A 56,160-nucleotide genomic window follows, 5' to 3' on the forward strand; every position below is an offset into this window, starting at 1 on the left:
ATGACCGACCGGCTCGCGGAGGACCCGGAGCTGGCGGCCGCCTACCAGCGGACGCACGAGAGCTACCTCGCCGAACGCGACGCCATCGACCCCCTCGGTCACGAGGTCAGCGCGGGCGGGATGCCCGGCCGCGTCAAATGCCTGCACGTCCACCTCGCGCACACGCTCGCGGTCGGCCCCGGCGTGAACCCGTTCGGCGACGAAACCCTCGCTTTGCTGAAGTCGAACGGATGGCCATCGGGCGACTGCCAGGGGTAACACCGGCCGCCGGTGTACAGATAGTTCCTCCAGGCGGGTTAATTCACCCGATGTCGGCCAACTGGTCGTCCTCAATGGGGTGAAACCGGTCACCGCATGCGGCAGGCTGGGTACCGCTCGTGGGTTTGTCGGGGTGGGTGTACCGGATCACCTAGTCGTGATCCGCCGGGAGGGTTCAGAGGTATGCGCGTGAGGCAGATGCCAGGCGCGGTCTCCGGTCATGTCCGGAGACTCTGTCTCCGGCACCGCACGATCGCCGCGGTCGCCGGAGGTGTCCTCGCCATCGTCCCGGCCGGTGCCGCGGTCGTCGGTGCCGGCAGCTGGGCCGCGACGGCGAGCACGATCCATACCGACAACGTCGCCCTCGTCGGCGGCTATGACCCGAAGAACCCGCTGGTCCAGCAGATCGGTGTCGACGGCAGCCTGCCGAACGCGCCGACTCCGCTCCCGCTCCCCGCGGACGAACTCCCCAACGGTCCGCTCGGCATCCCGGTCACCGCGCTCGCCGCGTACCGCAACGCCGCCGACGTCCTCATCGCCGAACAGCCCGGTTGCCATATCGACTGGGCGCTGATCGCGAGTATCGGCCGGATCGAGTCCAACCACGCGCGCGGCGGTTACCTCGACGCGAAGGGCAACACGCTGGAGCCGATCCTCGGCCCGCAGCTCAACGGCGCCGGCCCGTTCGCGGCCATCCCGGACACCGACGGCGGCAAATTCGACGGAGACACGGTCTGGGATCGCGCCGTCGGCCCGACGCAGTTCATCCCGTCGACGTGGAAGGGCTACGCCTCCGACGGAAACGGCGACGGCGAGAGCAATCCGAACAACATCTTCGACGCGGCGCTGGGCACGGGCCGGTACCTGTGCTCCGGCGGCCTCGATCTGTCGAAACCGGATCAGCTGCGCGCGGCCGTGTTCCGCTACAACAACTCGGACACCTACGTGAACACCGTGCTGATCTGGGCCGAGGCCTACCGCACGGGAGTGCTGCCGACGCCGGACAGCAAGGTGCCCATCGGCGCCCCGAACGCCGGTGCCGCTCCGCCGCCGCCGTCGGTGCCGCCGCCTCCGGTGCCGTCGACACCACCCGGTTCGGTGACGCCGCCGCCGTCGAGCTCGCTGCCGCCGAGTAATTCGAGTTCGTCGTCCTCATCGAAGACGACCCCGAAGTTGCCGGCTTGCCCGACGGTCACCGTGACGGAGACGCCGTCGTCGACCTCGAACACAAGCACGAGTCCGACGACCACGAGCACGACGCCGACTCCGCCGCCGACCTGTTCCTCGCCGACGACGGTCACGACCACGGTGTCGTCGACGAGCAAAGCCGTCGACCCGACTTGATCGGCGTTGTCTAAGCTCGGGGCATGCCTCGTGTTGCCGCGATCGACTGTGGGACCAACTCCATCCGCCTGCTCGTCGCCGAGCTGACACCCCGCCACGACGGGACGGTCGACCTGCGCGACCTGCACCGCGAGATGCGGATCGTCCGTCTCGGCCAGGGTGTGGACGCCACCGGCAAGCTGGCGCCCGAGGCGCTCGAGCGCACCCGCAAGGCGCTGGCCGACTACGCGATCGCCGCGCGCCGCAAGGGCGTCGAGAAGGTCCGCATGGTCGCGACGTCCGCGACCCGTGACGCGAGCAACCGCGACGAGTTCTTCGCGATGACGCGCGAGATCCTCGGCACCGAGGCCGAGGTCATCAGCGGGGACGAAGAGGCCCGCCTGTCCTTCACCGGCGCGGTCGGCGAACAGGATCCCGACGACGGTCCCTTCGTGGTGGTCGATGTCGGCGGCGGCTCGACCGAACTCGTGGTCGGCACCTGGGACGGCCGCCAGGCCGAGGTCATCGCGGCCAAGTCGGTCGACATCGGCTGCGTGCGGATCACCGAACGCGCGCTGAAATCGGACCCGCCGACCGCGGCCGAGATCGCCGAAGCCCGCGAGCTGGCCGCGAAGGTGCTCACTGAGGCCTTCGACGTCGTGGACGTGTCCACCGCCAAGACGTGGATCGGCGTCGCCGGGACGGTCACGACCCTGACCGCCGTGGCGCAGGGTCTGTCGGAGTACGATTCCGAGCGCACGCACCTTTCCAAGCTCTCCCACGCCGACATCGACCGGGTCGCGCAGTCGCTCCTCACGGCCGACCACGCCACCCGCGCCGCGAATCCGGTGATCCACCCGGGCCGGGTCGACGTGATCGGCGGCGGCTCGGTGATCGTGCAGGTGCTGGCGGAGCAGTTCGCCACGCGCGGTGGTCCCGGCGAACTGGTGATCTCCGAGCACGACATCCTCGACGGGATCGCGTTGTCGTTGGCCTGACAGTCGGGTTTTCTCTTACGTGAAGCCATTTCTTTAGGTGATCAAGTGGTGACCTCCAGTCCGGATTGAGCCATTCGGCCCAGCACGGTTCCTACCAACGTTGTGCTCTAACCGGGTGGTCCGGGAGACCGTCACACATTTGCAACACCAACGCACTGTGATCGCCTTCACCTGTCCCATAGCGTCGTCTCACCTTCTGGGCGGTAGGGCGCGACCAGCGCCCGCCGGACTATCCGACGACGAGAGTTGGAGGGGACATGCGGGCTTCACGCGGGTTCTGGGGAGCGACGGCGGTGGTGGCCACGGCGGCCCTGCTGCTGACGGCCTGTGGGGGTGGTGGGTCCGGTGAGAACAAGGGATCCGGCGCCACCGACGCCAACGCGTCGGTTTCGGTCTACGGCACCGAGCCGGAGAACTCGCTGATTCCCGCCAACACCAACGAACTCGGTGGCTCCAAGGCCCTCAAGCCGGTCTTTTCGGCGCTGGTCGGCTACAAATCCGACACCGCCGAGCCGTACAACCTGATGGCCGAATCGATCAACACGACCGATTCCAAGGTCTTCGACATCAAGATCAAAAAGGGCTGGAAGTTCCACGACGGGACCGAGGTCAAGGCCAAGAACTTCGTCGACGCGTGGAACTACAGCGCGAACGGCAAGAACGGCATGCAGAACGCGTCGTTCTTCGAGCAGATCCAGGGCTACGACGAGATCAGCGCCAAGGAACCGGCCGTCAAGGAGATGTCCGGGCTCAAGGTCGTGAACGACTACGAGTTCCAGGTCACCCTCAAGGGCCCGTTCTCGGTGTTCGCCACCAAGATCGGTTACCTCGCCTTCGCGCCGCTGCCGGACAAGTTCTTCGCCGACCCCGAGGCGTTCGCCAAGGCCCCGATCGGAAACGGGCCGCTGAAGTTCGTTTCGCGCACGCCGAACCAGAACATGAAGCTCACGCGGTACGACGAGTACCAGGGCGAGGACAAGGTCAAGTTCAAGGACCTGGAAGTCCGCATCTACACCAGCCAGGAGACCGCGTACCAGGATCTGCTGAGCAACCGCCTCGACTTCATGGAGGCGCTCCCGCCCGCGGCGAAGGCCGGTGGCAAGTACAAGACCGACCTCGGTGAGCGTCTGGTCGAAGGGAAGCTGCTCGGTATCAGCGCGCTCGCGCTCCCGTACTACGTCCCGGGTTACAACAACCTCGACCTGCGCAAGGCGATCTCGCTGGCCATCGACCGCGAGCAGATCGTCAAGACCGTCATGAACGACACCTACGCGCCCGCCGACGGCTACGTGTCGCGCGGTATCGAGGGTTACCGGCCCGGTGTCTGCGGCGAGTTCTGCAAGTTCGACCCGGTGAAGGCCAAGGAGTTCTTCGCGAAGTCCGGTTTCACCGGCAAGCTGACCATCGCGTCGAACGCCGACGGTGGCCGCAAGGAGCCGCTGGTCGCGGCGTGCAACAGCATCAAGAACGCGCTCGGCGTCGAATGCGACTTCGTGCCGGCGACCGACTTCGGGCAGTGGCGCAGCATCGTCAACAACCGTCAGCTGACCGGCATGGGCCGCTCCGACTGGTCCGCCGACTACCCGTCGATCGAGAACTACCTGAACCCGCGCTACAAGAGCACCGGTTCGTCGAACGACTCCACGTACAACAACCCGGCCGTCGACGCGCTGCTGACCCAGGCGGACCAGACCGCCGACAAGGCGGCCGCGATCAAGCTGTACCAGCAGGCCGAGGACCTGATCGCGAAGGATCTGCCGCAGATCCCCGTATGGGAAGAGAAGGGTGTCGGCGGCAAGTCGAACCGGCTCAAGGTCGCGAAGCTCGACTTCGGCCGTCTCGCGGACTACTCGTCCATCGAGGTCGCGGCGAAGTAATCGCGTGGTCGTGCCGGCCGGGAGCGCACCGCTCCCGGCCGGCCGGACCCACGGCTCCCACCACGCGATCCCCAGGACGGCACGCCCATGCCCCAGTACATCCTTCGACGCCTACTTCAACTCATCCCGGTCTTCTTCGGCACGACGTTCCTCATCTACGCCCTCGTGTGGGCGGTGCCCGGTGATCCGTTCGCCGGCAAATGCGGCCAGGTCGCCTGCCCGCCCGCCTACATCGAGATGATGACGGCGAAGTTCAACCTCGACGATTCGATCTTCGTCCAGTACTTCAAATACCTCGGCAACCTGTTCACCGGCGACTGGGGCGAGACCTTCAACGGCAACTCGGTCGGCGAACTGATCGGCAACGCCTATCCGGTGACCGTCCGGCTCGCCCTCATCGCGGTGGCCATCGAAGCGATCATCGGCCTGTCCGCGGGTATCCTGACCGGCCTGCGCGGCAAGGGTTTCCTCGACAACCTCGTGCTGATGTCCACCACGTTCCTGATCTCGATCCCGGTGTTCGTCACCGCGATCGTGCTGCAGATCGTCCTCGGTTCGGAACTGGGCATCATCGACGCGAGCGTGTCCGAGGACGCCACGATCGGCGAACTGATCGTGCCAGGAATCGCGCTCGGCAGCCTTTCCATGGCCTACATAGCCCGGCTGACCAGAACGAGCATCGCGGAGAACCGGCACGCCGACTACGTCCGCACGGCCGTCGCGAAAGGACAGCCGCGCAGCCGCGTCGTCGGCGTGCACCTGCTCCGGAACTCGGTGATCCCGGTGCTCACCTTCATCGGCACCGACATCGGCGCGCTGATGGGCGGGGCCATCGTCACCGAAGGCGTGTTCAACATCAACGGCATCGGCGGGCTCATCTTCCGCGGTATCCAGAACCGGGAGGGCGCCACCGTCACCGGCGTCGTCGTCCTGCTGGTGATGGTCTACCTGCTGGTGAGTCTCATCGTCGACCTGCTCTACGCCGTTCTCGACCCGAGGATCCGTTATGACTGACCCCAATGTGGCCGGCGGCGTGTCCTCTGTGGACGTCGCCGGTGCCGGTGTCGCCGACGATTCCGCGGAGGCGCACAAACCGCGCAGCCTCGGCGGCGACGCCTGGCGGATGTTGCGCAAGCGGCCGTCGTTCATCATCTCCGCCGTCATCATCGCGCTCGTCGTGCTCATCGCGATCGCGCCCGACCTGTTCAGTTCCCGGCCCGCCGGGTTCAGCGATCTGCTCCACGCCAACGAAGGACCGTCCGCGGACGCCTGGTTCGGCTACGACAACCAGGGCTACGACGTCTATGCGCGGACCATCCACGGTGCGCGGGCGTCGCTGCTGGTCGGTGTCTTCGCGACGATCCTGACGATCCTGATCGGCTCGGTGGTCGGGATCATCGCCGGGTACTACGGCCGTCTCGTCGACAGCCTGTTCTCGCGGGTGGGCGACATCTTCGCGGCGCTGCCGTTCGTGCTCGGCGCGATCGTCATCCTGACCACGTTCAACGCGCCCGGCTCGAACCCCGGCGTGGTGACCATCATCGTGCAGGTGGTCGTCTCGATCGCCGCGCTGAGCTGGCCGGTGGCGATGCGCATCATGCGGTCGGCGACGCTGGTGGCCAAACAGCTCGACTACGTCAAGGCCGCACGCGGCCTCGGAGCGAGCACGCCGCGCATCGTGTTCCGGCATCTGCTGCCCAACACGGTCGCGCCGGTGCTGGTCTACGGGACCATCGCACTCGGCGCGTTCATCGGCGCGGAAGCGACACTGGCGTATCTCGGTGTCGGTGTGCGGCCACCGGTCGTCTCGTGGGGCGTGATGATCAGCGACGCCCGGGACTACTTCCGGGTGAATCCGCACATGCTGTTGTTCCCCGCCGGGTTCGTGACCATCACCGTGCTCGCCTTCGTCATGCTCGGTGACGGGATCCGCGACGCGCTCGACCCGAAGGCCCGGTGATCGGCCGTGACCGACGAATTGCTGCTGGAAGTGGAAGACCTCCACGTCGAATTCCGCACCTCCGACGGTGTCGCGACCGTGCTCAACGGCGTCGACTACTCCGTGCACGCCGGGGAAACCCTTGCCGTGCTGGGAGAATCGGGCTCCGGCAAGAGCGTCACGGCGCAGACCGTGATGGGCATTCTCGACAGCCCGCCCGCCGTCGTCACCGGCGGCGCGGTCCGTTACCGCGGCGAGGATCTGCTCACCGCCACCGAAGAGCGGCGGCGTGAGGTGCGGGGCGGGGAGATCGCGATGATCTTCCAGGACGCGCTTTCGGCGTTGAATCCCGTGTTCACCGTGGGATTCCAGATCGAGGAACAGTTGCGGGTGCGGCTCGGCATGTCCAAAAAGGACGCGCGCAAACGGGCGATCGAACTGCTCGACATCGTGCGCATCCCGGCGGCCGCCCGCCGGGTCCGCGAGTACCCGCACCAGTTCTCGGGCGGGATGCGGCAGCGCGCGATGATCGCCATGTCGCTCGCGCTCGACCCGGATCTGCTGATCGCGGACGAGCCGACGACCGCGCTCGACGTCACCGTGCAGGCCCAGATCATGGACCTGCTGGCCGAGATCCAGGCCGAACGGCGGATGGGGCTGATCCTGATCACCCACGACCTGGCGGTGGTCGCCGAGGTCGCCGACCGGATCGCCGTGATGTACGCGGGCCGGATCGTCGAACAGGCCGACGTCGCCGAGTTGTTCCGCTCGCCGGGGCATCCCTACACCGAGGCGTTGATGGCCTCGTTGCCGCGGCTCGACCTCAAAGGACAGACGCTGGAGACCATCAAGGGCCTGCCGCCGAGCCTGCTGAACGTCCCGCCCGGCTGCCCGTTCCATCCGCGCTGCCCGCGGGCGGAAAGCCGGTGCGAGACCGAACGGCCCGCCCTGCACAGTCTCGGTTTCGGCCGGGTCAGCGCCTGCCACTTCGCCGACGAGGTGGTGAGCGGCCGTGTCTGAGCCCATTCTGCGCGTCGAAAACCTGGTGAAGTACTTCCCGGTGCGGGCGGGGATCCTCTTCAAACGCACCATCGGGCACGTGAAGGCCGTCGACGGGGTCTCCTTCGACCTGATGCCCGGGGAAACGCTCGGCGTTGTGGGGGAGTCCGGGTGTGGCAAGTCCACGCTGGCCCAGGTGCTGATGCGGCTGGAGGAACCCACGGGCGGGCTCGCGACCTTCGAAGGCCGCGACATCTTCGCGTTGCGGGGAGCGGAACTGCGGAGGCTGCGGCGCGAGATCCAGATCGTGCTGCAGGATCCGTACACCTCGCTGAACCCGAGGATGACGGTCGGCGACATCATCGGCGAACCCTTCGAAATCCACACCGAGGTGGCGCCGAAGGGGTCGCGGGCGGCGAAGGTGCGGGAGCTGCTCGACGTCGTCGGGTTGAACCCGGAGCACATCAACCGCTATCCGCACCAGTTCTCCGGCGGACAGCGCCAGCGCATCGGGATCGCGCGGGCGCTGGCGTTGCGGCCGAAGGTGATCATCTGCGACGAACCGGTTTCCGCGCTGGACGTTTCGATCCAGGCGCAGGTGATGAACCTGCTCGGTGAACTGCAGAAGGAATTCGGCCTTTCCTATGTGTTCATCGCACACGATCTGTCCGTTGTCCGTCACCTTTCCACGCGAGTCGCGGTGATGTATCTCGGCAAGATCGTGGAAATGGGGACGGAAGAGGAGATCTACGAACATCCGTCGCATCCCTATACGCAGGCGCTGCTGTCCGCGGTGCCGGTCGCGGATCCGGCGTTGCGCGGGCAGCGGCAGGTGATCCGCCTGGAAGGCGACGTGCCGAGCCCGCTGGATCCGCCGTCCGGCTGCCGGTTCCGCACGCGGTGCTGGAAGGCGCAGGACATTTGCGCCGATCAGGAACCCGAATTGATCACCAGGGCGGGTGGGCATTTGTCTGCCTGTCATTTCGCGGAGGAGAAAACCGTCGTCCCCTGACTTTCGTAGGGACTTCGTTGATACGTGGCCATTGCTGACGTAGTTTGCACGAATAGTTTTCTTCAGGAGGCAGGAAGTGAAAAAGCCAAGATCTCTCGTGATCGCGCTCGCGGTACCGCTGTTCGGCGCGATCGTCGCCGCGCCGACGGCTTCCGCGCAGCCGCAGCTTTCCGGTGCGGCGACCGAATTCTCCGTCCTGGCCCGTGAAGGCCAAAGCGTCGCTTCGGTGGAAAGGGCGATCCGCGCCGCCGGGGGCACCGTGGTGACGAGCAACGCCGCGGTCGGCCTGATCACCGCGACCGCGCCCGCCAACGGTTTCGCCGAGCGGGTCTCCGCGGACCGCGCGGTTTTCGGTGCCGCCAAAGCGAAGGCGATCGGCACCGCGCCGAAGCAGGGCAAGGTGAAGGACAAGCCGGGTGCCGTCGAGAAGGAGGGCCGCGGCGGCGCGTCGGCCAAGAAGCCGGTGCAGGCGAACGCCGTCGGCATGGACCCGCTCGACGATCAGCTCTGGGGCCTCAAGTCCGTCCGGTCGGACCTCTCGCGTACCAAGCAGCCGGGTGACAAGCGGGTGAAGGTCGGCGTCATCGACACCGGCGTCGACGGCAGCCACCCGGACATCGCGCCGAACTTCGACCGCGCGGCGTCGCGGAACTTCACCAAGGACATCGTCACCGACGTGAACGGCGCCGTCGTCGACGGGCCGTGTGAGTTCCGCAGCTGTGTCGACCCGGTGGACCACGACGACAACGGGCACGGCACGCACGTCGCCGGCACCATCGGCGCGGCCGCGAACGGTTTCGGTGTCTCGGGGGTCGCCCCGAACGTGACGCTGGTGAACCTCCGCGCCGGGCAGGACTCGGGCTCGTTCTTCCTGCAGCCGACCGTGGACGCGATCACCTACGCCGGCGACGCCGGTGTGGACGTCGTGAACATGAGCTTCTTCACGGATCCCTGGCTGTACAACTGCACCGCGAACCCGGCGGACTCGGCTGAGCAGCAGGCCGAGCAGCGCACCATCATCGAGGCGACGACCCGCGCGCTGAACTACGCGCACCGCAAGGGCGTCACCCAGGTCGTCTCGCTGGGCAACCAGCACAGCGACCTCGGCGCCCCGCAGCCCGACGCGTCGAGCCCCAACTACCCTTCGAACAGCACGCACCCGCGGCAGATCGACAACGCGAGCTGCCTCTCGCTGCCCGTCGAGGGCCCGCACACGATCGGTGTCTCGTCCTTCGGCCCGTCGCAGGCGAAGGCGGACTACTCGAACTACGGCGTCGAGCAGATCTCGGTGTCCGCGCCCGGTGGATACTTCCGTGACTACTTCGGCACCCCGTGGCACCGCACGAACGAAAACATGATCCTTTCGACGTACCCGCGCAACGTCGGTGTCGCGGAAGGCATGATCGACGCGGACGGGAACCTCACGCCCGACGGTGTCTCCGCCGGTATCCAGAAGGCGACCGCCGCCGACGGCCGCGTCGGCTACTACCAGTGGCTGCAGGGGACGTCGATGGCGTCGCCGCACGCTTCGGGTGTCGCCGCGCTGATCGTTTCGCAGTACGGCAAGGGTTCGCGTGACTTCGGGATGAACCCGGACGCCGTGCAGCGGGTGCTCGAAGGCACGGCTTCGGACATCGCCTGCCCGGTGCCGCGGACCGTCGACTACCTGAAGGAAGGCCGGGACGCTTCGTTCACCGCGACCTGCACCGGTGACGCTTCGTTCAACGGCTTCTACGGCCATGGTGCCGTTGACGCCTGGTCGGCCGTGACGCGCGGTTCCCAGTACCTGCGCGGCTGATCCCTTCGGTTCCTTAGGCGTCGCTTTGGTACGTGTCGCCTGGGTTGTGTGTCATGAAAGGGTCGTTCAGGACGTTTTATGTCCTGAACGACCCTTTCATGACATCGGGGCAGGATCAGGCGGACCGTTTCCGGGCTGGGACGACGGTCACCGGCGGCCTTGGTCGAGCGGAGGCCCATTTGCGCGCGGCCCTCAGGTCACGGATCACGCCTTGAGGATCGGAGCGCAACTTGCTCGGTAGAGTCTGCACCACGACGATTCCGCTTGCCGTGTAGCGGTTGTTCCGCTCGACGGTCTTCGCGAAGAGCGCGCCCTTCTGGTGGAATTCCCAAGAATCGACCTCCCAGGCCATGGCGACTTCGTCGTCCCAGAAATCGGACATCGCGATGAACCGGCCGTTCTGATCGAAGACCTTGACGTTGCACATCGGTTCGGGAAGGCCAGCGCTTCGCCAGAGCGCGACGGCGTCGAGCTCCGGCACGGAGCGAACGTCCTCCGTCAGTCTGCGCAACACCGATCTCGGCAGCGCGGTACCTCGTCGGCTCCCGGAGTCCAGCTCGGTCACGAGATCGTGATGGTCGCACAGACCTGATTCGAGAGCTTCGAGCAAGGTGGCGCTCACCAGGTCGAAGTCACGTACGCGACGGAGACCGTCCAAAACCGCCCGACTCGGCGGAGCGACAGGTACGCCGTCGAGGACGACCGGTTCGGGAAAGTGCTTCGTTCGTTCGACGATCGTGAAGTTCGCGCTTGTGAACTTGTGGTCCTCCGGGACGAGCACATGAACCGCTCGGGTCCGGAGTGTTGCTGACAGTCCATAAAGACGGAGCGCCTCGAACCCGGTCACCATGCCGCGGTGATCGCAGTGCAGGAGGGCGGCTTCGATGCGCTGACGCGTCGTCGGAGGTGTTCGGGACAAGAGCACGATCCCTGGCAGCAGGTGCGTCCATGGACCGCCGGGTTGGCATCTGCGATAGGTCGTGCGCTGCGGCACGCCCAACTGTTCGAGCCGCCAAGCCGTGATCACACCGTGGCTGCTGTGCTCGAGTAGTAGGGATTGGGTCTGGAGGAGCTTTGAAATGGTCATGTCGGGAATGATCGATCCGACCCCCGACAGAATTCGCTACGGATATGTCATGAAAGGGTCGTTCAGGACGAAAAACGTCCTGAACGACCCTTTCATGACACTTGGAGAGCGGAGGGGGCGGCTACCTGCCCGAAGCGGCCTTGATGAACTTCGCCAGGTCCTTCGCTTGCCGCACCCGCGACTCCTCGTGCACGTACATCATGTGCCCGGCCGGGTAGTACGCTGTGTCGATGTTCTCCCGCAATTCCTCGGGAATCTGAAGGCGCGCCAGCACGTGCTCAGAAGCGAAGTACGGCGTCGCGCCATCGTAGTGACCGAAGGCGACATGCACCCGAAGATGCGGGTTCGCTCGCATGGCGGAAGCGAGCGAGTCCACAGAGGACACCGAGCGTCCCTCGAAGTCCGAGTACGACCAGGCCTTGAAGACGTCCGTCGAGAGGATCTCGTACGGCAGGTCGTTCTCGTAGCCGAGTTCGGCCCGCACGTAGTGGTTGAGCCCGCCCGTGTAGGCGCCGATGATCCGCGAGATCGACGGGTCGTCGCTCATGTGCTCACGGCCGCCGTCGGGCTCCCAGGTGGTGAACCGGCCGTCCATCCGCCCGACGACCAGGCCCTTGTCCCGCAGCAGTTCGGTGAAGTAGCGGACGTGTTCGATCCGCAGGTTCACCCGGTCCACATAGGACTCGCTCAACCCGGTCAACGAAGCGAGCGTCGCCACGGCCTCCGCTCGGTCCTGTGTGGACAGACGAGCGCCGCGGGCGAGCGCCCAGGGGAGTTCCTTGGCCGCGAAGTCTTCGGCGTCGGCCAGGACGTCGTCGAGCGGCCGGTCGCCGTGGAGACCGTGGTAGTGCGCAATCGCCGCGTACGTCGGCACGTAGAGCGAGTACGGCAGGTCGTTGCCCTCGGTGAACCGCAGGGTGCCCAGATCCAGCACGGACGAGATCAGCAGGAGCCCGTTGAAGTACATCCCGTGGCGTTCCTGCAGATGCGACGCCAGCCCGGCCGCGCGAAGCGTGCCATAGGACTCGCCCGCCAGGAACTTCGGCGACAGCCAGCGCTGTTTGCGCGAGACCCACAGCCGGATGATCTCGCCGATGGACTCGATGTCGGCGGTGTACCCGTGGTACTCCTTGGCCGCCTCGCCGTCCACGGCGCGTGAGTAGCCGGTCGACACCGGGTCGATGAACACCAGGTCGCTGTGCGCCAGCAGGGTTTCCTGGTTGTCGGTCAGCCCGTAGGGCGGCGCGACCGGGTCGTCGACATCGCCCGAAAGCACGCGGCGCGGGCCGAGCAGGCCCATGTGCAGCCAGACACTCGCCGAGCCGGGCCCGCCGTTGAACGCGAACGTGACCGGGCGCGAGCCGGGCTCCGCGTCGTCGAGCGTGTAGGAGGTCAGGAACACCTCGGCCTTGGCTTTGTGGCCTTCGGACTTGCCGTCGGTGATGACCTCCTTCCGCAGCACGATCCGCCCGGTCTGGGCGGTGTACGCGAGCTTCTTGCGCTTGAGCGTCAGCGTGTGCTTCGTGGTGACCAGGTCGTCGGTCGGTTCGACCTTGGTTTCCACCGACGGGGTGTCCTTCTCGTCGGCGGCCTTCGAATCGGGATTGGTGTCCGGCATGCCTCCAACTTACTGGCAGTCTGTAGGTGTGGACATCGTCACGGCGCATGATCGCCCGGGCACGCCCCGGCAGGCGATCGAGATCCAGGAAACCCTGCGTGGCCTGGTCGATCTCGAAGATCGCTGTCCACAAGAGATCGCCACGGTCACCGGGCTGGACGTCGCGTACGACGAGGGCAGCGGCCTGATCGCCGCGGCCGCGGTCACCCTCGAGACCTCCGGATTCCGCGTCGTGGAAAAGCGATCGGTCGTTTCCCGGATTTCGTTCCCGTACGAACCGGGCCTTTTCGCGTTTCGTGAGCTTCCTCCGCTGCTCGACGCCCTCCGCGCGCTCGAACACGTTCCGGATCTGCTGGTCTGCGACGGGCACGGCCTGGCGCATCCGCGCCGGTTCGGGCTCGCCTGCCATGTCGGCGTCGTGACCGGCCTGCCGTCCATCGGGGTCGGCAAGACCCGCTTCATCGGTGAACACGACGAGCCCGGCGGTGCCCGTGGCTCGCGGGCACCCCTGCTGGACGAGGGCGAGGTCGTCGGCGCGGTCCTGCGCACCCAGGACGACGTGAAACCGGTTTACGTCTCCGTCGGCCACAAGATCTCGCTGGACAACGCGTGCCGCCAGGTGCTGCGGCTGGCACCGGCGTTCCGTCAGCCGGAGACGACCCGGCACGCCGACCGCCTCGCCCGCGACACACTGAAAGAAGCGTCATGAGGTTCCGTTCACTCGCCGAACTCGACGCCGAGGTCGTGGACTGCCGTGCCTGCCCGCGGCTCGTCGCCTGGCGCGAGGAGATCGCCGTGGTCAAACGGGCGGCGTTCGCCGGCGAGACCTATTGGGCCCGGCCCGTGCCCGGCTTCGGCCCGCCGGACGCGTCGCTGGCCATCGTCGGCCTCGCTCCCTCCGCACATGGCGCGAACAGGACCGGCCGGTTGTTCACCGGCGACCCGTCCGGTGACGTTCTCTTCAAGGCGCTTCACCGGGTCGGTGTCGCGTCGCAGCCGACGTCGACCCATATAGGTGACGGGCTGGAGCTGCGAGGCACCCGGATGGTCTCCCCGGTGAGATGCGCGCCACCCGCGAACAAGCCCACACCTGAGGAGCGGGAGACCTGCCGATCGTGGCTCGCGGCCGAGTTCGCGTTGCTGAAACCGACGCTGAAGGCCGTCGTGGTGCTCGGCGCGTTCGGCTGGCAGGCGTTGCTGCCGGTGCTCGCGGAGGCGGGTTGGCCCGTGCCGGCGCCACGCCCGAAATTCGGCCACGGAGTCGAAGTGGAACTCGGCGACCTGCGCCTTTTCGGCTGTTACCACGTGTCGCAGCGCAATGTCCAGACCGGCCGCCTGACGCTTGACATGGTGTGCGACGTCCTGGCCTCCGCGACCTCGGTGGCTGGCCTGAACTGAATCGGTGCGGAAACCGTGGCGACGCTGGTCACAGCCGGATGGGGTCTGCGAGCGATCTCAGCTGATGGGTGCGACTATAGAAATATGGCTGGTGTTAAGTCGGAACCGACACGGATCCTCGTCCTTGGTGGTGGGTACGTCGGGCTCTACACGGCGTACGGGCTCCAGAAGATGCTCCGGGCCAACGAAGCGTCCGTGACGGTCGTTGATCCGCAGCCGCACATGACCTATGCCCCCTTCCTGCCCGAGGCGGCGGCCGGTGCGATCGAACCGCGGCACGTGGTCGTGCCGCTGAGGCGCGTGCTCAAGCGCTGCCACGTGCTCACCGCGCGCGTGACGAAGATCGAGCACGAGCGCAAAGCCGTGACGGTCGAGGCCGCCGACGGGCACGTCGAGCAGCTGAACTACGACGTCCTCGTGGTCGCGCTCGGTGCCGTCGCGCGCATCCTGCCGATCCCGGGCCTGGTCGAGGAGGGCATCGCCTTCAAGACCATCGGCGAAGCGATCTACCTGCGCAACCACGTCATGACGAAGCTGGACGAGGCCGCCAGCACGCTCGACCCCGAGCAGCGCAAGCGCTTGCTGACGTTCACCGTCGTCGGCGGCGGGTTCGCCGGTATCGAAGCGCTGGCCGAGCTCGAGGACATGACCCGGTTCGCGGTGGAGAACTACTACCCGAACCTCAAGGTCGAGGACATCCGCTGGGTGCTCGTCGAGGCCGCCGGGCGGATCCTCCCCGAGGTGCGCGAGACGCTCGGTGTGTACACCGTCGAGCAGCTCGAGAAGCGCGGCATCGAAGTCTATTTGTCGACAGCGGCGAAGTCGTTCGAGAACGGCCACGTCGTGCTCTCGGACGGCACCGAATTCGACACCGACACGATCATCTGGACCGCGGGTGTGAAGGCGAACCCGGTGCTCGCCAGCTCGGACCTGCCGCTGGACAAGCGCGGCCGGGTCGAGGCCACCGCCGCGATGCAGGTCGTCGGGCACCCCGACGTCTGGACCGCCGGTGACAACGCCGCCGTGCCGGACCTCTCGCGCACCGAGCAGGACCCGACCGCGACCTGCCCGCCGAACGCGCAGCACGCCGTCCGTCAGGCGCGTCTGCTGTCGAAGAACATCATCAAGGTGATCCGCGGCGGCAAGCCGAAGGACTACTACCACAAGAACCTGGGTGCGGTGGCCAGCCTCGGCCTGCACAAGGGTGTCGCCGACGCGCTGAACCTGAAGATCAAGGGCTTCCCGGCCTGGCTCTTCCACCGCGCGTACCACCTCAAGGCGATGCCGACATGGAACCGCAAGATCCGCATCCTGTTCGACTGGATGCTCGGTGGCCTGTTCCGGCGCGAGGTCATTTCGCTCGGTCAGATCAACAACCCGCGCGAGGAGTTCGACCGGCTGTCGAAGTCCTGACTTCGTAGTTCCGTGAAGGCCTCCCTCCTTACCTTGAGCGTAGGGAAGGAGGCCTTCACGGCGTTTAAGGTGTGCCGGTGGGTCTTGGCGCTGCTGCTGTCCGCCAGTAGAAGTACCGCCAAGCCGACAAGGCGAACTAGGTCATCACCTCGCTCGGGGCATCGCCTAGGCTGACCCGTGCCCCGGTAGCCCAACTGGCAGAGGCAGTCGACTTAAAATCGACACAGTGCGGGTTCGATCCCCGTCCGGGGCACGTACGGCATTCCGGACCTGAAGAGTTCCGCTCTGTGGACATGCTGGTCCGCGTGGTCGGCCGCTGCCGACAATGACCCACATGACCGGAACCGGCCTGACCGACGAAGCCACCTACGACCGCACTCGGATCGAGCAATGGCGGGCGGGGAAGGCGCTGTCGCGGCGCGGGATGCTCCGGCTGACGGCCGGCGGCTCACTCGCGCTGACGGCGTTCGGCGCGCTTCCGTCCGGGACGGCGTCGGCGGCCACACCGATCGTGAAGCCCCTGCCGCCGGAGATCTTCGAGGTCTACGGCACCAACGCGGAGACCCGCTGGGAAGCGATGAGCGGCCAGGGCTATCTGACCCCGGTCGAACGGTTCTTCGTGCGGAACCACACCGCCACTCCGACGATCGACGTCGGCACTTGGCGGCTGAAGCTCTTCGGGACCGGGCTCAGCGGAGGGCCGGTCGAGTTCAGCTACCGAGACCTGCTCCGGTTCCCTTCCGAGACGATCACTTCCGCCATCGAATGCGCGGGCAACGGACGGAGTTACTTCACCAGCCAGCAAGGGCAATCGGTGTCCGGCACGGCGTGGAAGCTCGGCGCGATCGGCGTCGCGCGCTGGCGTGGTGTCCGGCTTTCCACGGTGCTGGCCAAAGCGGGCCTGACGCGGCACGCGGTGGACGTCCTGCCGGAGGGGCTGGACGCCGATTACGTCACCGGCGGGGTCAACCTGGGGAAGGTGCGCCGTCCTTTGCCGGTCGCGAAAGCGTTGCAGGACGTTTTGCTGGCCTACGAGATGAACGGACGCCCGCTCCCGCCGGACCACGGCTATCCGGTGCGACTCGTCGTGCCGTCCTGGGCCGGGATCTCGTCGATCAAATGGTTGGGGCGTATCGAAGTCTCCGAGACGCCGCTGGTGTCGCCGTGGAACACGCAGTACTACCGGCTGCTCGGGCCGGGCTATCCCGCGGAGGGCACGCTCGTGACCCGGCAGGTGGTCAAGAGCGCGTTCGAATTGCCCTGGAACGCCGAGTTCGCGGCGGGCGGCAGGCAGGTGCTGCGCGGCCGCTCGTGGTCGGGCAACGGCCGGATCCGGCGGGTCGACGTCGATACCGGAAATGGTTGGCGGCAGGCGAAGTTCGTGGGAGCGGCCGCGGATCGAGGGTGGCAGCGCTGGGAGATCCCTTGGCGCGCCGGTGTTCCCGGTGTCCATACGCTGCGGGCGCGAGCCACCGACATCACCGGTGCCACCCAGCCGGAGGTCACCCCGCACAACACGCAGGGCTACCTGTTCGACGCCGTCGTTCGGCATTCGGTCCGGGTGGTGTGAGATGACCCAGTCGGTCGCGGTGAGCTTCGAGCCGACCGTCGAGCTGACCCTGGCGTTGCGGGTGAACACCGACTCCGAGCACGCCGCGACGATCGCCGCGCGCCTGCTTGAGTCCTTTGAGGACACTGTCGGCGTGACCTTGACGGCACGGACCGTCCGGACAGGCCAGGTCGTCGAACTCGCCGGCCGGTCCGGTGAGTCCGCCCCGCCGCTGCGCATCGAGCCGGATTCGCGGCGGGTGCTGCTGCGCGGCGAGGTACTGGAGTTCACCAGGCTCGAGTTCGACCTCCTGCTGTTCCTGAGCCGGAATCCGGACCGCGTCTTCGACCGCATCACGCTGATGGAGCGGGTGTGGGGCCTGTCCGGCGGCAACGTCCGGACCGTGGACGTCCATGTCCGCAAGATCCGGGGCAAGCTGGAGCCGGTGCTGACACCGATCGCGACGGTGCGCGGGGTCGGTTACCGGTTCGACGGGGCGGGTCAGGTGCTCATCGCGGACTGAGCGACGAATCCGCGCCGTTCGACACTGTGCCTTCGGCCGTCCTGGGTTCGGCAGTGGCTGCAGAGTTGTACCGGGTCACGGTCTTCCGGAGGTGGTCTGCATGCTGGTAGATCTCCTCGACTGTCGTGATGGGGATGCGTGTCTCGACCTTGTTCTCGTCGAAGACGCCGAGGTACTTCTTCGAACGGTTGAACCACAGGCGTGCGATCGGCTTACGATTGTTGTCGTCAAGCAGGACGCCGAAGTAGGTCTTCGTATCGCGCGCGATGATCCTGGCTGCCGGAACCTCTCGGCAGACGATCGCGCGGACGATCCGATAACCCTCGAGCTCTTCTTCGGTCGTCACCACATCCCCGTTGCTGTCACGGGTCCGTGCTTCCGCCGGAGCCTCGGGGGAGTCCTCGGCGGGAACTTCCTGATCGGAAAGATTGGGCGCACCGGCTGAAACGCTGACGAAGGAATCGGGCCCGCCCAGCGCGTTCTTCAGGCGGTCGTTGACCTGCTCGTTGAGGAACTGCCGGGCCGCCTTGTCCACAAGTGGGGCGAACTGGTCGCGCACTCGCTGGGTGAAGGAGCCTTCGTAAACACGGCCTGCCAAGAACTTCACCCACTCGTCCTCGGGTGTCTTGAACTGGGTCGCGAGGATCCGCTTGATCTGGCCGATGTACTTGAGTTCCTCGGCGGCACTGATGACCGAGTCCAGGTTGAAGGACTCCTTGCTCAACTTCGCGAGCTCGGGAATGAGCGTCTCGTCGATATCTGAAAAATCGAGTACCAGAAAGGGTTTCGCGTCCATTCTGTTCGGCGCGTCCAGATCGGTGTAGAACTGGTAGACTTCGCCGTTGGTGAGGATGGCGATCCTCGCATTGGTCACGGCGAAGTAGCGGAAAAGCTGGGAAGCGTGCTCGATCCGAAGCGGATCGTTGATCTTCTTGGCCTCGACGAGTACCTGCACCTGTCCGTCGTGCACGATGGCGTAGTCGATCTTTTCGCCCTTTTTAGTGCCGACATCAGCCGTGAATTCGGGGATGACTTCCGCGGGATTGAAGACGTCGTATCCAAGGACCGTACTGATGAAGGGCATCACGAAAGCGTTTTTGGTAGCCTCTTCCGTCTGGATGTCGGCCTTGTGCTTCCGGATTTTCAGAGCCAGAGCCTGTGCGCGCTCTGCGATCTCCATAGTGATGCCCTCCATATGACACGTTCCTCGGTGCGCGATGCCCGCACCTTCCCCAGTGGCTCTCGCCGCGTTGCGGGACCTAGGTCGTAAATGGAAGCTCTCGCGTTACATCTCGTGACTCAATGGAGATGTCGGATGTCAACATGATCGTCCGGCAACCCCGACAACGGATCACCAGGAACGCGACGAGTCATGTGCTGGGCCTCACGATCGTCGACCGGCAAAGCCGGGATGTCAGGATACGAACCGTGAATCCCACTTACGTCCTGGTCCACGGTTCCAACAGCGCCTCGTTCACCTGGGGCCCGCTGCAACGCGAGCTCGCCCTGCTCGGGCACCGCACGCTGGCCGTCGACCTTCCCGGACACGGCTTCGCCGCCGGTTTCCACGCCGCTTACCAGGCACCGCAAGACCTCGAAGAGCTGGCCACGGCGCCGTCGAACCAGGCAGGCGCCACGTTGGCCGAGGCCGTCGAGCAGGTGGTGGACGTCGTGCGCAAGGTCGCCGAGCACGGTCCCGTCATCCTGGTCGGGCACAGCCGCGGTGGGCTCGTGCTCACCGGCGTCGCGAACGCCGTCCCGGAGTTGATCGACCGGATCGTCTACATCTCCGCGTGGTGCTGCGTCGACGCGACGGTGGGCGAGTACATGCAGGGGCCCGAGTACGCGAGCAGCGCGCTCAACGACGTCGGCGGGGTCGTCGTCGCGAACCCGGCCGAGCTCGGCGCGCTCCGGATGAATTGGCGCACCGCCGATCCCGCGCTGCTGGCCGCGTTGAAGACCGCGATGATCGAGGACGGCACCGAGCAGGAATTCTTCGCCTACCTCAACACTCTTGAGCCGGACGAGAGCCTCGACGCCGGGACCGAACTCGCCGACGCCGCCACTTGGGGCCGGATCCCGCGCACCTACATCAGGCTCACCGAAGACCGGTCGATGCCACTCGCGCTGCAGGACCGTTTCATCAAGGAGGCGGACGCGCTCACCCCGGGCAACCCGACCGACGTGCGGTCACTGACGAGCAGCCACGTCCGGTTCCTCATGCACCCGCAGGAGGCCGCAGCCCTCCTCGCCGGGCTCGCGTGATGACGGACGCGCGGTTCACCAAAGGGCATCTGATCACCTTGCTGATCAGTTCCGCGATCGGCGTGGGATTCGGTGCCGGATGGTGGTTCTTCGGCGCCTCCTCCGTCGCCGACGGATCGACGCCGCTGGTCGTCGTGGGCATCGTCGCGGTGCTGGGTTTGGTGGGCTGGCTCGTCCTGACCGCCCGCCGCGGCGCCGGGCTGCCCGCGGGCGCCGGCCGGGAGGAAAGCCCGTTCGGCAAGCGATACGGGATCGCCGTGCTGCTCATGCTGGTGGGGATCTTCGCCGGGGCCAGGGTGCTCTCGGCGGTCTTCGAGGTTCCCGAAGCCGTGCCCGCGTGGGTGCTTTTCGTGGTCGGGCTGCACTTCCTGCCGTTCGCGAAGTTGTTCGGCTCTCGACGTTTCCTGGTGCTGAGCGCCCTGTTGTGCGCTGTGGCCGCGCTGGCCGCCGTGCTCGCAATCGCGGGCTGGGCCGCGGCCTGGCAGCTAGTGCCCGGCTTCGGAGGTGCCGTGGTGCTCTGGGGGACGGTCGCCGCCGGGCTGCTCGCGACGGAAGGTCAGGGAGCGACTAGCCCGGCTTCGTAGGCGAAGATCGTCAGCTGGACCCGGTTGGTCGCGTCGAGTTTCGCGAAGATCCGGGTGATGTGGGTCTTCACCGTCGCCTCGCTCAGGTGCAGTTCCGCGCCGATTTCGGCGTTGGTCCAGCCTTGCGCGACGGCGGTGACGATCTGCCGCTCGCGTTCGGTCAGGGTGCCCAGCCCGGCCCGCGCCCGATGGCGGCGCGGGCTCGTCCTGGTCGCGACGAAATGCCCGATGAGTTTCCGCGTCGTCCGCGGCGACAGCATCGCCTCGCCCGCCGCGACCACGCGCACCGCGTCGATGATCTCCTGCGGCGAGCCCTCCTTCAGCAGGAACCCGCTGGCGCCCGCGCCGAGCGCGTCGAAGACGTACTCGTCGAGGTCGTACGTGGTGAGCACGAGGACCTTCGGCGGGTTGGGCAGCGCGGTGACCGCGGCGGTCGCGGTGAGGCCGTTCATCCGCCGCATCCTGATGTCCATCAGCACGACGTCGGGCGCGTGCATGGTCACCTTCGGCACGGCCTCGTCCCCGTCACCGGCTTCCGCGACGACCTCGATGTCGCCCGTGCTGGAAAGGATCATCGACAAACCGGTTCGCACGAGCGGGTCGTCGTCGACGAGCAGCACTCGCAGTGGGCGCTGGTTCACCCGGACAGGTTAGTGGTGTCCCCACGGTAGCCAAGCCCGGACGGCGAATGTGCGCTCTTCGGTGGGGCCCGCGCTGACGTTGCCGCCGACCAGCGTGACTCGTTCGCCGATCCCCGTCAGCCCCGCGCCCGCGCCCGGCGGTTTTCCGGTCGCGGCGGTCGCGGCCAGGGGATTGACGACCTCGACGGTGAGCCCGTTCCCGGGCCCGCCGCGAACCGAAACCTCGGCCGTCGCACCCGGAGCGTGTTTCAGGATGTTGGTCATCGACTCCTGGACGATCCGGTACGCGGTCGTGCCGAGCAAGGCCGGCGCGCCGCCCGCGTCGTCGAGCAGGATCGTCACGTTGACCCCCAAACCGGCCCGGCGGGCGTTGGCGACCAGTTCGGGGATGTCCGCCAGCGTCGGCTGCGGCGGCTCCGGATGGATTCCGTTCTCGCTGTTTTCGCCGAAACCCTGGCCATCGCGGAGAACCCCGATGACCTGCCTCAGATCTTCGAGCGACTGGCGCGCGGTCGTGCGGACGGTCTTCGCCGCTTCCGTCGTCGCGGGTCCCTTGCTGACCTCGAGCGCACCGGCCTGCAGCGACAGCAGCGAGAGCCGATGCCCCAGGACATCGTGCATCTCGCGCGCGATGCGGGTGCGTTCCGCGCGGCGGGTCATTTCGGCGCGGAGTTCCTCTTCCTTGGCCTCACGGATCGCGAGCGTGTCCTGCATCCCGCGGACGACCCCGACGGTGAGCGGCACGGCCGTCATCACGACGGCGACCGTCAACGTCCCCATCAGTTGTACGGCGGAGAACTGCTTGCCGACGAGCTGCCCCGCGACGGTCACGTCGGGATGGCGGTTGGCGTCGCCGAACAACGCCCACGCGGTGGCGACGTAGACCAGGACGGACGCGGTCCACAGGACGCGGTCGCGGCGGCGCGCGGCCAAGGCGGCGAGTGCGACCAACGCGGCCAGCGCGTCGGACCGGAAACAGAGCGGCGGCACTAAAGCGATGCCGAGGACGAGTTCCGGCCATTTGTGCCGCCAGCAGAGCATGACCGCGGCCGCGATCCCGGTGAAGAAACCGAGCGTGGACCACCACGTCGGGACGAACGATTGCGTCGCCGGAAGGTAACCCTGGGCGCTGAAGACGAAAATGCTGCTGATCACGCATGCCGCGACCGCCACCACGGTGAGCACCACACCGAGCACACGCCTTGCCATGCGGCGAGCGTACGCAAACCCGCTTGGCCGGCCGCATCAGCGGAACCGGTCCTTCACGACGCGTGAATTACGACTTTCGTCGTAACGGGTTCGCGCGCCGAGGACGACGCGGGCGCCTCGCAGTCGCTGGTTATATGCCGCCTCGTTCATCCCTTTGGAAAGGAAAACCCCCGTGACCCAGCAAACCCCCTACACGCCGGCCCCGCAAGCCCCCGCCAGCCCGATGCCGCCCCGCAACGGCATCGGCGTCACGGGCTTCGTCCTCGGCCTGGTGGGGCTGGTCTTCTCCCCGATCCCGTTCGTCGGCGTCATCGCCTGGCCGCTGGTGATCCTCGGCCTGATCTTCTCGATCATCGGGCTGATCCGCGTCAAGAACGGGAAGGCCTCCAACAAGGGGCTCTCCATCACCGGTATCGCCTTGTCCGCGCTCGGTCTCGTGGTCTGCATCGTGTGGATCTTCGTGTTCAACGCGGCGGTCAACGAGGTCAACAACGAGATCAACCGCACCGCGAAGGTTTCCTACGAGGTCACCGGCGACGCGACGAACGTCGAGGTCATCTACGGCGAGGTCCTCAACCCCGTCACGGAGACCGTCCCGGCGCTGCCGTGGAACAAGGAAGTCGAGAACAAGGGCGTCTACAAGGGCGGGACGCTCACGGTCACCACCGGCGAGACCGGTGGATCCGTCACCTGCAAGATCACCGTCGACGGCGCGGTGGTTTCGACCAAGACCGCTTCCGGCGAATTCGCGATGGCCGCCTGCACCGGAGTGTGACGGTCGGACCGTGAAAGGCCTCCTTCGCCATTCTCGGGTGGCGAGGAGGCCTTCGCGATTCCGGCATGATGCGGTCATGACCGAGCCCGCCCATCCGTTCGCCCCGCCCGCCAACGAACGTCATTGGATCGAAACCGTCACCGAATTGGCGAAGGACTTCGCCGCGAGTGCCGCCGAGTTCGACGAAACGGCTGAGTTGCCCATCTCCAACCTTCGTGCCCTGCACGCGACCGGACTCGACAGGGCGACCCTGCCCGCGCAGTTCGGTGGTGAGGACCTCAGCTATCGGACCTACGGCGAAATCGTCCGGATCCTCAGCGCGGCCTGTTCGTCGACAGCGTGTATCTGGGTGATGCACATCGGCGCCGCCGTCGGGCTGGCCCAATTGTCCGCTCCCGATGTCGGCCGCTTCTACTCCGAAGAGCTCATCGACGGCAAGCGCTTCGCCAACGCGCTGTCGGAACCCAGCAGCGGCAACATGTTCCTGATGCCGCAACAGGTCGCCGAACCCGTCGATGGCGGGTATCGGCTCACCGGCGCCAAACGATTCGTCTCCGGTTGCGAGGTCGCCGACCACTTCCTGGTCAACGCGCTCGTCGGCGGTGTGCCCACGTTCTTCGGCGTATCGCCGGACGACACGATGAGCTTCGTCCCCATCTGGGACACGATGGGACTGCGCGCCAGCCGAAGCCAGCTCGTCTCGTTCGAAGGCACCGTCCTGCGAGAGGACCGCCGGTGCCCGCCCGCGACCGTGCAGCGGCCGAACCACATCGCGGCGGGTCTCGCCTTCCTGTCACTGGGGATCGCCGACGCGGCGGAGCAAGCGCTGATTTCGCATGCCCGGAGCCGCGTCATCCCCGCGACCGGGGAGCCGCTCGCCGGAATGCAATGGCTGCAATTCGAAGTCGCGGACGTCCATGCCCGTCTCGAAGCGTCGCTCATGTACGCCCGGAACATGGCGTGGCTGGCGGATCAGAGCTCGCCGGAGTTCCTGCCCGCGACCATGACGGCGAAGGTGCTCGCGAACGACATCGCCCGCGATGTCGCCCAGGTGGCACTGAAAGCAGGCGGAGGTTCGGGCTTCCTGCGCACCTCGCCGATCCAGCGGCTGTTCCGGGACGCGCAGGCGGGCGGGCTGATGGCCTATTCGGCCGAAGTCAGCAAGGACCGGATCGGGAAGACCGTGCTCCTGCCGCAGGACTGACCTCGGATGGCCGGCCGGGTGACGTCAAGCCCGGCCGGTCCCGCCGGAGCGGGTCAGCAGCAGCCGCTGCCGCAGCAGTCGCAATCGCACCAGTCGTCGTTCCGCATGGTCATCCACCTCCTCCCTCGGGTTCGCATTCGGGCGGGCACCACGCGCCGGGAAGCGGGTCGGCGCATGCGGCGCCGGACATCCCGGACAGCATGGAAGTGAGTTCGGCGTGCAGTTCGCCGAGGCGCGCCATCTCCGCTTCGATCTCGGCGAGATGGCGTTCCAGCATGGTTTCGGCGGGCTCGCACGGGCACACCCCGGTGTCGCGCACGCTCAGCAGGTCACCGATCTCCGTCAGCGTCAGGCCGAGCCTCTGGGTGCCGCGGATGAACCGCAGCCTGTCGATGACGTCCTCGTCGTAGCGCCGGTGTGCCCCTGTCGTCCTCGCGGGCGTGGGCAGGAGGCCGATGCGCTCGTAGTAGCGCACGGTGTCCGGCCGGACCCCGGCGCGAGAGGTCACCTGGGACATGGTCAACGTCGTCAGGGCCTTCGTCGCTTCGGTTCGCATGGTGTGAGGGTAGAACTTGGACCCGGCTCCAGAATCAAGCCCGAACTCGACGGCGCTCACGAAGAGAAGACGACGACCCGGCGCGTCCGCATCATTCGAGAGGGTGGAAACGGCGAGAGGACGGCACGGTGACTGACTTCCGGAACGTGATCAGGGACCTCACCACGGAGGGCGAACAGGTCGATGCCCTGGTGGCCGGCCTGGACGACGCGGGATGGGAACTGCCGACACCCGCGGCGAGCTGGTCGGTCAAACACCAGATCGCGCATCTCTCCTTCATCTTCAAGATCGCCGGTTTGTCCGCGGGCGAGCCGAAGACGTTCGCCGAAGTCATGAAGAGCTCGATGGCGCGCGGTTTCGACGCCGCGGTCAACGCGGCCCTCGACGACTACCTCGGTGACCCCAACGAGGTCCTGCTCGGCCGCTGGCGTGCCGAACGCGACGCCGGGATCAAGGCGCTCGCCGCGGTCCCGGCGGACCAGGTCGTCCCGTGGCTGGTCAACCCGCTGCCGCCGGCCATCCTCGCCTGCGCCGGGATGATGGAGCTGTTCGCCCACGGCCAGGACATCGCGGACGCGCTGGGTGTGCGCCCGGAGCGCACGGACCGGCTCGCGTACCTGGTCGGCTTCGCCGTCCGGGTACGGGACTTCGGCTACGAGGCACGGGGCCTGACCCCGCCGGAGCAGGAATTCCGGTTCGAGATCACCGCGCCGTCCGGGCAGTTGTGGACGTTCGGGCCGGAGGACGCCCGGCAGCGTGTCACCGGGAGCGCGGAGGACTTCTGCCTGCTGGTCACCCGGCGGCGTCACCGCGACGATCTCGACGTCCGCGCGGAGGGCGCGTTGGCTGACCAATGGCTCGACATCGCGCAGGCGTACCGCGGTCCCGCGGGCGAGGGCCGCGCGCCGGGACAGTTCGGTCGTTGAAAATTCCGCTTCTTCCGCGGTGATAGGGCATCCTGGAAGTCGCGGTCAACTCCGCTCGGTGCGATCGTCGATGCACACGGGGTCTAGGAGGCGATCGTGGCACGGGTGTGGCTGATCAGACATGGTGAAAGCGAATCCAACGCGGGGCTTCCCGGCGGTGAGCCGGGGGCCTCGGCGTTGACCGAACTCGGCCGGCGGCAGGCCGCCGAAATCGCGAAATCGCTGGCCGAACCGCCTCGTTTGATCGTGACGTCGCCGTTCCTGCGGGCGCGGCAGACCGCCGAGCCGACGATCGAGCGGTTCCCCGGCGCGGAGTGCGAGGAGTGGCCTGTCCAGGAGTTCACCTTTCTCGGCGAACTCCATGGACAGGTCACCACCACTGCCACTCGAAAGCCGTACACGGAGGCCTACTGGTCCCGTGCAGATCCACACCACGCGGTGAACGGCGCGGAATCCTTCGCCGCTCTCTTCGACCGGACCCAGGAATTCCTGGCACGGCTGGGAGAACGGGAACCCGGGCCGATCGCCGTCTTCACCCACGGACTGTTCATCCGCGCGGTCATGTGGTCACTGCTGACCGGAACCACCACCCCGGACAGCGGGGCCATGCACCGATTTCGCACTTTCGCCGACACCTACCTCGTGCCGAACGGCAACATCACCGAACTGCGGTACACACCCGGCAAGCGGATTCCGCGCATGGTGGTCCCGCTCGCCTCCCGGTTCGCCGACCGTTAGGGCTTCAGCAGCAGCCGGAGCTCGTTCACCCCGGTCATGTGCGGGCTGGGGATGAACGACGGCGGAACGGCCGGATCGGTGCGCAGATCCGGGAAACGATCCAGCAGGATGTTGAGCGCCGTCTTGCCTTCGAGCCTGGCGAGCGGGGCGCCGATGCAGAAATGGATCCCGCGGCCGAAGGCCAGATGCGGGTTGTGCGCCCTCGCCGGATCGAACACGCCCGGATCCGTGAAGGTACGCGGATCCCGGTTCGCCGCCGCGACCCAGATCCCGAGCATGCTGTCCGCCGGGATCGTCTGGCCGCCCAGTTCGACTTCGGTCGTCGTGGCGCGGGCGACGAGTGCGAACGGGCTGAGGAATCGCAGTGATTCCTCGATGGTGGCGGGAAGCAACGCACGGTCCTCACGGACCCGCCGGTACTCGTCCGGATGGGAATCCAGGCACAGCACCGTGTTCCCGAGCAGCATCGTGGTGGTGATGTGCCCGGCCAGCAGCAGCACGTTCGCGAAGTTGACGACTTCGTTCTGGGTGAGTTTCGTGCCGTCGACCTCGGCTTCGACGAGTTTGGTCAGCAGGTCCTCGCGCGGATTCCGCCGTCGATCGTCGACATGCTCGGAAAGGTAGTTCACCAGGTTCTTCACCTGTGCGGACGTTTCCTCGGCGGCCTTCTTGTCCGCTTCGGTCTGCTTGATCAACGACCGTTGCTGGCTGTTCCGCAGCAACGTGTCGACCCATTCCTTGAACAGGTCGCGATCGCTCGCCGGGATGCCGAGCAGCTCGGCGATGACGATCACCGGCAGCGGATAGGCCAGATGGGTCACCAGTTCCATCGAATCCGCGCCGTCGACCGCGTCGAGGAGCTCGTTCGTCAGCGCGGCGATCCGCGGTTCGAGATCCGCGACGACCTTCGGCGTGAAGGCGTGGCTCACCAGCGTGCGCAGCTTCTTGTGATCCGGAGGGTCCATCTGGAGCAGGTTGCCTTCGACGAACAGATCCTTGTCCGGCGAGATCTCCTTGGGGATCAACCGGGTGGTGTCGGACGAGAACACCTTGGGATCGCTCAGGGTTTTCAACGCCTCCGCGTGGCCGTAGACGTTCCACATGCCCGTCTCGGAATCGAAACGGACCGGGTCGGCCGGGAATTCGTCCCGAAGCCAGAACTGGGCTTCGTGGACACCCCAGGTTTCGGCGATCGTGGTCATGGCTTGCCCCCTTCTTCTCGTGGTGGAGGAGCGCGGATCAAGCGGGCTCCTCGGGGCCGTCCTTCCGGTAGATCCAGGCGCGATAGGACGAGATCAGATCCTGGAACGCCTGGATCACTTCGGCCGCGGTGGCGGCCAGATTCGCCGTGGACGGTGGCTCCGGCGGCTCGAACGCCGTCCGGATGATGTGCGCGAGAGCGTCGGCCTTCTCTTCGATGGTGAGGCCGGCGCCGTCGCCGGTGAAGCTGTCCATCAGGTAGAACCCCAGCGCCGAAGCACGCAGGGAAAAGAGCAGGTTCGGGATGTCGTCGCGCAGCAGGCCCCGGTCGGTCATCGTCTTCAGATACCGCTCGGTGAGGACCGCGTCCTGATCCTGCAAAGGATGTTTCTTCAACCGCCCCAGCAGCTCGGTGTTGCCGGTGATGAGCGCGCCGAGCAACGGGTTTCGCTGGGTGAACACAAAAGCGGCCCTCTGGAACCGATGCGGGATTACTTCCGCCGGGTCTTCTTCCAGCCGCTCGAGAAGGTTCTCGGCGGCAAGGAGGGATTCACGCAGGAGCAGCGCGTGGAAGAGGTTTTCCTTGGTGGGCCAGTGCAGGTAGATCGTGCCCTTCCCGATGCCCGCCTGGTTCGCGATGTCCTCGATGGTCACCTTGCGATAGCCCAGCCGCGACAGCAGGACGCCGGCCGCGTCGAGAATGCGGTCGGCGCGGCCGGCGGTGCGGTCCGGACGTTCTGCCACGTGCGCTCCCAGAGTCTGACTTCGTGACCAGATTTGCTCATCCGGTCATCCGGTCAGGTTCGACGGTAGCGCCGGACGACGGGTTCCGGCAAGGAAATCGACGAGTTCTTAACGCAGACGGTGGGCGAGCAGGAACTTCCAGATGACCGGGGTCGCGTCGATGACGGTCGGCGTGGCGGAGTCGTTGTTCGGCCCGGTGCTCGGCCAGACGTGTCCGGCGCCTTCGATCCGGTAGTGCTGAAGCGAGCAACCGAGCCATCGCTGGACGGTGACATCGGCTTTCGGCGAGTACTGGATCGGACGCGGGAGGCAGCCGTTCCGCTCCGCCCACGCCGCGAGCCAATCCGGCAACGTCGGCAGGCCCTTGGCGGGATTCCCGGTGTAGGGGATCGTCGCGTCGGCCGTGCCGTGGAAATCGAGAATCGGCGCGGGACGCGACGGGTGGCACTCGCCGCCTTGGGGGTAGAACGCTCCGGCGACCGGGGCGAACGCCGCGATCCGCCCTGGCATCCGGCAGGCGAGGACGCCGACGAATCCGCCGCCGTTCGACTTGCCCGTCGCGTAGATCCGGCGGGAGTCGACGCACAGTTCCCGCTGGAGAGTGTTCAGCAGGTCGCTGGTGAAGAGCACGTCGTCGGCTGCCGCCGAATACGGCGCCCCGGTCCACGCCGACTCCTCATCCGTACCCGGAAGTCCTTGCGGATAGACGGAAATCGCGTCATACGCGGAAAACCCGGACAGCTCCTCCTGATACTTCGACGTCCGTTTGTGGCCATGGAACGACAACACCAGCGGGTACGGCCGTGACGGCCGGTACTGCGCCGGCACGTGCACCGTGTACTCGCGGACCAGGCCGCCGGACGTCAAAGACCGCAACGTCGTCACCCCGGCGGGGACCGGGGACGGACGCTGACAGCCGGTCGTCCGCACCGGCCGATCGACCGGCGACGGCGTGGCCGACGCCATCGGGACGGCGAGCAGGCTCATTCCAGCAGCGGCGGCGGCCGCCAGCGCGAGACGGCGCAGGTATTTCGTGGGACCAGGCACGCGATCCTCCTTGATCGAGCGGCAGGGCGGTGATCAGGGTCACTCCTGACGCGGGCCTGGTCAGCATTGTGTTCATTGAGTTTTCGGACGGCTTTCATGCCGCCCTTCTGGGCGCCCCGGCCTGGGCTGTGGCTGGTCAGCCGCAGGCGCGTTTCGCCGTGAGCACGCGGTGCAAGGCTTCGTCGACCCGGCCTGCCGGGAGTTCGCCGGACGCCAGCGCCTGCTCCAACGTGGCCAGCACCGTGCCGACATTGCCGCCGGAGGACCACAACGCCTGATCCGCCCCGGCCTGCAGTGCCTTGAGCACAGCCGTTTGCAGCGGGTACTGCGACGTGATCGCCTTCATCGCCCCGAGATCGTCCGTGATCACGGGACCGTCGAACGCGAAGTCCTTCCGCAACAGCCGGTACGCCGCCGCCGACAGGGTCGACGGTGTGCCGCCGGTCAGGTCGGGCACGTCCAGATGCCCGACCATGACGCCGATCTCGCCGTACTCGGCGATGTCGCGGTACGGAACCAGGTCGACCTTCCGCAACGAGGCCAGCGGCGGTGTCCGCACCAGTCCCTTGTGGGAATCCCCGCTGGCGTGGCCGTGCCCGGGGAAGTGCTTCAGCACCGGCTGCACTCCGGCATCGCGCAGGCCCTGCGCGAACGCCAGGATGTACTTGCGCGCGACTTCCGGATTCGCTCCGAACGACCGGTCGCCGACGATGTCGCGGTCCGGCTGGTCGGTGATGTCGGCGTCGGGCGCGTAGTCGACGGTGACGCCGCGGGCCAGCATCTGCCGCCCTCGCTCGGCGGCCTTCGCTCGCACCTGTGCCGGTGTCATGGTCGAGGCCATCTTCCGCGCGCTCGGCATGTCGCCGTCGAGGGCGTCGATCCGCTGGACGCGGCCGCCTTCCTCGTCGATCGCCACCGATACCGGGACCTTCGCGGCACGCTGGACCTCGTCCAGTGCGCGGTTCCGCAGGAGGGCCGTCTCGTTGCCGCCGAGGAAGATCCCGCCGACCTGCTGATCGCGTACCAGCTTCACCGCCGCCTGCGGGTCGCCCGCGTTCACGCCGACCACCACCAGCTGCGCCAGCCGCTGCCGGGGGCTCATCCCGGCGATGACGGCTTCGCAGCCTGGCACAGGCGCCTGCTCCACCCTCGGTGACGGCGAGGACTCGGGCCTGGTGGAGCTGGCCGGGGCCGAAGTGGCACTGCTACGCGGCGGAGGTACCGTCCCCGCCGGCTGCGCGGATCCGGCCTCGTCGTTCGCCGTACCGCACTGCACGCTAGTGAGCAGAACGGTCGCGGCTCCCAGGATGACGGTCGCCCATCGCTTCGTCGTCTTCGGTCGCCCGGAGTTCATCGGCTCGTTTCGTTCGTCGTCCATGCCGGTATCGACGGTAACCCCAGTTGCCCTTTCGTACGCGCTCGCGTGCCCTTTGGTGCGTGGGCGCGCCCGCTGGAGCTTCGGCCTCACCTCCTTCCTCTTCTGCGTTCTCCCTCGTCAGCCGGATGTTCGGACTTGACAGCTCGATCTGCTCCGCCGTAGATTACCACATGGTTATGGAACCGCAAGGTTATCCAGCGGCTCCTGGCAGTCACCGATCGTGAGAAGTCGAACTCGTGAGAACAGGGAAACGAAAGGCGGGCGACCGTGGCACAGGATCTGCTCGATGTCACCTTCGCGGCGCTCGCCGACCCCACCCGCCGCGCGATCCTCGCCCGGCTCGCGCGTGGTGATGCCACGGTGACGGAGCTGGCCGAGCCGTTCGAGATGAGCCAGCCCGCCATCTCCAAGCATCTGAAGGTGCTGGAGCGGGCGGGGCTGGTGACGAGGGGGCGAGACGCTCAGCGCCGCCCCTGCCGGCTGGCGGCCCAGCCGCTGAAGAAGGCGAACGACTGGCTCGGCGGCTACCGCCGCTACTGGGACGAGGCCTTCACGGAGCTGGATCTCGTCCTAGAAGGGGAGATCCAGCACCCGGAACGCCACGGCAAGACCGATTGACCACCGCACGAGCGGAAAGGAACAGCACGATGGGAAGAACTCTCAGCGTGACGAAATCCGGCGATCTCGAGATCGTCATGACGAGGTCCTTCGACGCACCGAGGGCATTGGTCTTCGACGCGTGGACGAAACCCGAGCTGGTACGCCGGTGGTTCGGTCCGCGCGACTGCGAGGTCGTCGAATGCGAGATCGACCTGCGGGTCGGCGGCGGATGGCGCTACCGGCTGCGCCACGGCGGCGGGATGGAGATGCTGCTCCAAGGCGTCTACCAGGAGATCGACCCTCCGGGGCGGCTCGTCTCCCTCGAGACGAACGAGGACTGTGAGGCGTCGGAGGGGCAGGCATTGGCGACTCTCACGTTGGTCGAACAGGACGGGGTCACCACGCTGACCCAGGTGGTGCGGTACGGCTCGAAGCGCATCCGGGACGCCGTCCTCGAATCCGGGATGGAGCGGGGCGTCGGAGAAGGTTTCGACAAGCTGGCCGAGGTCGTGGCCGCTCCGGTGAGGGCGGGAACACGATGAACGCCATCGCCGACCGCTATCGCGTCAGGGCCGACGCCTTCGAGAGCAAGGTCGCCGCCGTCGAAGCCGGGCGGTGGGAGGGCAAGTCCCCTTGTGCGGAGTGGAACGCCAGAGATGTCGTAGGGCACATCGTCGACATGCACGGCGCGATGCTGAGGCCCTTCGGACGTGACCTCGGGCCTGCGCCATCACTCCTGGACGACCCGCTGGGTGCCTTCCGGGCGGCTCGCGCCGATGTCGAAGCCGTCCTTGACGATCCCGTGCTCGCGGCCACGGAGCACGAGACCCCGACGGGGAAGATGACCGCCGAACAGCACATCGATCAAGTCGTCAGTGCCGACATGGTGATCCATGGCTGGGATCTGGCCAGGGCCACCGGGCAGGACGACACGATCGATCCGGAGGAGGTCGCGCGGATGTGGCCGGCCGCGCAGGCGATCCCCGAACAGATGAGGATCCCGGGTGCCTTCGGGCCCGGCATCGTCGTCTTCGGACCTGAAGTCAAGGTGCCCGAAGACGCGCCCTTGCAAGACAGGCTGCTCGGACTGATGGGCCGGGACCCGTACGCCTGATACCGGTCAGACGTGGATCCCGCGATGCCGCCGGACGGGCCGGGCGGGAACCGGTACCTCGGCGGTATCGGTGCCCTTGGCCGCGGCCAGGACACGTTCCAGAACCGACAGAGAGGTGGTGAGCAAGGAAATCTGGTTCTGGATGCGGGTCTTGGCGATCTCCAGTTCGCCGGTCAGCTCCGGCGAAGGCACCAAATGCGTGTGGTCCCCGGAAACACAGGGAAGGAGTTCCGCGATCTTGCCGCTGCACAACCCGGCTGAATAGAAGAGCTGGATCTGCAGCACCCTGGCGATGTCGTCTTCGGCGAAGGTCCGGTAGCCGTTGCCGCATCGGTCGGGTCGCAGCAGGCCTTCCGTTTCGTAGTACCGCAACGAGCGGACGCTCACGCCGGTCCGCTTCGCCAGTTCGCCGATCCGCATGAGTCCACAGTAGCCGCGCAAACCAAGGTTGACCGTGACGCCGGTGTCAGGGTTTAGCTTCGCGTTCATGAGATTGCTAGAAGCGTTCCGCGGTACCGCGATCCAGTTGCCGAACCGCATGGCGATGGCTCCGATGACCAGGGGCCGCGCCGACGATCTCACCGGCGTGCCACATCCGAGGACGGTCGAGTACTACTCGCAACGTGCCAGTGCCGGGTTGATCGTGAGCGAAGGCATCTGGGTGAACGAGACCGGCAAGAGCGGTCCGGGAATCCCAGGGCTGGTGAACGAGCGGCAGACCGAGGCATGGCGTGAGGTGACGGCGGCCGTGCACGAAAAAGGCGGTCGGATCTACGCGCAGCTCTGGCACGCGGGACGGGTCAGCCACCCCGGCGTGACGGGCCGGACCCCGGTGGCGCCGTCGGCGGTCCGGCAGGCCGGGCGGATCTTTTCGGCCGGCGGCTGGACGGACACCGTCGAACCCCGGGCGCTCGGCGAGGAAGAAATCGGCGAGGTCGTCCAGGACTTCGCCGAGGCGGCACGCCGGGCCGTCGAGGCGGGATTCGACGGCGTGGAACTCCATGGTGCCAACGGTTATCTCATCCAGGAGTTCCTCGCCGGCAACACCAACCGCCGGGAAGACCGTTATGGCGGCTCGGTCGCCGCCCGGCTCACCTTCCCGCTCGAGGTGGTGGCGGCCGTGACCGAGCAGATCGGTCCGGGCAGGGTCGCTCTGCGTATTTCGCCGGGCAACCCGGAGAACGACATCGCGGAAGACGATTGGAAGGAGGTGTACACACGACTGCTCGCGGAACTCCGCCGGTACGAGCTCGCATACCTGCACGTCATCGATACCCCTGACGTCGAGGTGCTGTCGCATCTGCGGCCTTTGTGGCCGGGAACGCTCGTCGCGAATCTGCGGTCCGAGAAACCGACCAGCCGTGCTGAGGGGGAGTCCTTGATCGGATCCGGCCTGGCCGACGTGGTCGCCTTCGGCAGGCTGTTCATCGCGAACCCGGACCTGCCCGCCCGATTCGCGCTCCACGCCCCGCTCGCCGAGGCGGATCACGACGTCTACTACGGCGCGCGGCTCGACGGCTACACCGATTTCCCGGCGTTCGAACCGGACTCGGCGAAGTTCGCCTGTTCGGCGCGCAGCTGATCTTGGCAGCCCGTTCTACAGTGCGGGGATGGTCAAGACGGCAGTGGAAATCGCGGCGGCTGTGCGCGCCAAGGAACTCGACCCCGTCGAGGTGACGCGTGAGGCGTTGGCCCGGATCGAGGCGGCGGACGGGGTGGTCGGCGCGTTTCGCCGGGTGAGGGTCGAGGAGGCGCTCGCTGAGGCCGCCGCCGTCGCCGAGCGCACGGACCTGGCCGATCTGCCCTTGGCCGGGGTGCCGGTCGCGGTCAAGGACGTCGCGCCGATCGAGGGCGAATACGCCTCGTGGGGGTCACGCGCGGGTTCGTCGACCCCGTCCACAGAGGACGGTGAGATCGCGCGGCGGCTGCGCGCCGCCGGTGCGGTGATCGTCGGCCTGACCCGGGTGCCGGAGCTGTGCATCTGGCCGTCGAGCGACGATCCGGACGGGACGGCGCGCAATCCGCGCAACCCGTCGTACGCCGCCGGCGGTTCGTCGGGCGGGAGTGCCGCGGCCGTCGCGGCCGGACTCGTACCCATCGCGCACGGCACCGACGGGCTGGGCTCGATCCGGCTGCCGTCCGCGATGTGCGGGATCGTCGGTCTCAAACCGGGCAAAGGCGTGGTCCGCGTACCGGGGGAGAACGGCTGGTTCGGCCTGTCCACGCACGGTCCGATGACAACCACGGTGGCGGACGCCGCCGTGCTGATGTCGGTCCTCGCCGAACAGCCCGGCTTGGCGGACCTCACCGACCCGAAGCCGTCCCGCATCGCCCTGTCGACCCAGGTCCCGTTGACGAGGGCGCCGCTGCCGCGCGCGTTCAGCCGGGCCGTCACCCGGGCCGGGGAACTGTTCCGCGCGGCTGGGCACACCGTCGCGCCCGGAACGCCGCGGTACAACGCCGGAGCGATCGGTGGCCTCCTCGCGCGCTGGGTCGCGGGTCCGGCCGAGCAGGCGGCCGAGTTCGATCTCGCCGCACTTCAGCCTCGCACGCGTACCCATGTCCGGCTCGGGCGGCTGATGGCCAAGCGCGTCCGGGAGACCACCCGGGAGCGCTGGCTGGAGCGCGCCGAAGAGTTCTTCGCCGACCACGATGTCCTGGTCACGCCCATGATCGCGACCCTCCCGCTCAAGGCACGCACGTGGCATGACAGCCGCTGGATCGCCAACGTGCTGCCGTCGGTGCGGGTGGCGGGGTTCGCCGGGCTGTGGAATCTCGCGGGCTATCCGGCGATGTCGGTGCCGGTCGGTGTGCACCCTTCGGGCATCCCCGCCTGCGTCCAGCTCGTCGCCGCGCCCGGTGGGGAAGCGCTCCTGCTGGGCCTCGCCGCCCAGCTCGAAACGGCCAATCCCTGGCCACGCACCACCGCCTCCTGACCGCGCCCGGAAGAGATCAAGGGACCTTTGCTACCACTCTCCACAAGAGTGGTAGCAAAGGTCCCTTGCTACTAAGCGCTGGTCAGGAGCCGGTTTTGGCCGGTGACGGCTTCTGCCCGTTCGCTTTCGGGCCGTTCTGCTCGGTCTGTCCGTTCTTCGGCGCAGCGGCGGCAGGCGCCGAAGAAGCGGGCTTGGCGGGCGAGGGCTTGGCGGCGGCCGGAGCGGCGGCCTTCGACGCGGGCGGCTCGGCCGGCTTACCCGCCGGCTTCGTCTCCTCGGCCTTGCTGTCGCCGCCGACGAGCTTCGAAGCGTGCGGGATCACCGACTCCTCGGGCAACGCCGCGAGCATCGCCTCGCTGCCCTTCAGGACCTCGTCGGCCTGCATGAGGCTCTTGCGGGCCTGCTCGCGGATCTCCGCCAGCCGCTCGACCTTCCGCTGGGCGGCCGTCGTGCGCTGGGCGGCGGTCGTCGTGGCTTCGTCGAGCCGGCGCTTGGCCTCGGCCGTCGCCTCGTCGATGCGGCGCTTGGCCTCCGCGGTGGCCTCCGCGATCCGGCGTTCGGCCTGGTTCTTGCTGGCCGTCTGCTGGTCGGCGATGTGCTTCTCGTGCGCCGCCTTCTGCGCCGAGATCGTCTGCTCGAACTCGCGCTCGATCTTCCGGCGCTTGCGCTCGGCCTCGTTGTCCAGCAGTTCCCGGCGCTGGGCGGCCTCCACGGTCAGCCGCTGGACCTCGGCACGCGTCTCGGCAAGGGCGGACTCGTGCTCGGAGTGCAGCGCGTCCGCCTGCTTGTCCAGTTCGGCGACGAGCCGCGTGTAGCGCTCGCGGAGCTTCTTCGAGGCTTCACTCGAAGACGCCCAGTGCTTCTCGGCGGCGACTTCGGCACGCTTCGTGATCTCTTCCGCGCGCGCCTGCGCGAGCGTGACGGTGCGCTGCATCCGCTCGTCGAGGTCTTCGAGCCGCTCCGGCGGTTTCTTCAGCTCCTCGATCCTGGCGTTCAGCTTCGCCACCTCGTGGCGAACGGTTTCGAGTTCGCGTGTGGCCGAGGTCGCCTGCGCGATCGCGGCGTCGCGGTCGGTGATCACGCGATGCAGCTGGGCTTCGAGATGATCCAGATACTGGCGCACTTCGTTCCGGTCGAAGCCGTGCCAGGCCTGGGTGTACTCGCGCCGCAGGGGCAACAGGCCGTTGTCTCGCTCGGGAACCATGGCCACGACGGTACCTGCGTACGCGGGGTCGCCGTTGTCAGGCTTGGTGATTCACCGACGTGTGTCGTCTCTCAGCTGCGATCCCTCACCTGAACGGCCGCCACCCGTGTGCGCAGTGTCACCAATGGAAGCCGCGGCTGAGCCGGGCGAGCGCCATCGCCGCGCGGGACAGATGCTGCTCGCCCTTCCCGATCTTGAGCCCGCCTTCGCCGCCGGCGGCCGCGGAGTCCGGGAACACGCGGAATCCTTGGTAGGCCACGGCATCCGTGAGCCCCGGCGTGAGCGTGTACGCGAGTCCGATCGCCTGCCCGGCGGGCGTGCCGATGTGCTTCGGACGTTCCCGCAGCGCCTTCATCACCATGTCCGCGGCCTGATCCGGGGATTTGGTCGGAAACGCGTCGTAGATCTTCGTCGGCCGGATCATCGGCGTGCGCACGAGTGGCATGTGGATGGTCGTGAAGGTGATTCCGTCGCCGTGGGTCTCGGTCGCGGCGATCCGGGAGAAATAGTCCAAAGCGGCCTTCGACGCCGCGTACGCCGAAAAGCGCGGCGCGATTCCCTGCACGCCGATCGACGAGACGTTGACGATATGCCCGAATTTCCGATCGGACATATGCGGCAGTACCGCGAGGATCAGCCGCACCGCGCCGAAGTAGTTGATCGCCATCGCGCGTTCGTAATCGTGGAACCGGTCGTACGACAGTTTGATCGACCGCCGGATCGAGCGGCCGGCGTTGTTCACGAGCATGTCGATCCGGCCGTGCTCGGCGAGCATCGCGTCGACGGCCTTGTGCACCGATTCCTCGTCGGTCAGGTCGGCCGGGTACACCGACGCCGTGCCGCCCGCGGCGATGATCTCGTCCCGGACCTCTTCGAGCTCGTGCTGCCGCCGTGCGACGAGCAGCGGCACCCCGCCGGCGGCCGCGACCTTGATCGCGGTCGCGCGGCCGATACCCGAGGACGCGCCGGTGATGATCACGCGACGGCCGTCCAGTTCACCGCGAGGGCCGTGCTTGCGGGCGCGGAACGGGTCGAGGTGCTCACGCCAGTAGCGCCACAGGGTGGGCGCGTAGTCCTCGATCCGGGGCACCTCGACCCCTGAACCGATGAGTGCCTTGCGCGTCGACGCCGACGAGAACACCGACGGGAAGGCCATGGTCTCCAGCAGCACCGGCGGGATGCCGAGCCGTTCCATCACGGCGTCGCGCGCGATGGTGAAGCCGGGGATGTGCTCGCTCAGCTTCACCAGGTTGACGATGCCCTTGGACACGCGTTCGTTCAGCTGCACGGAGATGGTCGGCGCGCCCGCCGCCTTCGCGAAGGCGTTGTAGACCGAGACGACCGGCTGCGGCTCCGGGTTGACCAGGTGGAACGCGCGCCCGTCGAGGCCCTTCGTGGTGACCAGGGCGTTCAGCGCCTCGGCGACGTAGTCCACCGGGACGACGTTGGTGTCGCCGAGGTCGGGGCCGACGATCGGCACGTCGGGCAGCCCGGCCAGCCTGCTGATCGCGGGGAACAGGTAGTACGGGCCGTCGATCTTGTCCATCTCGCCGGTCTCGGAGTTCCCGACGACGACCGCGGGCCGGTACACCCGCCACGGCACGTCCTGCTGCTCGCGCACGAGGCGCTCCGCCTCGAACTTCGTCCGGTGGTACGGCGTGAGGAGCCGCTGGCCGACGTCGAACATCTCCTCGGTGAACATGCCCTCGTGGTCGCCGGCGACGGCGACCGAGGACACGTGGTGAAGGCAGCCGGCGTTCAGGCCGGCGGCGAGCGCGATCACCTGCGCGGTGCCTTCGACGTTGGCCTTGATGCTGGCCTCGTCGTCGGCGGTGAGGTCGTAAAGGGCGGCGAGGTGCACGACGTGGTCGACGCCGCGAAGCTTCTCTCGATCCTCTTCGCCGACGCCAAGCAGCGGCTCGCCGAGGTCACCGGTGACGAGGGTGACGCGTTCCGGATGCGGCCAGGCGTTCACGAGTTTCGCGAGTTTGTCCCGTGACGACGCGCGGACGACGAGCGCGACCTTGTCGACGTCGTCCCTGGTGAGCAGCAGCCGGGTGAACTGGCGCCCGATCAGTCCGGTCGCCCCGGTCACCAGAAAAGTCGCCATCTGCCTCACCCTTCACCGTGCTCGCCGCGTCCCCCGGCATTCTGCTGCATGAGGACGGCGAGGACCACCACGGCGCCGGTGAAGTTACTCACGGGTAACTAGGCCGGGTCGGCGATGACGACCCGGTTCTCGGCGTAGCCGGTCTCCCCGCCGACCCAGCGGCCGCCGCAGGTGACGAGGACTATCCGATGTGGACCGGACTGGCCGAACAACTCGTCCGCCCGCTGCGGCAGCTCGTTCTTCTTCAGCGTGATCAGCTGGGAGACCTTGTACTGCCAGGACTTCCCGGCCTTGTCGACCACGGTGACGGCGCCGCCGATCCGCTCGGTCCACAGTTCCGCGAACGGGCCCGTCGCGCCCTTCCAGTTCACGTGCCCGGCGAACACGCTCGCCCCGGTGGCCGAGCTCAGCTCCGCGCCCCACCAGGTCACTTCGCCGAGGTTCTCCGGCACCGGAAGCTCAGCGCCCGGCCCGAGCTCCTTGCGCACGAGTTTCGCCGCGCCGCCCGCGGGCAGCCGGATCGTCCCCGGACCCTGCGGCTTCGGGGCTTCAGGCTCCTTCGACGGCGGCGGAGGAGCGGACGTCGGAGTCGTGGGGACGATGTCCGGCGGAGGCGGGACCTCCTGCTGTGCGGGCGCGGCGGGGGCGCCACCCGCGACGGAGACGGAGACGGGCTGAGCCGTCCCCGTCACCACGGTCGTCGGCGGCCAGATGAGCAGGGCCGCGACGAGGTCCGCGCACAGGACCGTGACCGCTCCCAGCGCGAACCCGCGTCGTACTGACATTCCTGAACCCTCTTAGCGTCGCGAAGACCGCCGCGCGGCCACGCCCACCATCACCGAACCGAGCAGCGCGAGCGCGCCGACGCCGAGGATGCCGGCGGTCGACGCCGAGTTCTCGACGGTGCCCTGCATCATCGCCACCGGCCGGTCGCCGGCGGGGATGGTGCGCGGTACCTCGTTGGGCGTGTTGGCGACCTTGAGCGCCAGCGTCTCACCCGGCTTGAGCTCGCCGCAGGCGGACGGCGGATTCTTCGGGTCGAACGCGTTGGTGTAACCCGGCGGCGCGCTGACCTCGACCACGCAGATCTCCTGCGGGGTCCGCAGGTTCTCCACGGTGACCGTGCCGTTCTCGCCTTCGGTGGTAACGACGGCGGGTTTGCCGTCGGCGCCGTTGAGCGGCTTGCCGTCGTGGCCGAGGGCGGCGGTGGACTTGTCCTTGGCGGTGATCCGCAGCGCGGCGCCCGCGATGCCCTTGCCGGTCTTCGCGTCGACCTTGGTCACCTGGACCTTGCCCGGCTTCGCGACGACCGCGATGCCTTGGGCCTTCAGTTCCTTCTCGCCGCCGGTCGACACGACCTTCTGCACGCCGGTCTCGACGGGGAACTGCACGTACGGCCGGTCGGCGGGGGCGGACAGCGAGCTGGCCAGCTTCGGCTGGTCACCGGTCGGCGTCACCTTGACCGTCACGGTGCCGTCTTCGCCGGTCTTCACCGTGGTGGCCTTCTCGGCCTTGGCGTTCGAGGTCGACGCGGGCTTCGTGCTCTCGCCGTTGTCGACGGTCGCGTTCGACGGCGTGAGCTGCACGGGTACGCCGGAGACGCCCTTGCCCTTGGCGTTCTTGACGCTGATCGTCCACTCGCTCGCGGTGCCGATGTGCTGGTCTTCCTTCGGCGGGGTGATCGCGGTGGTCCACGGGCCGCGGTTGGCTTCGGCGTCCTTGGTCAGCTTCTCGACGGCCGTCGCTGCGTCGGCGTGCTGCGCCTTCAACTTGTCGAGGTGGCTCTGGACGTCGTAGCCGATCTTCTCCGGCGGAAGGTTCGGCTTGAGGTCTTCGCTGGAGCGAGGCTTCGACGTCCACGAGTGCAGCAGGTGCGCGAGCGCGGCGGCCTCGGCGTTGTCCTTGGTGCCGCCGTAGCGCAGCAGCAGGTAGGAGATGTTGGCCGCGGTGTCCTCGGGGAGCTTCGCGCCCCACTTGTCGAGGAGTTCGTCACCGGGCTGGTACTTCTCGTTGGTGTCCGGCGCCTTCAGCTGGAAGGAGACGCAGAACACGTGCTTGCCGTTGACGACGTAGGAGCCCAGCCAGTCGCGCTCTCTGGGCATGCCACTGACCGTCTGGCCGGGCGTGACCTGGTAGCCGACGCCTTCCTCCTTGGCGGCCGAGGCCGGTGTCGCCGCGACGGTGGCGGACAAGGCGCCTAGCAGGCACGTCGCGATCAGGCTGGTCAAGGCGCGCGAACGCACGCTCGGGCGTGTGGTCCACCCCATGGTGTGTTGACTCCTTTGGCCGTGCTCTGCCCTCGACGCCTGTACGTCGACGCAGGTCACACGATCGATAGGTTCCCCGACACGCCTTCGGTGATTATCCGAACACGCAACGTGGAGGGTGTCGTGTGAGCAGCGGTTTTGGCAATACGGCATCAGGTGGGGTATCGGTGAACGGTCGGTGATCTCCGCCGCATACGGTGTGGGGGATGGGCGTCGCGCCGATTGTGAGTAAAGTCGTCTTTACTTCGACGGGAACCGGGCGGCCCACGCGGTCGTTGAACCCGATGCAGGTGCCAGTAGATCCAGGAGGATCAGGTGCGATCCAGTAGCAACCCGGCGTTCCGGAACCTGCCGCGTGGCGCGGCTCAGTACGGACCCAACGTAGGCTTCAACCAACCCCAGGGCGGCGTGCCCGGCTACGGCCCTCCGCAGACCTCCGCCGGCGCCGACGACCGTCCGATGACCGTCGACGACGTCGTCATCAAGACGGCGCTGAGCCTCGGCACCGCGCTGGTGACCGGTGTGCTCACCGCGATCTGGGCGATCAGCCAGCTGCCCGTGGACGCCGCGGGCCGGATCACCGGTATCAGCGGCGGCGTGATCGGCGCCCTCGTCGGCGGCATGATCGTCGGCCTCGTGATCTCGCTCGTGATCATCTTCAAGCAGAAGCCGAGCGGTCCGCTCACGCTGGCGTACTCGGCTGCCGAGGGTGTCTTCCTCGGTGCGATCAGCGGTCTTTTCGAGGCGCTGTACCCCGGTATCGCGCTGCAGGCGATCATCGGCACCGCGGGTGTCTTCGTCGCGATGCTGGTCGTCTACAAGACCGGCGCGGTCAAGGTCACCCCGAAGCTGACGAAGTGGATCATCGGCGCCGTCGTCGGTGTCGCGATCCTGATGCTGGTCAACCTCATCACCAGCTTCTTCGGCTTCAACCCGCTGCGTGACGGCGGGCCGATCGCGATCATCTTCAGCCTCGTGGTGATCGGTGTCGCGGCGTTCAGCTTCCTGCTCGACTTCGACCAGGCCGACCGGATGATCCGCGAAGGCATGCCGTCGAAGTGGGCGTGGTTCGCCGCCTTCGGCCTCATGACCACGCTGGTCTGGCTGTACCTCGAGATCCTGCGGCTGCTGTCGTACTTCCAAAACGACTGACGCCGACTCTCCGCGAAAGGGCGCTCCGAGCGATCGGGGCGCCCTTTTCCGTGGTGACGAATACCCTGCTGGCATGACCGAACACAGGCGTTCCAAGTGGTTCTGGCTGGGCATCCTGCTGCCGGTCGCGATCGTGGTGCTCAGCGCGTCTTCGTGGATCGTCGGTTATCTCTCCAACACGGACGACGTCCGGGTGGGCGACTGCTACGCGGTCACTACCTTCGGCGACGTCGACGAGGACCCGGCCAAGGCGGACTGTGGCTCCGTCGAGGCCAACGCGAAGGCCGGGGCGAAGACCGACGCCGGCGGCGCGTGCCCGGCGGGCGAGTACGACCAGCTCACCGTCGACAAGACGTTCGCCTCGTATCGGCTCTGCATGATGATCAACGCGAAGCAGGGCGACTGCCTCGAGAACTTCCTCGCCGACAGCGTGGCCTATCAGAAGGTGCCCTGCTCGGACCCCGCCAAGGACGCCGAGGTCGTGAAGGTGGTCGACGGCGTGGCGACTTGTGACGACACCGAAGCGACCCACCTCAAGAGCTACTCGACGCCGCCGTCGACGGTCTGTGTGAAGAGCCCGAAATAGCGACATCGACCAGGGGCTTTCACTCTTTCGGGGGCCCGGGTTATGGCGTTTGTCACCGTGAGTGTTTGATACCGAGGTTCTCATTCCTCTTCACACCTGTGAGGTTTCTCGGTGACCACTTCCCAGCCGGCCCCTGGGGGCCAAATGCCGGTGGGGCAGCCCGACGTTTTCGGTCAGCCGTCTGCACCCAAGAAGTCCAAGCTCCGTTGGCTGAGATTCGCCATCCCCGTGCTCGTCGTCGTGATCGGCGGCGGCCTGTTCCTCTTCAACCACTTCACCGGGACGGGCAGCGCCCAGGCCGGTGACTGCCTGAGCGTGACCGAGTTCTCGCGAGCGGCCGACGACCCGAAGCAGATCGACTGCGGCGCGCCGGAGGCGAACGTCAAGGTCGCCGCCCGCGTGGGCGGCGGCGAATCCTGCCCGGAAGGCGGCTACGACAGCGTCTCGATGTCCGGCCGGATCTCGTACAAGCTGTGTCTCATGCCCAACGTCAAACAGGGCGATTGCCTCAAGGGCTACATCTCGCAGACCGCCGGCTACCAGAAGGTGTCCTGCACCGACCCCGCCAAGGACGCGGAACTGGTGAAGATCGCCAACGTTTCGGACGAGGCGACCTGCGAGGGCACCGAAGCCAAGCGAGTGGCGACGTACTCGACGCCGCCGACCACGTACTGCATCAAGACGGCGGAGTAGCACTAAGCGCGTGAAGGCCCCCTTCCCTCGGCTCAGTCGAGGGAAGGGGGCCTTCACGCGTGCCGGGGGAGCAAGGGACCTTTGCTACCACCCGCCATCCGGCCGCGTCGGCGCCGCCGTTCGTCGCACAGTGTGGGACGGGCTGCGATCGGGCGGTCACCGGTCCTAACGTTGCTCGTCCCCCACCCCGCCGATCGATCTGGAGTCCTGGTGGCGACGACGGAAACCCAAGCCGGTGAGAAGAAACTCCTCGACTTCCCGACCTCTTGCGCCGCCCCGGTCCCGCAACCGGAGGAGCCGGTCAAGGTCGTGCCGCTGGCGGTCGCGGGCGCCCTCGCGGTGGGGCTGACCTGGTACGTCTGGGCCGCGCACGGCGCGAAGTTCGGCGTGCTGCTCATCCTCGGCCTGCTACTCGGCCTCGCGCTCTTCCACTCCCGTTTCGGGTTCACCTCGGCCTGGCGCCAGCTGATCGCGGTCGGGAACGGCCAGGGGCTGCGGGCGCACACGCTGCTGCTCGGCACGGCCGCGACGTTGATCGCGCTGATCGTGGGCACCGGCTCCGGGCTGTTCGGCAGCACGCCGAAGCCGACCGCCGGCGGGCTGGGGCTCGCGCTGTTCGTCGGCGCGACGATCTTCGCGATCGGCATGCAGCTGGGCGGTGCGTGCGCGTCGGGAACGTTGTTCGCCGTCGGTTCCGGGCAGTCGACGATCGTGCTCACCCTCGGCGGGTTCATCACCGGATCGGTCCTCTACACGTGGGCGTATCCGCTGCTGTCGGGCTGGCCCGAGTTCAAGGGCGTCCTGCTCGCCGACCACGTCGGCTGGTTCGGTTCGTGGGCGATCACCGTCGCCGTCCTCGCCGCGATCGTGCTGGGGACCCGCTTCGTGCAGAAGCGCCGCAACCCGCCGCCGGTCGACGTCGTCCCGACCGCGCGCGGATTCGCGAGGATCTACCGCGGCTCCTGGCCGATCCTCGTCGGCGCCGTCGTCCTCGGCGTGCTGGCCGGAGCGGTCTTCCTGGTCTCCGGCGGGATCTGGGGGGTCACGAGCGCGTTCAGCCTGTGGGGCGCCAAGATCCTTCAGGTGTTCGGCCTGCACCCCGAGACCTGGGAGTTCTGGCGGATCAAGGCGAACGCGGCTTCGCTGGCCGGGCCGATCTGGACGGACAAGAACAGCCTCACCGACATCGGCATCATGATCGGCGCGGGGGTCGCGGCGGCGGCGGCGGGCGCGTGGAAGATCCACAGCTCGATCCCGTGGCGGACCGCCGTGGCCGCGGTGCTCGGCGGGATCCTGATGGGCGTCGGCGCGCGGATGGCGGGCGGTTGCAACATCGGCGCGTACCTCGGCGGTATCTCGGTCGGCAGTCTCCACGGCTGGCTGTGGGGTGTGTTCGCGCTCGGCGGCACCTGGATCGGGCTCAAGCTGCGGCCACTGTTCGGGCTCGGCAATCCGGCTCCCACCGACAGCGTCTGCTGATCACTCTTCGTCACATCCCGTATGCGGGCCTGCCCTTTCGGCCCGTATACGGGGAAAAAGTTGGCAGGTAAAACCCGTGTTCGGCTACCCTCGGCTACATACCTGAGCTTGCGCCCTCATGCACAAACTCGGTTGGGGAAGGCCCGGCGCGCGCCGGGCGTCAATTTCGTAGTCGCGACCACGGGGGTTGTCGCGTCCACTCAGTACCAGGGGACGGACCTTTCATGTCAACGCAAAGCCCGGCCGCACCGGGCGGCGACAAACTCGACGCCGGCGTGCTCAAGGTCGCCGGCGTCGTCATCCTCGGCGCGATCATGGCGATCCTCGACACGACGGTCGTCAACGTCGCGCTCCAGAAACTGACCATCGAGTTCCAGACCTCGTTCGACACCATCCAGTGGATCGCGACCGGCTACATGCTCGCCCTGGCGACGGTCATCCCGATCACCGGCTGGGCTTCGGACCGGTTCGGCACGAAGCGGCTCTACATGACCGCGATCGGGCTGTTCCTGATCGGCTCGATGCTCGCCGGTATGGCCTGGGACGTCGAATCGCTGATCATCTTCCGGGTCCTGCAGGGCTTCGGCGGCGGCATGCTGATGCCCGCCGGCATGACGATCCTGACCAGGGCGGCGGGCCCGCACCGGATCGGGCGCGTGATGGGCGTGCTCGGGGTGCCGATGCTGCTCGGCCCGATCGGCGGCCCGATCCTCGGCGGCTGGCTGGTCGACGCGGTGAGCTGGCGCTGGATCTTCTACATCAACCTGCCGATCGGCCTGATCACGATGGCGCTGGCCTGGCGTGTGCTGCCGAAGGACCGGCCGGAACCCAGTGAGCGGTTCGACTTCCTCGGCATGCTGATGGTGTCGCCGGGTCTGGCGGCGCTGATCTTCGGCGTTTCGAACATCCCGTCGGCGGGTGGCGTCGGCGCGGTCGACGTCTGGCTGCCCGCGCTGGCCGGGGTCGCGTTGCTGGTGGCGTTCGTGTTCCGGGCGAACCGGGTCACGAACCCGCTGCTCGACCTGAAGCTGTTCAAGAACGGGTCGTTCACCGTCGCGATGGTGACGATGACCTTCTTCTGCGTCGCGTTCTTCGGCGCGATGCTGCTCCTGCCGACGTATTTCGTGCTGGCGCGCGGCGAATCGGCGATGAACGCCGGCCTGCTGCTCGCCCCGCAGGGTGTCGGCGCGATGCTGACCATGCCGATCGCGGGCCGGTTCGCGGACAAGATCGGCGCGCGGAAGATCGTGCTGCCCGGTCTCGTGCTGATGCTCGCCGGGCTGATCGCCTTCACCCAGCTCTCCGCGACGACGCCGTACTGGCTGCTGCTCTCGGCGCTGTTCGTGATGGGGCTCGGCATGGGCGCGACGATGATGCCGATCACCTCGGCCGCGTTGCAGACGCTCAAGTCGGAGGACATGGCGAAGGCGTCGACGGCGACGAACATCCTGCAGCAGACCGCCGGGGCGATCGGTTCGGCGGTGCTGTCGATCATCCTGGCGGCGCTGCTCGCTGGGAAATTCGGCGTGCCCACCGCGCAGGGGCAGCTGGCCGCGACGGCCGCGGTGATGAACCCGGCGACGCGCGAAGCCGCTTCGGGGCTGACCGCGGACGCGTTCTCGACGACGTTCCTGTGGTCGATGATCCTGCTCGCGCTGTGCCTGATCCCGGCGGCCTTCCTGCCGAAGACCAAGCCCGCGCTGCCGGAGGGTGCGGAAGGTGAGGGCGCCGCGGCCCCGCCGATCCTGACCCACTAGGCGCCCAAGAGAGAGCAAGGGACCTTTGCTACCGGCTACTTAGCCACGCTAAGCGAGTGGTAGCAAAGGTCCCTTGCTCTCTTCGTGCAGGTCAGCGGGTCAGGAGAGGCGCTCCAGCACCATCGCCATGCCCTGGCCGCCACCGACGCACATCGTCTCGAGGCCGAACTGCTTGTCGTGGTGCCGCAGCGAGTTGATCAGCGTCGAGGTGATCCGCGCGCCGGTCATGCCGAACGGGTGGCCGACGGCGATCGCGCCGCCGTTGACGTTCAGCTTGTCGAGGTCGATCCCGAGGTCCTTGTACGACGGGATGACCTGCGCGGCGAACGCCTCGTTGATCTCGACGAGGTCGATGTCGCCGATGGACATCCCGGCGCGCGCGAGCGCCCGCTTCGACGCCTCGACCGGGCCGTAGCCCATGATCTCCGGCGACAGCCCCGAAACGCCGGTCGAGACGACGCGGGCGAGCGGCGTGAGGCCGAGTTCCTTCGCCTTGGTGTCGGACATGATGATCACCGCGGCCGCGCCGTCGTTGAGCGGGCAGCAGTTGCCCGCGGTGATCCGGCCGTCGGGGCGGAAGACCGGCTTGAGGCCGGAGACGCCTTCGAGGGTGACGCCGGCGCGCGGGCCGTCGTCCTTCGAGACCACGGTGCCGTCCGGCAGGGTGACCGGCGTGATGTCCTTGGCCCAGAAGCCGTCGGCGATGGCCTTCTCGGCGAGGTTCTGCGAGCGGACGCCGAACTCGTCCATCTCCTCACGCGAAACGTTCTTCAGCCGCGCCAGGTTTTCGGCGGTCTGGCCCATCGCGATGTAGACGTCCGGCAGGGCGCCGTTCTCGCGCGGGTCCGTCCAGCTGTCGGCGCCCTCGGCGGCCACCTGCGCGGTACGGGCCTCGGCGTCGGCGAACAGCGGGTTGTGCGTGTTCGGCCAGGAGTCCGAGCTGCCGTTGGCAAAGCGGGAAACCGTCTCGACACCGGCGGAGATGAACACGTCGCCTTCGCCCGCCTTGATCGCGTGCAGCGCCATGCGGGTGGTCTGGAGGCTCGACGAGCAGTACCGCGTGATCGTGCAGCCGGGCAGGTGGTCGTAGCCGAGTTCGACGGCGACGGCGCGGCCCATGTTGAAGCCCTGCTCGCCGCCGGGCAGACCACAGCCCAGCATGAGGTCTTCGATCTGCGTCGGGTCGAGTTCGGGGACCTTGTCGAGCGCGGCGCGGACCATCTGCACGGTGAGGTCGTCCGGGCGGATGCTCACCAGCGATCCCTTGCCGGCGCGGCCGATCGGGGATCGGGCGGTGGAGACGATGACGGCTTCGGGCATGGAACGACACTCCCTTGTTCTCGATCCAGACGCGCTAAGCGGTTGCTCACCCCGCATCCTCCACCGGAGGGAGGTGCGGGTCAAAGGCGAACGCGACCCACGCCACTCTCCGAACGTGCGGTTTTCACACCGCCTGGTTGAGTGGACACATCACGACCTGCGGCGTTTAGGCTGTGGGAGTGGAATACGTCGAGCACATCGTGGACCTCGTGGGCAACACCCCTCTGGTCAAGCTGAACGCACTGGCCGAGGGGCTGCAACCGCTCATCCTGGCCAAGGTCGAGTACGTCAACCCCGGCGGCAGCGTCAAGGACCGCATCGCGCTGCGGATGATCGAAGCCGCGGAGCGTTCCGGCGAGCTGAAGCCCGGCGGCACCATCGTCGAGCCGACGTCCGGCAACACCGGCGTCGGGCTGGCCATGGTGGCGCAGCGCAAGGGGTACAAGTGCGTGTTCGTCTGCCCGGACAAGGTCAGCGAGGACAAGCGCAACGTGCTCAAGGCCTACGGCGCCCGAGTCGTGGTCTGCCCGACCGCTGTCGCGCCGGAGCACCCGGACTCCTACTACAACGTCTCCGACCGTCTCGTCCGCGAGATCGAGGGCGCCTGGAAGCCGAACCAGTACGCCAACCCGGAGAACCCCGCCAGCCACTACCACTCGACCGGCCCGGAACTCTGGCGCCAGACCGAGGGCAAGATCACGCACTTCGTCGCGGGCGTCGGCACCGGCGGCACGATCTCGGGCACCGGCAAGTACCTCAAGGAGGTCAGCGACGGACGCGTCCAGGTCATCGGCGCCGACCCCGAAGGCTCGGTGTACTCCGGCGGGACCGGGCGGCCGTATCTGGTCGAGGGCGTCGGCGAGGACTTCTGGCCGGACACCTACGACCGCGACATCGCCGACCGGATCATCGCGGTGTCGGACGCGGATTCCTTCGACATCACCCGCCGTCTCGCCCTCGAAGAGGGGCTGCTCGTCGGTGGTTCGTGCGGGATGGCCGTCGCCGCCGCGCTCAAGCTCGCCGAGGGCCTCGGCCCGGACGACGTCGTCGTCGTGCTCCTGCCCGACGGCGGCCGCGGCTACCTCACCAAGGTGTTCAACGACAGCTGGATGTCGTCCTACGGCTTCCTGCCGCCGGACTCCAGCGGCGCGACCGTCGGCGACGTCCTGATGAAGAAGAGCGGCTCGTTGCCCAGCCTCGTGCACAGCCACCCGAACGAGACCGTCGCCGAAGCGGTGGCGATCCTTTCGGAATTCGGCGTCAGCCAGATGCCCGTGGTCAGCGCGGAGCCGCCGGTCATGGCGGCCGAGGTCGTGGGCGCGGTCAACGAACGCGACCTGCTCGAAGCGCTCTTCACCGGCAAAGCCCAGCTCGCCGACCGGCTCGAGCAGCACATGTCGCCCCCGCTGCCGACCATCGGCGCCGGTGAACAGGTCGGCGCGGCGATGAACGCGCTCTCCGGCGCAGACGGCGCGCTCGTGCTGGTCGACGGCAAACCGGCGGGTGTCGTCACCCGGCAAGACCTGCTCGCGTTTCTCGCGGGACGGTAAAGAAGCATTTCATCGGATGGTCGGGCCGGGGCGTTACGAGCGGCCTACCCGGCTATCCGATAGCGTGTCGGGTGAGTTGAACTTTTATGTCCTCGTCAAGGGGGTTCAAGACCCAAATGAGTGCTCCGCAGCCACCGAATCAGCCTTGGGGTGGCGCCCAGCCACCGCAGGGACCCCCGAGTGGCCCTCAGCCGCAGCAAGACAACCCGTTCGGTTCCCCGGAACCGACGCAGGTGGTGCAGCCCGGTCAGCCGGCCCAGCCCGATTACGGGCAGCCGCAGTACGGGCAGCAGCCTCCCCAAGAGCAGCAGTCCCAGGGCGGCGGGTTCGGCGACACGCCGGAGCCCACGCAGGTCGTGCAGCCGGTCCAGCCGGGTTCCGGTGACGCGAACGCGACCCAGGTCGTGCAGCCGGTGAGCGGCGGCGGGGAAAGCCCCACCGCCGAGTCCACCCAGCTCGTGCCGCCGGGTTCGCAGCCGCCCGCCATCCCGTACGCCCCGCCGCCGAGCGCGGCCGACAACCCGGCCGCCGGTGCCTACGGCGCCCAGGGTGGCGGCTTCGGTCAGCAGCAGGGCTTCGGCCAGCCGCAGCAGGGCGGGTTCGACCCGGCGCAGGGCCAGCAGCAGCCCGGTTTCGGCCAGCCGCAGCAGGGCTTCGGCGGGCCGCCGCAGGGTGGCTTCGGCCAGCAGCCCGGGTTCGGCGGGCCGCCGCCGGGTTACAGCGCCGCGGGAACCGGTGGCGGCGGGAACCAGATGTTCGGGTTCATCGCCGGCGGTGTCGTGGCGTTGCTCGGCCTGATCGCCTTGATCGTGTCGTTCGTCTACTTCGGTGACGCCAGCGACTACTCGAAGATCTTCGACGGCGCCCCGAACCAGGAACAGATCGACAAGTTCCTCGACGAGGCCGGGGTGGCCGGTCCGGGCGCCACGTGGTTCTACGTGATCATGCTTCTGGTCGGCTCGCTCGTCTCGATCGCCGGCGGTGTCGGGCTCGCCCTCGCGGGCAAGCTCCCCGGCACGGTGAAGAAGATCGCGCCGATCATCGTCGCCGCCGGTGGTGCGCTGCTGGTGCTGTTCGGTGTCCTCCTGCTCAGCGGTTCGACCCCGTCGTCGGACTTCCTGGAGAAACTGCCGCCTTCCGCAAGGGAAGGCGCCGGTATCGGCGGCGGCCTGCTGCACCTGATCCTCGGCATCGTGATCCTGATCGTCGGTGTGCTGGGCCTGATCCCGGCGACCGCGCAGTTCGTCGGTCTCGGTGGCGGCGGTTCGGTGCTGGGTGCCCCGCAGAGCGGTCAGCCCGGTGGTTTCGGCGGTCCGCCGCAGGGTGGCTTCGGTCAGCCGGGCCAGCCCGGACAGTTCGGCCAGCCGGGGCAGCCCGGTGGCTTCGGTCAGCCCGGTCAGCCCGGTCCGTCTTCGGGTGGTTTCCCGCAGCAGGGTCAGCCCGGCGGTTTCGGGCAGCAGCCGGGCCAGCAGGGGCCGCCCAGCGGCGGGTTCGCGCAGCCGGGCCAGCCGCCGCAGGGTGGTTTCGGCCAGGCTCCGCAGCAGCCCGGCGGTTTCGGGCAGCAGCCCGGTCAGCAGGGTCCGCCGAGCGGCGGTTTCGGCCAGCCGGGCCAGCAGCCCGGTCAGCCCCCGCAGCAGTGGTGATTCGCCGCCACTGAACGGTTTCGTTCGGAACACCCCCGGCCCGTGGCCGGGGGTGTTTCGTTTTCGCCGGGGTATGCCGATTCGCCTGCCACGGCCACTGCCCGCGGACTAGGGTGAGCGCCGTTAACCGCACACCTGGCCCGACGGGAGCGATGTGACCGGTCCGTACGGATATCCCGCCCAGCAACCCGGACCGCCAGGTTTCGGGTATCCCGCACCCCAGACAAGGCCGTCCGGGGCGACGGCGATCATCGCCGCGGTGCTCGGTCTCGTCGGGGCTCTCGCGTCCGGTTACATCCCGATCCGCTACTTCATCGAGCTCCCGTCGGGGTTCAGCCTCTCGAACCTGCCCGGCTTCGCGCTCGTCGAGCTGGTGCTCTACCTGGTCGCCGCGCTGTTCCTGCTGATGGGCGCGTTGACGACGTTCTTCCGCTCGCTGATCGGCGCCATCCTGCTGATCCTCGGCTCGCTGCTCGCCATCCTGGCCGTCGTGCTGGAGCCGATCGCGTTCCGCGTGCCGTACCGGATCCATCTCGACATCCTGCTCCGGTTCGCGACCTTCGACGGCGTCCTCCGGCTGGTCATGGTCGTGTTCGGCCTGCTGGGGCTGCTGCTGGCGGTGCTCCCGCCGACCTTCCGGTACCTGCGCTGGCGGCCTGCCCCGGTGCAGCCGTATCGGCCGCAGAATCAGTTTCCCCAGCAAGGCGGATGGTGAGATCCTGAGCCGTCCGGCTCGGCTTGGGGGAGTTCGATGAGTCAGAACCAGTCTTCGGGGACCGCGATCGGCGCGGCCGTCCTCGCCTTCCTGTGCGGCATGCGGTACCTGTCCGAGGCGGGCACCTTCGTCGGGCAACTCGCCTTTCTCGGACCGGCTCCCCAGTACTTCGTGGGAACGGGATGGAACGGGGTGCTCACGGCGACCCTGTTCGTGGGCGGCGTCCTGTTGCTGCTGCGCCGGACACTCGGCCGCACCCTCGTCGTCGCGGGGGCGGCGCTCGCACTGGTGGCCACGGTGCTCGCGAACGGCGCGGTCCGCGCCTACTTCTTCGCCGAAGTGGACGGGGAGCCGCTGGTGACGAGCGAGGTGGCCGCGTTCGCCTTGTTCGTGATGACCTTCGCCGCGCTGGTGCTGTCGGTGATCAGGCCGACCTCGGACTGGCTGGAGGGACGGCGGCGTGACGACGAGGAGCCGTCGAAGCAGGATCGGCTTCCCGGCTGGTAGCCGGGGATGGAACAAGGATTCGGCAAGGGGAGAAATGACCTACCAGCAATACCCGCCGCAGGGCGGCTACCCGGCCTACCCACCACCGGGAATGGCACGGCAGCCGAGCGGTGCGACCGCGATCATGGCCGGGATCTTCGCGATCCTCGGCGGGCTCTGGTTCCTCGCCGGGGTCGTGTCCCACGTCATCGAGCTCTCCCACTACGTCGATTCGTTCCTCGTGATCGGGGCGGTGCTGGACCTCGTCAGCGCGGCTCTGCTCCTGGGCGGCGGGATCCTGTTGCTCTTGCGCAAACGCGCCGGACGGCTGCTCACCGTGATCGGAGCCGCGGGCGCGATCGGTTTCGTGGCGCTGACCTTCCTGTTCCGGGCGATCGGCTCGAGCTTCTACTTCTCGTACGGCGGGGTGATGCTGCACTTCGGCTTCGGCTGGCTCCTTTTCGTGGTCCTGATCCCGGCGATCGTGACTCTCGTCCTGGCGCTGATCCCGCCGACGGGGCGCTGGCTGGCGGCCAAGAACGCGGCCGCGCAGCCGCCGAACTTCGGGTACCCGCAGCAGCCCGGGTATCCGACGGCTCCCGGTGCCCAGCAGCAGGGACAGCCACCCGCGCAGTGGTGAGTTCAATCCCAGACGATGGGATCTCGAGTGGGTGGCCGTACCCTTGGTGGTATGGCCGACGATTACTCTCTGCTGGGCTTCGAGACGCGCGCGATCCACGCCGGGCAGACCCCTGATCCCCGGACCGGCGCGGTCATCGTGCCGATCTACCAGACCTCGACTTACGCGCAGGACGGCGTCGGCGGCACGCGTGAAGGCGACTACGAGTACTCCCGCACCGCGAACCCCACGCGCACCGCGCTGGAGGTCGCGCTGGCGGCGCTCGAAGGCGCGCGGCACGGTCTGGCGTACGCGTCGGGGATGGCGGCCAGCGACGTCCTCCTGCGGGCGACCCTGCGGCCGGGAGACCACCTCGTGCTCGGCAACGACGCGTACGGCGGCACGTTCCGGCTGATCGACAAGGTGCTCAGTCTGTGGGGCGTCGAGCACACGGTCGCCGACCTGGGGAACATCGCCGAGGTCCGGGCGGCGATCCGGCCCGAGACGAAGCTGATCTGGTGCGAGTCGCCGACGAACCCGATGCTCGGGATCGCCGACATCGCCGCGCTGGCCGAGGTCGCGCACGGTGCCGGTGCCCGCCTGGTCGTCGACAACACCTTCGCCACGCCGTACCTGCAGAACCCGCTTTCGCTGGGTGCCGACGTCGTCCTGCACTCGACGACCAAGTACCTCGGCGGGCACTCCGACGTCGTCGGCGGTGCGATCCTGACGAACGAGGACGAACTGCGCGAGCAGCTGTTCTACCTGCGCAACGCGGCGGGCGCGGTGCCCGGCCCGTTCGACGCGTGGCTGACCCTGCGCGGGATCAAGACGCTCGCGCTGCGGATGGAGCGGCACAGCGACAATGCCGAACTGATCGCCCGGATGCTGCTGAAGCACCCGAAGGTCGAGCGCGTCTACTACCCGGGCCTGCCGGAGCACCCCGGCCACGAGGTCGCCTCGAAGCAGATGCGCCGCTTCGGCGGGATGATCTCGTTCACCCACGTCGACGGCGAGCAGGCCGCTCTCGAAGCAGCGTCGAAGACGAAGCTGTTCATCCTCGCCGAGTCGCTGGGCGGGATCGAGTCGCTCATCGAGCACCCGGGCCGGATGACCCACGCGAGCACCGCCGGGTCGACGCTGGAGGTGCCGGACAACCTGCTGCGCCTGTCCGTCGGCATCGAGGACGGCAGCGACCTGGTCGCCGATCTGGCCCAGGCTCTGGGCTGACCGCCGCCGAGCCCAGAGAGTGAGCAAGGGACCTTTGCTGTCGTTCGCGTAGCCATGCTAAGCAAATGACAGCAAAGGTCCCTTGCTCCTTTCGCGCTGGTCAGCGCGGTGTGGTGGGAGGAATCGCCCGGCTAAGGGCGGAAGTTGCTGGGCGTGACGCCGCTCTTCGCGTCCGCCTCGTGCGAAGTCCCCTGCGGCGCGGCGGGCAGCTCCGAGCCGTCGACGCAGCCGCCGACCAGCTCGATGTGGTTGTCGTGCCGGATGTACTGGCCAGGGTCCACGCAGCCGGCGCGGTCGACCGTGTAGACGGCGGCGCCGGTCAGCAGCGCGGCCGAAGTGAGTGCCAGCACGACCGGGAGCATCCCGGCGGAGCGGGTCGCCCGGACCCTGCCGATGTTCCCCCGTGCCATGTGCGCTCCCTGGTCGCCTTCGCCGACGCCGTCAAGAGTACCCGGACCGCGAACTTGTCACGTGACGTATCCGTCAGGTGGCATCATGCGGCCGCGAAATCAAGGGGTCCTAAGTGGACGGCTGACCGGTGATCGCGGCGACCGCGAGTTCGCGTTCGGGCTCGCCGACCTCGGGCAGGGTGAACCGCAACGCCCGGATGTGACCGAGGAGTTCGGGGTCGGGAGCGACGCCGTGCTCACGCAGGTAGTAGGCGACCGCGCCCGGCCAGTACCACCGGCCGTCCGTCCGGAAGTTCAGCGGCACCAACGGCTCCCTGTCGGGGTCGAAGGCGTCGGCGTCGTAGGACCGCGACGCCAGCACGACCGGCGCGCCGTCGAGGTACCGCAGCACCCGGTCCCGCTCGGCCGGCGACAGCGGCTCGCGGTTCACCACCGGATGCCCCGACTCGTCGAGGCCGTCGTGGACCCGCGGGACACGCAGTGCCTCCGGGGTTTCGGCGAGCGGAGTCGCCACCGCGGGTTCGGCCGGCGGGGCGGCGTCGAGCCCTGCTCGCTGCCGCAGCCAGGGCGGGATGGACTGCTCGGCGCGCGGGAAGAACCGCAGCTCGTCCTGGAAGCCGATCTGCGGCGGCGCCTGCCGCCACGGCGGCTCCACGTCCACGAGGAAGTCCGTGCCGAGCACAGTCGCCGAACCGTAGACCAAGATCGCGCTCAGCCAGGTCCCGCGGCCGGGCTGGTACATCCCCGCCCGCAGGTTGCCGAGCAACTGCACGGCTTCCTGGCTCGGCTGCACGGGACGCGGCAGACCGTCCTGACCGGTGACGAGCAGGTCGACCTCGACATGCCGGCCCGCCGCCCGGTACTCGACGCGCATCTGCTGCCAGCCGGGCGGCAGCGGCGTCGCGAGGGCATGGCCGATCTGCCAGACGAGCTGCTGTTGCTGCTGCTGGTTCAACGGCACTTGTGGTCGGCTCATGTCCCCTCGCTCACCGATGGTCAGTCCGCCTGGCCGGCGGCACGTCGCTGAAGCCACTCCGCGCGTTCACCGGTCCGCGGGTAACGCTCCAGCTCCTGGGCGAAGAACCCGGCGGGCGGGACGTGATCCCAGTCGGGCTCGCCGTCCCAGTCGTACTCCACGGAGTACCCGCCCGGGTGCACCATGTGATAGCGGACCGAGGTCCAAGCGCCCTCGTCCGGCTGGGCCATGCTGTCCCGCAGCTCCACGAAGAA

55 protein-coding genes and 1 tRNA gene (2 of these 56 running past the window's edge) are annotated in these 56,160 nt (G+C 67.8%); 37 read left to right on the top strand and 19 right to left on the bottom strand.

Annotation, left to right across the window (positions count from 1 at the left end; genetic code table 11):
• The 9 genes from DMC61_RS32850 to DMC61_RS32890 all read left to right on the top strand — a co-directional run.
• Positions 1 to 258 carry the 3' portion of a DUF501 domain-containing protein gene (locus tag DMC61_RS32850; RefSeq protein WP_016337274.1) on the top strand. 258 nt of this gene lie to the left of the window's left edge, so 258 of the gene's 516 nt are visible here — the last part of the coding sequence; its start codon lies off the left edge, out of view; its stop codon occupies positions 256 to 258.
• A 183-nt stretch (positions 259 to 441) separates the two neighbouring features.
• The gene (locus tag DMC61_RS32855) at positions 442 to 1,602 is read left to right on the top strand and encodes a lytic transglycosylase domain-containing protein (protein ID WP_125694146.1); all 1,161 of its coding nucleotides are present in this window, start codon (positions 442 to 444) and stop codon (positions 1,600 to 1,602) included.
• Between the two features lie 23 nt (positions 1,603 to 1,625).
• Entirely contained in the window at positions 1,626 to 2,579 is a 954-nt protein-coding gene (locus DMC61_RS32860) for a Ppx/GppA phosphatase family protein (protein ID WP_125694149.1), read from the top strand.
• Positions 2,580 to 2,836: 257 nt separating this feature from the next.
• A complete protein-coding gene (locus tag DMC61_RS32865) occupies positions 2,837 to 4,456 on the top strand; it encodes an ABC transporter substrate-binding protein (RefSeq protein ID WP_016337271.1) in 1,620 nt (539 codons plus the stop codon).
• 87 nt (positions 4,457 to 4,543) lie between these two features.
• Positions 4,544 to 5,470: an ABC transporter permease gene (locus tag DMC61_RS32870; RefSeq protein WP_125694151.1), complete on the top strand. Its 927-nt coding sequence runs from the start codon at positions 4,544 to 4,546 to the stop codon at positions 5,468 to 5,470.
• Positions 5,463 to 6,416: an ABC transporter permease gene (locus DMC61_RS32875; RefSeq protein WP_063277669.1), complete on the top strand. Its 954-nt coding sequence runs from the start codon at positions 5,463 to 5,465 to the stop codon at positions 6,414 to 6,416. The genes DMC61_RS32870 and DMC61_RS32875 overlap by 8 nt, the downstream gene beginning before the upstream one ends.
• 6 nt (positions 6,417 to 6,422) lie before the next feature.
• Positions 6,423 to 7,415, top strand: coding sequence for an ABC transporter ATP-binding protein (locus DMC61_RS32880; RefSeq protein ID WP_016337268.1), 993 nt, complete (start codon positions 6,423 to 6,425; stop codon positions 7,413 to 7,415).
• Positions 7,408 to 8,406 carry an ABC transporter ATP-binding protein gene (locus tag DMC61_RS32885; RefSeq protein WP_016337267.1) on the top strand — a complete coding sequence of 333 codons (999 nt, stop codon included), beginning with the start codon at positions 7,408 to 7,410 and terminating at the stop codon, positions 8,404 to 8,406. Before DMC61_RS32880 ends, DMC61_RS32885 begins: the two co-directional genes overlap by 8 nt.
• A gap of 76 nt (positions 8,407 to 8,482) precedes the next feature.
• Complete coding sequence (locus DMC61_RS32890; RefSeq protein ID WP_125694153.1) at positions 8,483 to 10,204, top strand: S8 family serine peptidase; 1,722 nt, start codon at positions 8,483 to 8,485, stop codon at positions 10,202 to 10,204.
• Between the two features lie 115 nt (positions 10,205 to 10,319).
• Here DMC61_RS32890 and DMC61_RS41825 read toward each other — a convergent pair whose 3' ends face one another.
• Both DMC61_RS41825 and DMC61_RS32900 read right to left on the bottom strand, forming a co-directional pair.
• Positions 10,320 to 10,826, bottom strand: a complete 507-nt coding sequence (locus tag DMC61_RS41825; protein ID WP_233595038.1) for a hypothetical protein — start codon at positions 10,824 to 10,826, stop codon at positions 10,320 to 10,322.
• A 586-nt stretch (positions 10,827 to 11,412) separates the two neighbouring features.
• Positions 11,413 to 12,909 carry a S10 family peptidase gene (locus DMC61_RS32900; RefSeq protein WP_125694157.1) on the bottom strand — a complete coding sequence of 499 codons (1,497 nt, stop codon included), beginning with the start codon at positions 12,907 to 12,909 and terminating at the stop codon, positions 11,413 to 11,415.
• 28 nt (positions 12,910 to 12,937) lie between these two features.
• Between DMC61_RS32900 and nfi the strand changes: the two genes are divergently transcribed.
• The 6 genes from nfi (at position 12,938) to DMC61_RS32930 (ending at position 17,792) form a co-directional block, all read left to right on the top strand.
• Positions 12,938 to 13,618 (top strand): deoxyribonuclease V, encoded by a 681-nt coding sequence (gene nfi / locus DMC61_RS32905; RefSeq protein WP_125694159.1) that lies wholly within the window; start codon positions 12,938 to 12,940, stop codon positions 13,616 to 13,618.
• Entirely contained in the window at positions 13,615 to 14,307 is a 693-nt protein-coding gene (locus tag DMC61_RS32910; protein ID WP_125694161.1) for a uracil-DNA glycosylase, read from the top strand. The genes nfi and DMC61_RS32910 overlap by 4 nt, the downstream gene beginning before the upstream one ends.
• A gap of 84 nt (positions 14,308 to 14,391) precedes the next feature.
• Entirely contained in the window at positions 14,392 to 15,720 is a 1,329-nt protein-coding gene (locus DMC61_RS32915) for an NAD(P)/FAD-dependent oxidoreductase (protein WP_005155795.1), read from the top strand.
• Between the two features lie 179 nt (positions 15,721 to 15,899).
• A tRNA-Leu gene (locus DMC61_RS32920) sits at positions 15,900 to 15,973 on the top strand.
• Positions 15,974 to 16,054: 81 nt separating this feature from the next.
• The gene (locus tag DMC61_RS32925) at positions 16,055 to 17,290 is read left to right on the top strand and encodes a sulfite oxidase (protein ID WP_125694163.1); all 1,236 of its coding nucleotides are present in this window, start codon (positions 16,055 to 16,057) and stop codon (positions 17,288 to 17,290) included.
• A gap of 1 nt (position 17,291) precedes the next feature.
• Positions 17,292 to 17,792 (top strand): winged helix-turn-helix domain-containing protein, encoded by a 501-nt coding sequence (locus tag DMC61_RS32930; protein WP_125694165.1) that lies wholly within the window; start codon positions 17,292 to 17,294, stop codon positions 17,790 to 17,792.
• Here DMC61_RS32930 and DMC61_RS32935 read toward each other — a convergent pair.
• A complete protein-coding gene (locus DMC61_RS32935) occupies positions 17,779 to 18,972 on the bottom strand; it encodes a type I restriction endonuclease (RefSeq protein ID WP_125694167.1) in 1,194 nt (397 codons plus the stop codon). The two genes, DMC61_RS32930 and DMC61_RS32935, sit on opposite strands and share 14 nt — an antisense overlap.
• 248 nt (positions 18,973 to 19,220) lie before the next feature.
• Here DMC61_RS32935 and DMC61_RS32940 point away from each other — a divergent pair, with 248 nt between their 5' ends.
• On the top strand, positions 19,221 to 20,057 hold the full coding sequence (locus DMC61_RS32940) for an alpha/beta fold hydrolase (protein ID WP_125694169.1): 837 nt from the start codon (positions 19,221 to 19,223) through the stop codon (positions 20,055 to 20,057).
• Complete coding sequence (locus tag DMC61_RS32945) at positions 20,057 to 20,641, top strand: hypothetical protein (RefSeq protein ID WP_125694171.1); 585 nt, start codon at positions 20,057 to 20,059, stop codon at positions 20,639 to 20,641. Before DMC61_RS32940 ends, DMC61_RS32945 begins: the two co-directional genes overlap by 1 nt.
• On the opposite strand, the gene DMC61_RS32950 is transcribed toward DMC61_RS32945, so the two are convergent.
• Together DMC61_RS32950 and DMC61_RS32955 are read right to left on the bottom strand one after the other, a co-directional pair.
• Positions 20,614 to 21,261: a response regulator transcription factor gene (locus DMC61_RS32950; protein ID WP_063277657.1), complete on the bottom strand. Its 648-nt coding sequence runs from the start codon at positions 21,259 to 21,261 to the stop codon at positions 20,614 to 20,616. The two genes, DMC61_RS32945 and DMC61_RS32950, sit on opposite strands and share 28 nt — an antisense overlap.
• 30 nt (positions 21,262 to 21,291) lie before the next feature.
• Positions 21,292 to 22,491: a sensor histidine kinase gene (locus DMC61_RS32955; protein ID WP_199750151.1), complete on the bottom strand. Its 1,200-nt coding sequence runs from the start codon at positions 22,489 to 22,491 to the stop codon at positions 21,292 to 21,294.
• Between the two features lie 223 nt (positions 22,492 to 22,714).
• Between DMC61_RS32955 and DMC61_RS32960 the strand changes: the two genes are divergently transcribed.
• The gene (locus tag DMC61_RS32960; RefSeq protein ID WP_043849170.1) at positions 22,715 to 23,266 is read left to right on the top strand and encodes a DUF4190 domain-containing protein; all 552 of its coding nucleotides are present in this window, start codon (positions 22,715 to 22,717) and stop codon (positions 23,264 to 23,266) included.
• A gap of 76 nt (positions 23,267 to 23,342) precedes the next feature.
• The gene (locus DMC61_RS32965; RefSeq protein WP_125694173.1) at positions 23,343 to 24,470 is read left to right on the top strand and encodes an acyl-CoA dehydrogenase family protein; all 1,128 of its coding nucleotides are present in this window, start codon (positions 23,343 to 23,345) and stop codon (positions 24,468 to 24,470) included.
• A gap of 109 nt (positions 24,471 to 24,579) precedes the next feature.
• Here DMC61_RS32965 and DMC61_RS32970 read toward each other — a convergent pair whose 3' ends face one another.
• Entirely contained in the window at positions 24,580 to 25,026 is a 447-nt protein-coding gene (locus DMC61_RS32970) for a heavy metal-responsive transcriptional regulator (protein ID WP_125694175.1), read from the bottom strand.
• Positions 25,027 to 25,154: 128 nt separating this feature from the next.
• On the opposite strand from DMC61_RS32970, the gene DMC61_RS32975 reads away from it, so the two are divergent.
• Both DMC61_RS32975 and DMC61_RS32980 read left to right on the top strand, forming a co-directional pair.
• Entirely contained in the window at positions 25,155 to 25,952 is a 798-nt protein-coding gene (locus tag DMC61_RS32975) for a TIGR03084 family metal-binding protein (protein WP_125694177.1), read from the top strand.
• Positions 25,953 to 26,048: 96 nt separating this feature from the next.
• Entirely contained in the window at positions 26,049 to 26,690 is a 642-nt protein-coding gene (locus DMC61_RS32980) for a histidine phosphatase family protein (RefSeq protein WP_125694179.1), read from the top strand.
• Here the strand turns inward: DMC61_RS32980 and DMC61_RS32985 are convergent.
• The 4 genes from DMC61_RS32985 to DMC61_RS33000 all read right to left on the bottom strand — a co-directional run bounded on the left by DMC61_RS32985 (position 26,687) and on the right by DMC61_RS33000 (position 31,059).
• Positions 26,687 to 27,892 carry a cytochrome P450 gene (locus DMC61_RS32985; RefSeq protein ID WP_125694181.1) on the bottom strand — a complete coding sequence of 402 codons (1,206 nt, stop codon included), beginning with the start codon at positions 27,890 to 27,892 and terminating at the stop codon, positions 26,687 to 26,689. The genes DMC61_RS32980 and DMC61_RS32985 overlap by 4 nt on opposite strands.
• A gap of 37 nt (positions 27,893 to 27,929) precedes the next feature.
• Positions 27,930 to 28,634: a TetR/AcrR family transcriptional regulator gene (locus tag DMC61_RS32990; RefSeq protein WP_125694183.1), complete on the bottom strand. Its 705-nt coding sequence runs from the start codon at positions 28,632 to 28,634 to the stop codon at positions 27,930 to 27,932.
• Between the two features lie 108 nt (positions 28,635 to 28,742).
• Positions 28,743 to 29,681 (bottom strand): PHB depolymerase family esterase, encoded by a 939-nt coding sequence (locus DMC61_RS32995; protein WP_125694185.1) that lies wholly within the window; start codon positions 29,679 to 29,681, stop codon positions 28,743 to 28,745.
• Positions 29,682 to 29,817: 136 nt separating this feature from the next.
• On the bottom strand, positions 29,818 to 31,059 hold the full coding sequence (locus DMC61_RS33000) for a glycoside hydrolase family 3 N-terminal domain-containing protein (RefSeq protein WP_125694187.1): 1,242 nt from the start codon (positions 31,057 to 31,059) through the stop codon (positions 29,818 to 29,820).
• Positions 31,060 to 31,326: 267 nt separating this feature from the next.
• Between DMC61_RS33000 and DMC61_RS33005 the strand changes: the two genes are divergently transcribed.
• Genes DMC61_RS33005 through DMC61_RS33015 form a run of 3 tightly spaced genes read left to right on the top strand, consistent with a single transcriptional unit; the run spans position 31,327 to position 32,773 of the window.
• The gene (locus tag DMC61_RS33005) at positions 31,327 to 31,677 is read left to right on the top strand and encodes a helix-turn-helix transcriptional regulator (RefSeq protein ID WP_125694189.1); all 351 of its coding nucleotides are present in this window, start codon (positions 31,327 to 31,329) and stop codon (positions 31,675 to 31,677) included.
• Positions 31,678 to 31,706: 29 nt separating this feature from the next.
• Positions 31,707 to 32,201: an SRPBCC family protein gene (locus DMC61_RS33010; protein WP_125694191.1), complete on the top strand. Its 495-nt coding sequence runs from the start codon at positions 31,707 to 31,709 to the stop codon at positions 32,199 to 32,201.
• Entirely contained in the window at positions 32,198 to 32,773 is a 576-nt protein-coding gene (locus DMC61_RS33015; protein WP_125694193.1) for a TIGR03086 family metal-binding protein, read from the top strand. The genes DMC61_RS33010 and DMC61_RS33015 overlap by 4 nt, the downstream gene beginning before the upstream one ends.
• A gap of 6 nt (positions 32,774 to 32,779) precedes the next feature.
• On the opposite strand, the gene DMC61_RS33020 is transcribed toward DMC61_RS33015, so the two are convergent.
• Positions 32,780 to 33,193 (bottom strand): MerR family transcriptional regulator, encoded by a 414-nt coding sequence (locus tag DMC61_RS33020; protein ID WP_063277675.1) that lies wholly within the window; start codon positions 33,191 to 33,193, stop codon positions 32,780 to 32,782.
• A 67-nt stretch (positions 33,194 to 33,260) separates the two neighbouring features.
• On the opposite strand from DMC61_RS33020, the gene DMC61_RS33025 reads away from it, so the two are divergent.
• Both DMC61_RS33025 and DMC61_RS33030 read left to right on the top strand, forming a co-directional pair.
• Positions 33,261 to 34,355, top strand: coding sequence for an alkene reductase (locus DMC61_RS33025; RefSeq protein WP_125694195.1), 1,095 nt, complete (start codon positions 33,261 to 33,263; stop codon positions 34,353 to 34,355).
• A 28-nt stretch (positions 34,356 to 34,383) separates the two neighbouring features.
• Positions 34,384 to 35,709 (top strand): amidase, encoded by a 1,326-nt coding sequence (locus tag DMC61_RS33030; protein ID WP_125694197.1) that lies wholly within the window; start codon positions 34,384 to 34,386, stop codon positions 35,707 to 35,709.
• 82 nt (positions 35,710 to 35,791) lie between these two features.
• Here DMC61_RS33030 and DMC61_RS33035 read toward each other — a convergent pair whose 3' ends face one another.
• From DMC61_RS33035 to DMC61_RS33050, 4 genes are all read right to left on the bottom strand, one after another.
• Positions 35,792 to 36,913: a hypothetical protein gene (locus tag DMC61_RS33035; protein ID WP_016337223.1), complete on the bottom strand. Its 1,122-nt coding sequence runs from the start codon at positions 36,911 to 36,913 to the stop codon at positions 35,792 to 35,794.
• Positions 36,914 to 37,031: 118 nt separating this feature from the next.
• The gene (locus DMC61_RS33040) at positions 37,032 to 39,023 is read right to left on the bottom strand and encodes an SDR family oxidoreductase (RefSeq protein ID WP_125694199.1); all 1,992 of its coding nucleotides are present in this window, start codon (positions 39,021 to 39,023) and stop codon (positions 37,032 to 37,034) included.
• 98 nt (positions 39,024 to 39,121) lie between these two features.
• On the bottom strand, positions 39,122 to 39,808 hold the full coding sequence (locus tag DMC61_RS33045) for a class F sortase (RefSeq protein ID WP_125694201.1): 687 nt from the start codon (positions 39,806 to 39,808) through the stop codon (positions 39,122 to 39,124).
• A 12-nt stretch (positions 39,809 to 39,820) separates the two neighbouring features.
• Complete coding sequence (locus tag DMC61_RS33050; protein ID WP_125694203.1) at positions 39,821 to 41,290, bottom strand: SpaA isopeptide-forming pilin-related protein; 1,470 nt, start codon at positions 41,288 to 41,290, stop codon at positions 39,821 to 39,823.
• A 315-nt stretch (positions 41,291 to 41,605) separates the two neighbouring features.
• Here DMC61_RS33050 and DMC61_RS33055 point away from each other — a divergent pair, with 315 nt between their 5' ends.
• From DMC61_RS33055 to DMC61_RS33075, 5 genes are all read left to right on the top strand, one after another.
• Entirely contained in the window at positions 41,606 to 42,442 is an 837-nt protein-coding gene (locus DMC61_RS33055) for a Bax inhibitor-1/YccA family protein (protein WP_063277638.1), read from the top strand.
• Positions 42,443 to 42,515: 73 nt separating this feature from the next.
• Positions 42,516 to 43,028, top strand: coding sequence for a hypothetical protein (locus DMC61_RS33060; RefSeq protein WP_125694205.1), 513 nt, complete (start codon positions 42,516 to 42,518; stop codon positions 43,026 to 43,028).
• A gap of 111 nt (positions 43,029 to 43,139) precedes the next feature.
• A complete protein-coding gene (locus DMC61_RS33065) occupies positions 43,140 to 43,721 on the top strand; it encodes a hypothetical protein (RefSeq protein WP_233595039.1) in 582 nt (193 codons plus the stop codon).
• Between the two features lie 210 nt (positions 43,722 to 43,931).
• Positions 43,932 to 45,200, top strand: coding sequence for a YeeE/YedE family protein (locus DMC61_RS33070; protein ID WP_016337216.1), 1,269 nt, complete (start codon positions 43,932 to 43,934; stop codon positions 45,198 to 45,200).
• 224 nt (positions 45,201 to 45,424) lie between these two features.
• On the top strand, positions 45,425 to 46,957 hold the full coding sequence (locus DMC61_RS33075) for a DHA2 family efflux MFS transporter permease subunit (RefSeq protein ID WP_125694207.1): 1,533 nt from the start codon (positions 45,425 to 45,427) through the stop codon (positions 46,955 to 46,957).
• A gap of 99 nt (positions 46,958 to 47,056) precedes the next feature.
• On the opposite strand, the gene DMC61_RS33080 is transcribed toward DMC61_RS33075, so the two are convergent.
• Positions 47,057 to 48,277 carry an acetyl-CoA C-acetyltransferase gene (locus DMC61_RS33080; RefSeq protein ID WP_125694208.1) on the bottom strand — a complete coding sequence of 407 codons (1,221 nt, stop codon included), beginning with the start codon at positions 48,275 to 48,277 and terminating at the stop codon, positions 47,057 to 47,059.
• A 179-nt stretch (positions 48,278 to 48,456) separates the two neighbouring features.
• Here DMC61_RS33080 and DMC61_RS33085 point away from each other — a divergent pair, with 179 nt between their 5' ends.
• From DMC61_RS33085 to DMC61_RS33110, 6 genes are all read left to right on the top strand, one after another.
• Positions 48,457 to 49,827, top strand: a complete 1,371-nt coding sequence (locus DMC61_RS33085; RefSeq protein ID WP_125694210.1) for a cystathionine beta-synthase — start codon at positions 48,457 to 48,459, stop codon at positions 49,825 to 49,827.
• Positions 49,828 to 50,060: 233 nt separating this feature from the next.
• Positions 50,061 to 51,470 (top strand): hypothetical protein, encoded by a 1,410-nt coding sequence (locus tag DMC61_RS33090; RefSeq protein ID WP_125694212.1) that lies wholly within the window; start codon positions 50,061 to 50,063, stop codon positions 51,468 to 51,470.
• Positions 51,471 to 51,624: 154 nt separating this feature from the next.
• On the top strand, positions 51,625 to 52,185 hold the full coding sequence (locus tag DMC61_RS33095) for a hypothetical protein (protein ID WP_125694214.1): 561 nt from the start codon (positions 51,625 to 51,627) through the stop codon (positions 52,183 to 52,185).
• Positions 52,186 to 52,221: 36 nt separating this feature from the next.
• Positions 52,222 to 52,692 (top strand): hypothetical protein, encoded by a 471-nt coding sequence (locus DMC61_RS33100; protein ID WP_125694216.1) that lies wholly within the window; start codon positions 52,222 to 52,224, stop codon positions 52,690 to 52,692.
• Between the two features lie 34 nt (positions 52,693 to 52,726).
• Positions 52,727 to 53,311, top strand: coding sequence for a hypothetical protein (locus DMC61_RS33105; protein WP_125694218.1), 585 nt, complete (start codon positions 52,727 to 52,729; stop codon positions 53,309 to 53,311).
• Positions 53,312 to 53,362: 51 nt separating this feature from the next.
• Positions 53,363 to 54,520 (top strand): cystathionine gamma-synthase, encoded by a 1,158-nt coding sequence (locus DMC61_RS33110; RefSeq protein WP_016337208.1) that lies wholly within the window; start codon positions 53,363 to 53,365, stop codon positions 54,518 to 54,520.
• A gap of 131 nt (positions 54,521 to 54,651) precedes the next feature.
• On the opposite strand, the gene DMC61_RS33115 is transcribed toward DMC61_RS33110, so the two are convergent.
• The 3 genes from DMC61_RS33115 to DMC61_RS33125 form a co-directional block, all read right to left on the bottom strand.
• Complete coding sequence (locus DMC61_RS33115) at positions 54,652 to 54,930, bottom strand: hypothetical protein (protein ID WP_016337207.1); 279 nt, start codon at positions 54,928 to 54,930, stop codon at positions 54,652 to 54,654.
• A 109-nt stretch (positions 54,931 to 55,039) separates the two neighbouring features.
• A complete protein-coding gene (locus DMC61_RS33120) occupies positions 55,040 to 55,906 on the bottom strand; it encodes a ferredoxin (RefSeq protein ID WP_125694220.1) in 867 nt (288 codons plus the stop codon).
• Between the two features lie 20 nt (positions 55,907 to 55,926).
• Positions 55,927 to 56,160: the 3' portion of a hypothetical protein gene (locus tag DMC61_RS33125; protein ID WP_125694222.1), read on the bottom strand. Its footprint extends 210 nt past the window's final position; 234 of the gene's 444 nt are visible here — the last part of the coding sequence; its start codon lies off the right edge, out of view; the stop codon is at positions 55,927 to 55,929.

Origin of the sequence: Amycolatopsis sp. WAC 04169, from assembly GCF_003947535.1 — a bacterium.
In the GTDB taxonomy this organism is placed as follows: Bacteria; Actinomycetota; Actinomycetes; order Mycobacteriales; family Pseudonocardiaceae; genus Amycolatopsis; species Amycolatopsis keratiniphila.

Bases quoted from the DNA above. Each gene is read 5' to 3' on its own strand.
- DMC61_RS32855 (WP_125694146.1), top strand. From the start codon at position 442: ATGCGCGTGAGGCAGATGCCAGGCGCGGTCTCCGGTCATGTCCGGAGA.
- DMC61_RS32860 (WP_125694149.1), top strand. From the start codon at position 1,626: ATGCCTCGTGTTGCCGCGATCGACTGTGGGACCAACTCCATCCGCCTG.
- DMC61_RS32865 (WP_016337271.1), top strand. From the start codon at position 2,837: ATGCGGGCTTCACGCGGGTTCTGGGGAGCGACGGCGGTGGTGGCCACG.
- DMC61_RS32870 (WP_125694151.1), top strand. From the start codon at position 4,544: ATGCCCCAGTACATCCTTCGACGCCTACTTCAACTCATCCCGGTCTTC.
- DMC61_RS32875 (WP_063277669.1), top strand. From the start codon at position 5,463: ATGACTGACCCCAATGTGGCCGGCGGCGTGTCCTCTGTGGACGTCGCC.
- DMC61_RS32900 (WP_125694157.1), bottom strand. From the start codon at position 12,909: ATGCCGGACACCAATCCCGATTCGAAGGCCGCCGACGAGAAGGACACC.
- DMC61_RS32910 (WP_125694161.1), top strand. From the start codon at position 13,615: ATGAGGTTCCGTTCACTCGCCGAACTCGACGCCGAGGTCGTGGACTGC.
- DMC61_RS32915 (WP_005155795.1), top strand. From the start codon at position 14,392: ATGGCTGGTGTTAAGTCGGAACCGACACGGATCCTCGTCCTTGGTGGT.
- DMC61_RS32925 (WP_125694163.1), top strand. From the start codon at position 16,055: ATGACCGGAACCGGCCTGACCGACGAAGCCACCTACGACCGCACTCGG.
- DMC61_RS32930 (WP_125694165.1), top strand. From the start codon at position 17,292: ATGACCCAGTCGGTCGCGGTGAGCTTCGAGCCGACCGTCGAGCTGACC.
- DMC61_RS32935 (WP_125694167.1), bottom strand. From the start codon at position 18,972: ATGGAGATCGCAGAGCGCGCACAGGCTCTGGCTCTGAAAATCCGGAAG.
- DMC61_RS32945 (WP_125694171.1), top strand. From the start codon at position 20,057: ATGACGGACGCGCGGTTCACCAAAGGGCATCTGATCACCTTGCTGATC.
- DMC61_RS32955 (WP_199750151.1), bottom strand. From the start codon at position 22,491: ATGGCAAGGCGTGTGCTCGGTGTGGTGCTCACCGTGGTGGCGGTCGCG.
- DMC61_RS32960 (WP_043849170.1), top strand. From the start codon at position 22,715: ATGCCGCCCCGCAACGGCATCGGCGTCACGGGCTTCGTCCTCGGCCTG.
- DMC61_RS32965 (WP_125694173.1), top strand. From the start codon at position 23,343: ATGACCGAGCCCGCCCATCCGTTCGCCCCGCCCGCCAACGAACGTCAT.
- DMC61_RS32970 (WP_125694175.1), bottom strand. From the start codon at position 25,026: ATGCGAACCGAAGCGACGAAGGCCCTGACGACGTTGACCATGTCCCAG.
- DMC61_RS32985 (WP_125694181.1), bottom strand. From the start codon at position 27,892: ATGACCACGATCGCCGAAACCTGGGGTGTCCACGAAGCCCAGTTCTGG.
- DMC61_RS33000 (WP_125694187.1), bottom strand. From the start codon at position 31,059: ATGGACGACGAACGAAACGAGCCGATGAACTCCGGGCGACCGAAGACG.
- DMC61_RS33010 (WP_125694191.1), top strand. From the start codon at position 31,707: ATGGGAAGAACTCTCAGCGTGACGAAATCCGGCGATCTCGAGATCGTC.
- DMC61_RS33015 (WP_125694193.1), top strand. From the start codon at position 32,198: ATGAACGCCATCGCCGACCGCTATCGCGTCAGGGCCGACGCCTTCGAG.
- DMC61_RS33020 (WP_063277675.1), bottom strand. From the start codon at position 33,193: ATGCGGATCGGCGAACTGGCGAAGCGGACCGGCGTGAGCGTCCGCTCG.
- DMC61_RS33025 (WP_125694195.1), top strand. From the start codon at position 33,261: ATGAGATTGCTAGAAGCGTTCCGCGGTACCGCGATCCAGTTGCCGAAC.
- DMC61_RS33030 (WP_125694197.1), top strand. From the start codon at position 34,384: ATGGTCAAGACGGCAGTGGAAATCGCGGCGGCTGTGCGCGCCAAGGAA.
- DMC61_RS33035 (WP_016337223.1), bottom strand. From the start codon at position 36,913: ATGGTTCCCGAGCGAGACAACGGCCTGTTGCCCCTGCGGCGCGAGTAC.
- DMC61_RS33040 (WP_125694199.1), bottom strand. From the start codon at position 39,023: ATGGCGACTTTTCTGGTGACCGGGGCGACCGGACTGATCGGGCGCCAG.
- DMC61_RS33045 (WP_125694201.1), bottom strand. From the start codon at position 39,808: ATGTCAGTACGACGCGGGTTCGCGCTGGGAGCGGTCACGGTCCTGTGC.
- DMC61_RS33050 (WP_125694203.1), bottom strand. From the start codon at position 41,290: ATGGGGTGGACCACACGCCCGAGCGTGCGTTCGCGCGCCTTGACCAGC.
- DMC61_RS33060 (WP_125694205.1), top strand. From the start codon at position 42,516: ATGACCGAACACAGGCGTTCCAAGTGGTTCTGGCTGGGCATCCTGCTG.
- DMC61_RS33075 (WP_125694207.1), top strand. From the start codon at position 45,425: ATGTCAACGCAAAGCCCGGCCGCACCGGGCGGCGACAAACTCGACGCC.
- DMC61_RS33080 (WP_125694208.1), bottom strand. From the start codon at position 48,277: ATGCCCGAAGCCGTCATCGTCTCCACCGCCCGATCCCCGATCGGCCGC.
- DMC61_RS33100 (WP_125694216.1), top strand. From the start codon at position 52,222: ATGAGTCAGAACCAGTCTTCGGGGACCGCGATCGGCGCGGCCGTCCTC.
- DMC61_RS33105 (WP_125694218.1), top strand. From the start codon at position 52,727: ATGACCTACCAGCAATACCCGCCGCAGGGCGGCTACCCGGCCTACCCA.
- DMC61_RS33110 (WP_016337208.1), top strand. From the start codon at position 53,363: ATGGCCGACGATTACTCTCTGCTGGGCTTCGAGACGCGCGCGATCCAC.
- DMC61_RS33115 (WP_016337207.1), bottom strand. From the start codon at position 54,930: ATGGCACGGGGGAACATCGGCAGGGTCCGGGCGACCCGCTCCGCCGGG.
- DMC61_RS33120 (WP_125694220.1), bottom strand. From the start codon at position 55,906: ATGAGCCGACCACAAGTGCCGTTGAACCAGCAGCAGCAACAGCAGCTC.